Source organism: Aquibacillus halophilus (genome assembly GCF_009649745.1).
Classification (GTDB): domain Bacteria; phylum Bacillota; class Bacilli; order Bacillales; family Amphibacillaceae; genus Aquibacillus; species Aquibacillus halophilus.
Genome location: NZ_WJNG01000005.1, coordinates 115,344 through 173,014 on the forward strand (window position 1 = coordinate 115,344; position 57,671 = coordinate 173,014).

At 34.3% G+C, this 57,671-nt stretch carries 68 protein-coding genes and 1 pseudogene (1 of these 69 only partly in view); 37 read left to right on the plus strand and 32 right to left on the minus strand.

Going from position 1 to position 57,671, the window contains the following annotated elements:
• Positions 1-87 precede the first annotated feature (87 nt).
• Positions 88-1,587: a carboxypeptidase M32 gene (locus GH741_RS07110; protein WP_153736096.1), complete on the plus strand. Its 1,500-nt coding sequence runs from the start codon at positions 88-90 to the stop codon at positions 1,585-1,587.
• Positions 1,588-1,629: 42 nt separating this feature from the next.
• Here the strand turns inward: GH741_RS07110 and GH741_RS07115 are convergent, their stop codons facing one another.
• The 4 genes from GH741_RS07115 to GH741_RS07130 all read right to left on the minus strand — a co-directional run bounded on the left by GH741_RS07115 (position 1,630) and on the right by GH741_RS07130 (position 4,854).
• Entirely contained in the window at positions 1,630-3,279 is a 1,650-nt protein-coding gene (locus tag GH741_RS07115) for a b(o/a)3-type cytochrome-c oxidase subunit 1 (protein ID WP_153736097.1), read from the minus strand.
• A gap of 2 nt (positions 3,280-3,281) precedes the next feature.
• Positions 3,282-3,782 (minus strand): cytochrome c oxidase subunit II, encoded by a 501-nt coding sequence (locus tag GH741_RS07120; RefSeq protein WP_153736098.1) that lies wholly within the window; start codon positions 3,780-3,782, stop codon positions 3,282-3,284.
• A 34-nt stretch (positions 3,783-3,816) separates the two neighbouring features.
• Positions 3,817-3,969 (minus strand): cytochrome c oxidase subunit 2A, encoded by a 153-nt coding sequence (locus GH741_RS07125; RefSeq protein ID WP_153736099.1) that lies wholly within the window; start codon positions 3,967-3,969, stop codon positions 3,817-3,819.
• Positions 3,970-4,284: 315 nt separating this feature from the next.
• A complete protein-coding gene (locus GH741_RS07130) occupies positions 4,285-4,854 on the minus strand; it encodes a hypothetical protein (protein ID WP_153736100.1) in 570 nt (189 codons plus the stop codon).
• A 140-nt stretch (positions 4,855-4,994) separates the two neighbouring features.
• On the opposite strand from GH741_RS07130, the gene GH741_RS07135 reads away from it, so the two are divergent.
• From GH741_RS07135 to GH741_RS07150, 4 genes are all read left to right on the plus strand, one after another.
• Entirely contained in the window at positions 4,995-5,762 is a 768-nt protein-coding gene (locus GH741_RS07135; protein ID WP_153736298.1) for an SDR family NAD(P)-dependent oxidoreductase, read from the plus strand.
• Positions 5,763-5,863: 101 nt separating this feature from the next.
• On the plus strand, positions 5,864-6,952 hold the full coding sequence (locus GH741_RS07140; protein ID WP_153736101.1) for a type III polyketide synthase: 1,089 nt from the start codon (positions 5,864-5,866) through the stop codon (positions 6,950-6,952).
• Positions 6,949-7,467, plus strand: coding sequence for an isoprenylcysteine carboxyl methyltransferase family protein (locus GH741_RS07145; RefSeq protein ID WP_153736102.1), 519 nt, complete (start codon positions 6,949-6,951; stop codon positions 7,465-7,467). The genes GH741_RS07140 and GH741_RS07145 overlap by 4 nt, the downstream gene beginning before the upstream one ends.
• A gap of 102 nt (positions 7,468-7,569) precedes the next feature.
• Positions 7,570-7,842: a DUF6123 family protein gene (locus GH741_RS07150; protein ID WP_153736103.1), complete on the plus strand. Its 273-nt coding sequence runs from the start codon at positions 7,570-7,572 to the stop codon at positions 7,840-7,842.
• 9 nt (positions 7,843-7,851) lie between these two features.
• On the opposite strand, the gene GH741_RS07155 is transcribed toward GH741_RS07150, so the two are convergent.
• Both GH741_RS07155 and GH741_RS07160 read right to left on the minus strand, forming a co-directional pair.
• Complete coding sequence (locus GH741_RS07155; protein ID WP_153736104.1) at positions 7,852-8,241, minus strand: ribonuclease HI family protein; 390 nt, start codon at positions 8,239-8,241, stop codon at positions 7,852-7,854.
• 1 nt (position 8,242) lies between these two features.
• The gene (locus GH741_RS07160) at positions 8,243-8,917 is read right to left on the minus strand and encodes a queuosine precursor transporter (RefSeq protein WP_153736105.1); all 675 of its coding nucleotides are present in this window, start codon (positions 8,915-8,917) and stop codon (positions 8,243-8,245) included.
• Positions 8,918-9,227: 310 nt separating this feature from the next.
• On the opposite strand from GH741_RS07160, the gene GH741_RS07165 reads away from it, so the two are divergent.
• Together GH741_RS07165 and GH741_RS07170 are read left to right on the plus strand one after the other, a co-directional pair.
• Positions 9,228-10,085 (plus strand): DUF72 domain-containing protein, encoded by an 858-nt coding sequence (locus GH741_RS07165; RefSeq protein WP_153736106.1) that lies wholly within the window; start codon positions 9,228-9,230, stop codon positions 10,083-10,085.
• 11 nt (positions 10,086-10,096) lie between these two features.
• Positions 10,097-10,705 (plus strand): HD domain-containing protein, encoded by a 609-nt coding sequence (locus GH741_RS07170; protein ID WP_153736107.1) that lies wholly within the window; start codon positions 10,097-10,099, stop codon positions 10,703-10,705.
• Between the two features lie 46 nt (positions 10,706-10,751).
• Here GH741_RS07170 and GH741_RS07175 read toward each other — a convergent pair whose 3' ends face one another.
• Entirely contained in the window at positions 10,752-11,822 is a 1,071-nt protein-coding gene (locus GH741_RS07175; protein WP_153736108.1) for a C40 family peptidase, read from the minus strand.
• Positions 11,823-12,002: 180 nt separating this feature from the next.
• Here GH741_RS07175 and GH741_RS07180 point away from each other — a divergent pair, with 180 nt between their 5' ends.
• From GH741_RS07180 to GH741_RS07240, 14 genes are all read left to right on the plus strand, one after another.
• Entirely contained in the window at positions 12,003-12,752 is a 750-nt protein-coding gene (locus tag GH741_RS07180; protein ID WP_170287579.1) for an anthrax toxin lethal factor-related metalloendopeptidase, read from the plus strand.
• Positions 12,753-12,784: 32 nt separating this feature from the next.
• Complete coding sequence (locus GH741_RS07185) at positions 12,785-13,744, plus strand: thymidylate synthase (protein WP_153736110.1); 960 nt, start codon at positions 12,785-12,787, stop codon at positions 13,742-13,744.
• A gap of 15 nt (positions 13,745-13,759) precedes the next feature.
• Complete coding sequence (locus GH741_RS07190) at positions 13,760-14,248, plus strand: dihydrofolate reductase (RefSeq protein WP_153736111.1); 489 nt, start codon at positions 13,760-13,762, stop codon at positions 14,246-14,248.
• A gap of 210 nt (positions 14,249-14,458) precedes the next feature.
• Positions 14,459-14,656, plus strand: coding sequence for a twin-arginine translocase TatA/TatE family subunit (gene tatA / locus GH741_RS07195; protein WP_153736112.1), 198 nt, complete (start codon positions 14,459-14,461; stop codon positions 14,654-14,656).
• Between the two features lie 21 nt (positions 14,657-14,677).
• Entirely contained in the window at positions 14,678-14,860 is a 183-nt protein-coding gene (locus GH741_RS07200; RefSeq protein ID WP_153736113.1) for a twin-arginine translocase TatA/TatE family subunit, read from the plus strand.
• 163 nt (positions 14,861-15,023) lie between these two features.
• Positions 15,024-15,782 carry a twin-arginine translocase subunit TatC gene (gene tatC / locus GH741_RS07205; protein WP_153736114.1) on the plus strand — a complete coding sequence of 253 codons (759 nt, stop codon included), beginning with the start codon at positions 15,024-15,026 and terminating at the stop codon, positions 15,780-15,782.
• 26 nt (positions 15,783-15,808) lie between these two features.
• Positions 15,809-16,027 (plus strand): YozE family protein, encoded by a 219-nt coding sequence (locus tag GH741_RS07210; protein WP_338079291.1) that lies wholly within the window; start codon positions 15,809-15,811, stop codon positions 16,025-16,027.
• A 168-nt stretch (positions 16,028-16,195) separates the two neighbouring features.
• Entirely contained in the window at positions 16,196-16,543 is a 348-nt protein-coding gene (locus GH741_RS07215; protein ID WP_153736116.1) for a DUF5365 family protein, read from the plus strand.
• Between the two features lie 105 nt (positions 16,544-16,648).
• Positions 16,649-16,897, plus strand: a complete 249-nt coding sequence (locus GH741_RS07220) for a DUF2584 family protein (protein WP_153736117.1) — start codon at positions 16,649-16,651, stop codon at positions 16,895-16,897.
• 124 nt (positions 16,898-17,021) lie between these two features.
• Entirely contained in the window at positions 17,022-17,147 is a 126-nt protein-coding gene (locus tag GH741_RS22090; RefSeq protein ID WP_276608217.1) for a hypothetical protein, read from the plus strand.
• Positions 17,148-17,274: 127 nt separating this feature from the next.
• A complete protein-coding gene (gene vrrA, locus GH741_RS07225) occupies positions 17,275-17,847 on the plus strand; it encodes a VrrA/YqfQ family protein (RefSeq protein WP_153736118.1) in 573 nt (190 codons plus the stop codon).
• A 90-nt stretch (positions 17,848-17,937) separates the two neighbouring features.
• Positions 17,938-18,900 (plus strand): peptide-methionine (R)-S-oxide reductase MsrB, encoded by a 963-nt coding sequence (msrB, locus tag GH741_RS07230; protein ID WP_338079292.1) that lies wholly within the window; start codon positions 17,938-17,940, stop codon positions 18,898-18,900.
• 216 nt (positions 18,901-19,116) lie between these two features.
• Positions 19,117-19,485: a VOC family protein gene (locus GH741_RS21575; RefSeq protein WP_170287580.1), complete on the plus strand. Its 369-nt coding sequence runs from the start codon at positions 19,117-19,119 to the stop codon at positions 19,483-19,485.
• A 29-nt stretch (positions 19,486-19,514) separates the two neighbouring features.
• On the plus strand, positions 19,515-19,718 hold the full coding sequence (locus GH741_RS07240; RefSeq protein ID WP_153736119.1) for a DUF6501 family protein: 204 nt from the start codon (positions 19,515-19,517) through the stop codon (positions 19,716-19,718).
• Between the two features lie 18 nt (positions 19,719-19,736).
• Here the strand turns inward: GH741_RS07240 and GH741_RS07245 are convergent, their stop codons facing one another.
• Positions 19,737-20,156: a cytochrome-c oxidase gene (locus GH741_RS07245; protein WP_153736120.1), complete on the minus strand. Its 420-nt coding sequence runs from the start codon at positions 20,154-20,156 to the stop codon at positions 19,737-19,739.
• 257 nt (positions 20,157-20,413) lie between these two features.
• On the opposite strand from GH741_RS07245, the gene GH741_RS07250 reads away from it, so the two are divergent.
• A complete protein-coding gene (locus GH741_RS07250) occupies positions 20,414-20,974 on the plus strand; it encodes a histidine phosphatase family protein (protein WP_153736121.1) in 561 nt (186 codons plus the stop codon).
• Between the two features lie 20 nt (positions 20,975-20,994).
• Here GH741_RS07250 and GH741_RS07255 read toward each other — a convergent pair whose 3' ends face one another.
• Complete coding sequence (locus tag GH741_RS07255; RefSeq protein WP_153736122.1) at positions 20,995-22,185, minus strand: M14 family metallopeptidase; 1,191 nt, start codon at positions 22,183-22,185, stop codon at positions 20,995-20,997.
• Positions 22,186-22,499: 314 nt separating this feature from the next.
• Here GH741_RS07255 and GH741_RS07260 point away from each other — a divergent pair, with 314 nt between their 5' ends.
• Positions 22,500-22,736, plus strand: coding sequence for an indolepyruvate ferredoxin oxidoreductase subunit alpha (locus GH741_RS07260; RefSeq protein WP_153736123.1), 237 nt, complete (start codon positions 22,500-22,502; stop codon positions 22,734-22,736).
• An 83-nt stretch (positions 22,737-22,819) separates the two neighbouring features.
• Here the strand turns inward: GH741_RS07260 and GH741_RS07265 are convergent, their stop codons facing one another.
• Complete coding sequence (locus GH741_RS07265) at positions 22,820-23,095, minus strand: acylphosphatase (protein WP_153736124.1); 276 nt, start codon at positions 23,093-23,095, stop codon at positions 22,820-22,822.
• A gap of 109 nt (positions 23,096-23,204) precedes the next feature.
• On the opposite strand from GH741_RS07265, the gene GH741_RS07270 reads away from it, so the two are divergent.
• Positions 23,205-24,173 (plus strand): P1 family peptidase, encoded by a 969-nt coding sequence (locus tag GH741_RS07270; RefSeq protein WP_338079293.1) that lies wholly within the window; start codon positions 23,205-23,207, stop codon positions 24,171-24,173.
• Between the two features lie 70 nt (positions 24,174-24,243).
• Here the strand turns inward: GH741_RS07270 and GH741_RS07275 are convergent, their stop codons facing one another.
• Positions 24,244-24,618, minus strand: coding sequence for a PH domain-containing protein (locus GH741_RS07275; RefSeq protein ID WP_153736126.1), 375 nt, complete (start codon positions 24,616-24,618; stop codon positions 24,244-24,246).
• A 188-nt stretch (positions 24,619-24,806) separates the two neighbouring features.
• Between GH741_RS07275 and GH741_RS07280 the strand changes: the two genes are divergently transcribed.
• From GH741_RS07280 to GH741_RS07305, 6 genes are all read left to right on the plus strand, one after another.
• The gene (locus GH741_RS07280; protein WP_153736127.1) at positions 24,807-25,742 is read left to right on the plus strand and encodes a peptidase U32 family protein; all 936 of its coding nucleotides are present in this window, start codon (positions 24,807-24,809) and stop codon (positions 25,740-25,742) included.
• Positions 25,743-25,759: 17 nt separating this feature from the next.
• Complete coding sequence (locus tag GH741_RS07285; protein ID WP_153736128.1) at positions 25,760-26,998, plus strand: peptidase U32 family protein; 1,239 nt, start codon at positions 25,760-25,762, stop codon at positions 26,996-26,998.
• A 124-nt stretch (positions 26,999-27,122) separates the two neighbouring features.
• Positions 27,123-28,667, plus strand: coding sequence for an FAD-dependent oxidoreductase (locus tag GH741_RS07290; RefSeq protein WP_153736129.1), 1,545 nt, complete (start codon positions 27,123-27,125; stop codon positions 28,665-28,667).
• A gap of 31 nt (positions 28,668-28,698) precedes the next feature.
• On the plus strand, positions 28,699-29,463 hold the full coding sequence (locus GH741_RS07295; protein ID WP_170287581.1) for an alpha/beta fold hydrolase: 765 nt from the start codon (positions 28,699-28,701) through the stop codon (positions 29,461-29,463).
• A 109-nt stretch (positions 29,464-29,572) separates the two neighbouring features.
• The gene (locus GH741_RS07300; RefSeq protein WP_153736131.1) at positions 29,573-30,721 is read left to right on the plus strand and encodes an NAD-dependent epimerase/dehydratase family protein; all 1,149 of its coding nucleotides are present in this window, start codon (positions 29,573-29,575) and stop codon (positions 30,719-30,721) included.
• Positions 30,722-30,739: 18 nt separating this feature from the next.
• Positions 30,740-31,888: a glycosyltransferase gene (locus GH741_RS07305; RefSeq protein ID WP_153736132.1), complete on the plus strand. Its 1,149-nt coding sequence runs from the start codon at positions 30,740-30,742 to the stop codon at positions 31,886-31,888.
• 130 nt (positions 31,889-32,018) lie between these two features.
• Here the strand turns inward: GH741_RS07305 and GH741_RS07310 are convergent, their stop codons facing one another.
• A complete protein-coding gene (locus GH741_RS07310) occupies positions 32,019-32,861 on the minus strand; it encodes an LAGLIDADG family homing endonuclease (protein ID WP_240795433.1) in 843 nt (280 codons plus the stop codon).
• Between the two features lie 312 nt (positions 32,862-33,173).
• Here GH741_RS07310 and bioD point away from each other — a divergent pair, with 312 nt between their 5' ends.
• Positions 33,174-33,878, plus strand: a complete 705-nt coding sequence (bioD, locus tag GH741_RS07315) for a dethiobiotin synthase (RefSeq protein WP_153736133.1) — start codon at positions 33,174-33,176, stop codon at positions 33,876-33,878.
• A gap of 314 nt (positions 33,879-34,192) precedes the next feature.
• On the opposite strand, the gene GH741_RS07320 is transcribed toward bioD, so the two are convergent.
• From GH741_RS07320 to GH741_RS07345, 6 genes are all read right to left on the minus strand, one after another.
• Positions 34,193-35,176 carry a tRNA dihydrouridine synthase gene (locus tag GH741_RS07320; RefSeq protein ID WP_153736134.1) on the minus strand — a complete coding sequence of 328 codons (984 nt, stop codon included), beginning with the start codon at positions 35,174-35,176 and terminating at the stop codon, positions 34,193-34,195.
• 719 nt (positions 35,177-35,895) lie between these two features.
• Positions 35,896-36,666, minus strand: a complete 771-nt coding sequence (locus tag GH741_RS07325; protein WP_153736135.1) for an isoprenyl transferase — start codon at positions 36,664-36,666, stop codon at positions 35,896-35,898.
• A gap of 129 nt (positions 36,667-36,795) precedes the next feature.
• On the minus strand, positions 36,796-37,398 hold the full coding sequence (locus GH741_RS07330; RefSeq protein ID WP_153736136.1) for a hypothetical protein: 603 nt from the start codon (positions 37,396-37,398) through the stop codon (positions 36,796-36,798).
• Positions 37,399-37,451: 53 nt separating this feature from the next.
• Positions 37,452-37,673 carry a helix-turn-helix domain-containing protein gene (locus GH741_RS07335; RefSeq protein ID WP_153736137.1) on the minus strand — a complete coding sequence of 74 codons (222 nt, stop codon included), beginning with the start codon at positions 37,671-37,673 and terminating at the stop codon, positions 37,452-37,454.
• Between the two features lie 9 nt (positions 37,674-37,682).
• On the minus strand, positions 37,683-38,174 hold the full coding sequence (locus GH741_RS07340; RefSeq protein ID WP_153736138.1) for a DUF2975 domain-containing protein: 492 nt from the start codon (positions 38,172-38,174) through the stop codon (positions 37,683-37,685).
• Positions 38,175-38,458: 284 nt separating this feature from the next.
• Positions 38,459-38,875 carry a peroxiredoxin-like family protein gene (locus GH741_RS07345; protein WP_240795434.1) on the minus strand — a complete coding sequence of 139 codons (417 nt, stop codon included), beginning with the start codon at positions 38,873-38,875 and terminating at the stop codon, positions 38,459-38,461.
• Between the two features lie 790 nt (positions 38,876-39,665).
• Here GH741_RS07345 and GH741_RS07350 point away from each other — a divergent pair.
• From GH741_RS07350 to GH741_RS07370, 5 genes are all read left to right on the plus strand, one after another.
• Entirely contained in the window at positions 39,666-40,046 is a 381-nt protein-coding gene (locus GH741_RS07350) for a GntR family transcriptional regulator (RefSeq protein ID WP_153736140.1), read from the plus strand.
• A gap of 2 nt (positions 40,047-40,048) precedes the next feature.
• Complete coding sequence (locus GH741_RS07355; RefSeq protein WP_153736141.1) at positions 40,049-40,738, plus strand: ATP-binding cassette domain-containing protein; 690 nt, start codon at positions 40,049-40,051, stop codon at positions 40,736-40,738.
• Positions 40,735-41,568 (plus strand): hypothetical protein, encoded by an 834-nt coding sequence (locus GH741_RS07360; protein WP_153736142.1) that lies wholly within the window; start codon positions 40,735-40,737, stop codon positions 41,566-41,568. The genes GH741_RS07355 and GH741_RS07360 overlap by 4 nt, the downstream gene beginning before the upstream one ends.
• 14 nt (positions 41,569-41,582) lie before the next feature.
• A complete protein-coding gene (locus tag GH741_RS07365; RefSeq protein ID WP_153736143.1) occupies positions 41,583-42,803 on the plus strand; it encodes a hypothetical protein in 1,221 nt (406 codons plus the stop codon).
• Positions 42,804-42,890: 87 nt separating this feature from the next.
• A complete protein-coding gene (locus GH741_RS07370; RefSeq protein WP_153736144.1) occupies positions 42,891-43,436 on the plus strand; it encodes an RNA polymerase sigma factor in 546 nt (181 codons plus the stop codon).
• Between the two features lie 389 nt (positions 43,437-43,825).
• On the opposite strand, the gene GH741_RS07375 is transcribed toward GH741_RS07370, so the two are convergent.
• From GH741_RS07375 to GH741_RS07410, 8 genes and pseudogenes are all read right to left on the minus strand, one after another.
• Positions 43,826-44,368 (minus strand): site-specific integrase, encoded by a 543-nt coding sequence (locus GH741_RS07375; protein ID WP_153736302.1) that lies wholly within the window; start codon positions 44,366-44,368, stop codon positions 43,826-43,828.
• Positions 44,369-45,083: 715 nt separating this feature from the next.
• Positions 45,084-45,197, minus strand: a pseudogene (locus GH741_RS22415) (DUF2642 domain-containing protein); the annotation flags it as partial.
• Positions 45,198-45,253: 56 nt separating this feature from the next.
• Entirely contained in the window at positions 45,254-45,841 is a 588-nt protein-coding gene (locus GH741_RS07385) for a YdcF family protein (RefSeq protein ID WP_153736145.1), read from the minus strand.
• 368 nt (positions 45,842-46,209) lie between these two features.
• On the minus strand, positions 46,210-47,118 hold the full coding sequence (locus GH741_RS07390; RefSeq protein WP_153736146.1) for an ABC transporter ATP-binding protein: 909 nt from the start codon (positions 47,116-47,118) through the stop codon (positions 46,210-46,212).
• Position 47,119: 1 nt separating this feature from the next.
• Positions 47,120-49,963, minus strand: a complete 2,844-nt coding sequence (locus GH741_RS07395; RefSeq protein WP_153736147.1) for an ABC transporter permease — start codon at positions 49,961-49,963, stop codon at positions 47,120-47,122.
• Positions 49,964-49,978: 15 nt separating this feature from the next.
• Positions 49,979-51,010 carry an efflux RND transporter periplasmic adaptor subunit gene (locus GH741_RS07400; protein WP_240795440.1) on the minus strand — a complete coding sequence of 344 codons (1,032 nt, stop codon included), beginning with the start codon at positions 51,008-51,010 and terminating at the stop codon, positions 49,979-49,981.
• Positions 50,988-51,680, minus strand: coding sequence for an ABC transporter ATP-binding protein (locus GH741_RS07405; protein WP_153736149.1), 693 nt, complete (start codon positions 51,678-51,680; stop codon positions 50,988-50,990). The genes GH741_RS07400 and GH741_RS07405 overlap by 23 nt, the downstream gene beginning before the upstream one ends.
• A gap of 279 nt (positions 51,681-51,959) precedes the next feature.
• Positions 51,960-52,115: a hypothetical protein gene (locus tag GH741_RS07410; protein WP_153736150.1), complete on the minus strand. Its 156-nt coding sequence runs from the start codon at positions 52,113-52,115 to the stop codon at positions 51,960-51,962.
• Positions 52,116-52,359: 244 nt separating this feature from the next.
• Here GH741_RS07410 and GH741_RS21580 point away from each other — a divergent pair, with 244 nt between their 5' ends.
• On the plus strand, positions 52,360-52,518 hold the full coding sequence (locus GH741_RS21580) for a hypothetical protein (protein ID WP_170287583.1): 159 nt from the start codon (positions 52,360-52,362) through the stop codon (positions 52,516-52,518).
• A gap of 88 nt (positions 52,519-52,606) precedes the next feature.
• Here GH741_RS21580 and GH741_RS07415 read toward each other — a convergent pair whose 3' ends face one another.
• The 6 genes from GH741_RS07415 to GH741_RS07440 all read right to left on the minus strand — a co-directional run.
• The gene (locus GH741_RS07415) at positions 52,607-53,392 is read right to left on the minus strand and encodes an ABC transporter permease (RefSeq protein ID WP_153736151.1); all 786 of its coding nucleotides are present in this window, start codon (positions 53,390-53,392) and stop codon (positions 52,607-52,609) included.
• 4 nt (positions 53,393-53,396) lie between these two features.
• Entirely contained in the window at positions 53,397-54,188 is a 792-nt protein-coding gene (locus GH741_RS07420) for an ABC transporter permease (RefSeq protein WP_153736152.1), read from the minus strand.
• Positions 54,181-55,197 (minus strand): ABC transporter ATP-binding protein, encoded by a 1,017-nt coding sequence (locus GH741_RS07425; protein ID WP_153736153.1) that lies wholly within the window; start codon positions 55,195-55,197, stop codon positions 54,181-54,183. Before GH741_RS07425 ends, GH741_RS07420 begins: the two co-directional genes overlap by 8 nt.
• Positions 55,198-55,319: 122 nt before the next feature.
• Positions 55,320-56,171, minus strand: coding sequence for a patatin-like phospholipase family protein (locus tag GH741_RS07430; RefSeq protein WP_153736154.1), 852 nt, complete (start codon positions 56,169-56,171; stop codon positions 55,320-55,322).
• A gap of 101 nt (positions 56,172-56,272) precedes the next feature.
• Complete coding sequence (locus tag GH741_RS07435) at positions 56,273-56,692, minus strand: hypothetical protein (protein ID WP_153736155.1); 420 nt, start codon at positions 56,690-56,692, stop codon at positions 56,273-56,275.
• Between the two features lie 30 nt (positions 56,693-56,722).
• A protein-coding gene (locus tag GH741_RS07440; RefSeq protein ID WP_153736156.1) for a DUF2515 family protein crosses the window boundary here: on the minus strand, positions 56,723-57,671 show its 3' portion. Its footprint extends 257 nt past the window's final position; 949 of the gene's 1,206 nt are visible here — the last part of the coding sequence; the start codon falls outside the window, past its right edge; it ends in the stop codon at positions 56,723-56,725.

Below are 57,671 nucleotides of genomic sequence, written 5' to 3' on the forward strand. Positions count from 1 at the left end.
GAAAGTGCGGTGATTACTCATCACTAACTGAGAAAAGCCGCTCGCACGTTCTATCTATATTTGGCTTAAAGGAAAGGGGAGAGAAATATGACTTTAGGCAGTGAGTTGGAAAACGACTTTTTAGAGTTTCTTAAAGAAAAAAGCTCCTATGAAGAAGCGTTATCATTAATACAATGGGACTTAAGGACATATGCACCAAAAAAAGGAAGACAACAACGTGCAGATGTAATTGGATTTCTATCTCAAAAGCTACATCATTTATCCACTTCAGATAAAATGAAGAATTTCATTGACGAGTTGAAAGGTCAAACTGAGAATATAATTATTAAGCATTCGATTGAGGAGTGCGAAGAAGATTATAATCGGAATAAAAAAATACCGGAACAGGAATACAAAGAGTACATCATGCTTTGTACGGAATCAGAAACGATTTGGGAAGAAGCACGTGAGAAGAATGACTTTACACTATTGCAACCCTATTTGGAGAAATTGGTTGATTATAATAAAAAGTTTGCTGAATATTGGGGCTATGAAAAAAATATATATGATGCATTGTTACATATGTATGAACCAGGTGTAACGACAGAAGTCTTGGACGAAGTCTTTCCAAAACTTAGAAACTCATTGTCCAATTTGTTGACTCAAATAAACCAATCAACGAATAAACCTGATCCTACAATATTACAACACCATTTCCCGAAAGATAAGCAAGAGCAATTCAGTTTAGAGATTCTTAAACGTATGGGTTATGACTTCCAGGCAGGTAGGTTGGATGAAACTGTACATCCCTTTGCTATATCTCTTAATGCTAACGATGTTCGTGTTACGACTCGTTATGACGAAGATGATTTTCGAATGGCTGTATTTGGGACTATCCACGAAGGCGGACACGCATTATACGAACAGAACATAAGTAATTCATTAGCACAGACCCCACTTGCAACGGGTACATCGATGGGGATACATGAATCACAATCATTATTCTGGGAAAATTTAGTTGCGAGAAGTGAAGAATTTTGGACAAATCATTACCAATTGTTCAAATCATTTGCTCCGGATCAATTTGAAAATGTTGAACTTCAAGATTTTTATCGCTCAATCAATGAAGTAAAAGCTTCTTTTGTAAGAATTGAAGCTGATGAGCTGACGTACTGCTTACATATTATGGTACGATACGAATTGGAGAAGGCACTAATCAATGGAGAGATTGAAGTAAAGGATTTACCAGAATTATGGAATCAAAAAATGGAAGATTATTTAGGTATCAGACCAAACTCAGATAAGAATGGCATTTTACAAGACATTCACTGGTCCGCTGGTAACTTTGGATATTTTCCTTCTTATGCATTAGGGTACATGTATGCTGCACAGTTTCACCACAGCCTCACTAAGACAATGGATGTCGGTAAGGTAATAAAAGATGGTGACTTTGGTAAGGTGAAGGATTGGCTAGGCATTAACATACATCAATACGGGAAAATGAAAAAGCCTTTACAGATTCTAAATGATGTGACTGGTGAATCATTAAATCCCCAATACTTGGTTAATTACCTAACCAACAAGTACAGTAAAATTTATCAGTTGTAATTCAAAATTAAAGCACACGCCAAAAGGCGTGTGCTTTAATTTTTATTTAATTATAATATCAAATGGTGGAGAACCCGGTGGTGAATGCTGGATTATATCAATTACTGGAATTGTATAGGCAAACAGAATTAGTGCTATGGTTATCCCAATCCATAGTTTCCAATTTTCTAAGAACATTGGAGTTGGTTCTGCATTTTCGGATACCTTAGCAAGTGGAAATTCCTCAACACCTTTTGGTGCAGCCCAAACCATGTAAATGAAAATATAAACCATTAGTATAATCCCAATAAATAGAATAGAACCTCCTACAGCTTGAGCTATTTGGTAGCTAATCCATTCACTAGCCTGTTCTGTTCCACCATAAGTGGAATAGGAAGAACGACGAGGTGCGCCTAGTAAACCAGCTATATGCATGGAACCTGACATAATCGTCATACCAACAGTCCAGACTATTGTTTGAATAATACCTAGAGTATTAATCTTAGAAGTTAGTTTCCTTCCAGTTAAAGAAGGAATTAACCAGTACGATATACCGAAAAAGGTAAGTATTACTGTTGTTCCTACGGTTAGATGGAAGTGACCAGTCACCCAAATCGTGTTATGCACAACTTGGTTCATTTGATTTGATGCATTTATGATACCGCCAGTACCGGCAGGGATAAAGAATATCATACCTACCATTGGAGCAAAGAAACGTACATCTTTCCAGGGTAGACCTTTTAACCAACCAAATAACCCAGTATATCCTTTTTTCCTTCCCGTAATTTCAAATGTAGCAAACATCGAAAAAGCAGTTAGTAATGAAGGAATAATAACCATAAACGTTAATACGACTTGGATAAACTTCCATAGTGGATCAATACCAGGCTCTGTCAACTGGTGGTGAAAACCAACTGGAATAGAAAACATTAAGAACAGTATAAACGCTAGTCTAGCTAATGAGTCACTGAATATTTTCCCACCAATAATTTTTGGTATAATTGCATACCAAGCCATATAAGCAGGTAGTAACCAGAAATAGACTAATGGATGACCAAAATACCAGAATAAAGTTCGACTTAACAATACATTAATAGTGTCTACCATTCCTAGTGACCATGGGATAAATTGAAGGATAACAGTTGCTGCCACTCCCAAAGTTGCAATAAACCAAAGTAACATATTTATAACTACCATGAATGCAAGAAGAGGGGACTTTTCTCCTTTGTTTTTCTTTTTCCATACATACAGTTGTCTAAAGTTAGTAAAGCAGCCAATCCAACTTCCGATAACAACTAGCGCTAACCCAATATAAAATGTTGGGAAGGCTTTTAGAGGTGCATAAAATGTATATAAAACGTTTGCCTGCCCAAGCAAAATTGTAACAGCAGTAGTAACTGTACCAAATAACATAATCCAGAAACCAAACCAAGCACTATCTCTTTGTTTATCAGTCATTCCCACTGTCTTGCTCATTAGTGAAAATTGAAAACCAATAATAAAGAAAGTAGTTAACACAAGTGCTAATATTACCCCATGTACAGTAAGTATTTGATAATAGCCAATTCCAAAAGGTAATGTAAATGTTCCTGCTCGTACCAAAGTTTGTAATAATCCCATTAATCCTCCGATAAATAATGAGACAAATGCAACATGCATATGAGCCATTACTAATTTGGAGTCAAACTTATTCAAGTTAGTATTTGTTGTCATGGTTAGTACACCTCCACAGTGCTGGCCATATAATGATGACCTGTTCCGCAGTATTCATTGCAGACTAGAGTATAAACACCAGGCGTCTTTAATACAGTTTCCAATGAACTGATATGCCCTGGTTCAACCATCATATTTACATTTGTACCAGCTAAATGAAATCCGTGTACTACATCTACCGTAGTTACTTGAAACAAGACAGTAGACCCAGCTGGAATTCTAATGTTTTTAACGGCGGACCCTTCTTCATCTAACCCAAGATCATAGTTAAAAGCAGAAGCTATTACACTAACAATATATTTATCATCATCAAGCTGACGAAGACCTAGGTTTTCTTCTCTGAAGGCTTCATGTGCTTCAACATTTTGTGGATCAATCGTAGCCAAATGACTCGGAGGTTGCATTCCTTTATAAAATGCACCAATTCCTAATACCGTTAAGAACAAGATTAATGATCCAATTCCAAATATAAGCCACAGTTTTTCGTATTTGTGTAAATGCATAAACTTTCCCCCTTACAATCTATCAAATTGTTTACTAACGTGCGACGAACAATGCAAAGACAATAAACCAACTAACTACAATAAATGCACCAATACTAAAAACAGCAATCAATGTACCTTTTAATTCAGGTTCCGATTCCGATGCGGGTTGCTTATTCTCTTTTTGTAGTGGATTTATATTAGACATTGATCTTTCACCCCTTTTATACTTACTTCACTAATTATGTTACATGAAAAATCCGAGTTAGTGGGCAGTAAATCCTATGATTCACAAATTTCTCATAAATGGCCAATTCACCTATTATTTAAATTTTTCAAACCTTTTTGTTTATAAAGTTTGTGACAATAATGTGAACTTTTATGGAGATAATTACCAAATTAAGCGGGTTTTTCAAGGTTGATTTGGTGGGTGTGAGGAAAAACTAAAGTTATCTTTGCTATTTACTAATGGATTTGAAATAAAAAAGAGTCTTGAAAGTAATACTTTCAAGACTCCAATATATTAGCTAAATGCAGCTGACATATCAGGAACTATTAATTCAAGTTCCTCATATAGAGAAGCAATTGTACTTTGAAATTCATCCCACTTGGATTGTGCAGATGAAAAGTCAATCTCTTCAGCATCCAAAGCTGTTTGAACTTCACTATAGTAATCATTCAATGAAGAAATTGCAGTTTGGTATTGTTCTTGTAATTCGTCTGGCATTTCTGCATTCACTTCATAGTTTTCAAGCGCTGCTTGTGCTTCTTCTGCAGCAATTTTTGCTTCATCGGCAAGTGCTTGAAGATCTTCTTCTGATAATTCTTCGTTTCCAACAGAAGCTTGATAGTTATTAATTTCTCGTTGGAATGGAGTTACTTTTTCAGCAAGTTCCAATTGTTCGTTTAGTAAAGCTGATTTTGTTTCTTGTGATCCATGCTCTTCAGTATTGGTAGCTTGCTCTTCAGTTTCTTGTGTTTCCGTTTCTTCCTGGTTGTTCTCTGCATTATCAGTTGATTCTTCGTTTGTTTGTGAACATCCAGCTAAAAATAATGCAAAAACTAAACCAAATACTAATAAAAATTGTTTCATGTTGACTCCACCTTACTTCATATTTAATGTATCTCAGTACAAGTTTAATACCCTAATTTTGAAAAGTAAAGAATCCTTAAAAATGTCATAATAGTAGAATAGTTATGAATATTTCGTTAAATGAAAAGGAGAGAACAACGTTGTATTTACCTAGTTTTAACCTGGAAGGAAAACTTGCTGTAGTCACAGGTTCTACAAAAGGAATTGGAAGGGCGATTGCACTTGCCTATGCAGAAGCAGGAGCTAACGTAATCTTAATATCGCGAACAGAAACAGAGTTACTGAGGGTTAAATCAGAAATAGAGGCTTATGGAAGAAAAGCTTATACAATCTGTAGTGATGTGAAAGATTACTCTTATATAATTGAACAAGTGGATTTTATTATTGGACAAACACCTATTGATATTTGGGTTAACAATGCAGGAATGAATATTAGAAGTGAAGCACTAGATGTTACAGAAGACGAATGGGATCGTATTGTTGACATAAATATGAAAAGTTCATTTTTCTTAGCTCAAGCAGCTGCGAAAAGAATGAAAAATTACAAACAGGGTAAAATCATTAATATTTCATCAGTTGGTGGACATGTAGCTTTGCCTACAGGTGTTGTCTATGCAATGACTAAAAGTGCTTTAATTCAAATGACAAAAAATTTAGCTATGGAATGTGGAAAGTACGGCATTAATGTTAACGCTATAGGCCCATGGTACTTTCCAACTTCATTAACAGAAAAACTGCTAGAAGATAAACAGTATGTAAGTGATATCCTCTCAAGAACACCATTAAATCGCCTTGGAAAACTTGAAGAATTAGCTGGAACAGCAGTATTTTTGGGGTCAGAGGCAAGTAACTACATTACTGGACAAACGATTTTTGTTGATGGGGGAATGACCATCTATGGATTTTAAATAATCAATTATAAAAAGCATTGATTCTAATGCTTTTTTTTTACCTATTTGTGATAATTACAGTATTAAAGTGCAAGCTATTACTAAAAAGGTGAGATTCTATGTCATATATTTCTTCTGTTGGAATAAGTACCCCGGAACATAATCTTTCTCAAAATGATGTGAAACAATTCGTAACAGCTAATTTTCCACGGCCTAAAAGAGACATCGAAAGACTATTACCAATTTTTGAAAATGCGAACATTTCTAACCGTCAATTTGTTGTAGAGCAATCATGGTTTGAGAGGGAACATTCCTTTGAAGAGCGTAATAGTTTGTATCAACAAAAAGCAATTGAACATGGTGAAAGAGCAATAAATCACTGTTTAACAAACACTGACTTCTTAACAAAAACGATTCCATATGAAGCGGTCGATGCAATTATTTTTGTCTCAAGTACTGGAATTTCTACGCCATCTATCGATGCACATTTATTAAACAGAAATAAGTTTCGTGATGATGTAGTCCGAATTCCTTTATGGGGATTAGGATGTGCCGGTGGTGCTAGTGGATTGGCAAGAGCAAAGGATTGGCTAACTTCGCACACTAAAAGTTGTGTTTTGGTTGTGTGTGTTGAACTGTGTAGCTTAACCTTTCAAAAAGACGATTCCAAAAAGAGCAATTTTATTGGGACAGCTTTGTTTGGAGATGGGATAGCTGCAGCGTTAGTTATCGGTGAAGAATCTAGCTTTTTAAATAATAGAAGGGGCCTATCACCAAAAATCGGTTTAACAAGTTCTAAATTAAAAAAAGATAGCTTAGATGTTATGGGTTGGGATTTCACTGGCCATGGATTTGAAGTGGTGTTTTCCAAAAGCATTCCACAATTAGTTAATACCTTTTGGAAAGAACATCTTGAAATATTTTTGCAGGAATTAGGTCTAACAAGGAAGGACATACCTTTTTTTGTTGCACATCCGGGCGGAAAAAAAGTATTGGAGGCAATGGAAGGGGTACTTGAAATTACTAGTGAAGCATTGGACCACTCATATCAAGTGTTGAATCGACATGGCAATATGTCATCGTCTACAGTCCTATACATTTTAGCAGAATGGATGAAAGAAGATATCAGTGCAGGAGAAAAAAGTATATTGTCTGCGCTTGGTCCAGGTTTTAGCTCTGAATTACTAAGTTTGGAGTGGTCCTCATGACAATAGGATTATGGATTATTTTTCTCTTTTTAATTTTTCAGCGACTAGTAGAACTTGTAATAGCAAGAAGTAATGAAAAATGGATGATACAGCGTGGGGCGATAGAAACTGGGGAATCACATTATAAATGGTTTGTGATAACTCATTGTTTTTTTTTCGTTTTCATACTATTCGAGGTGTTTATTAATTCAGAAAAAATTGCTCTTTCACCATTACTATTTATCATATTTTTATCCACTCAAATTTTTAGGGTTTGGTGTATTGCTTCACTAGGTAGATATTGGAATACTAAAATTATTGTTCTCCCTGGGGCTAATCTAATTAGGAAGGGACCTTATAGTTTTCTTAAACACCCGAATTATTTAATAGTAGGAATAGAACTATTCGTCATTCCATTGATGTTTCAAGCATATATCACTTCTATTTTATTTCCAATTCTCCACCTTTTACTTTTATACATCCGAATTCCAAAAGAAGAACAAGCATTACTTGAGCTAAATACCAATAATGAATAGTATGGTCAATAACGATGTAGACAAACTGATGTTCGTAAATTATACTATTTATAGATAGAGAACTTTTAGAATTTTGTATTTTAGTAATCGAGGTGTCCCTACATGAGGAAAATAGACCAATTAGGATTTTATATTGAAGATTTATGGTCAAAGGGATTCAAATTGACTGATGAAGAAGTGCATTTCATATACTTCGGCAAGAATTCTACAAATGCGCCTGAATGGAAAGTGAAAATGGCAATAAAGGAAACATTGCGTGTTCAGTATTCGTTTGACAGAAGCTTTTTCCTCAGTCTCCTAGAATCTTTAAATAAAGAAACGATTAAGACTAGAAAAGAAGCTAGTACTATGCTTAGACATAGAGGACTACCCTAAAAGTATAGACTAGCTATTGTGGATTGCTTTTCTTGCCAAACGATCTGCATGCTTGTTTTGCTTTTCAGGTATCCATTTAATAAAAAAATGCGGAAATTCTTTTGAATTTTTAAGGATTTTTTCTAATAAATGGATATACTTAACATTTTTAGTGAATTCTTTCTCAACGACATCTACTACTAATTTGGAGTCCGATCGAAAAGACAAAATCTCATTCGGAAATTGCTGTTTACACAGCTCTAGGGCTTTAATAACAGCCCAAAATTCCGCTTCATGATTTGATAATTTACCAAGGTGATAACTATATTCATGTTTATTAGAACCATCAATGATGTAAATACCCGCCCCGCTTAATCCAGGATCGCCACTTGCTGCTCCATCAGTATATATTTCAATCATACTATTTCTCCTTAAACTTTTTAGCTATATATAAGAATGGCGTATCAAAAACTGCCACGATAAATTTAATAATATAAGTAGAAATAAATATCTCTAACCAAATATCAATAGGATATTTTCCGTAAAAAGCAATAAAACAGAAGATAGAAGTATCTATTAGTTGACTAACCATGGTACTACCGTTATTTCTTATCCATAAAAATTTTTGTTCTGGTAGGATTGTTTTAATTTTAGTGTAGATCCAAACATCAATGTATTGACTAATAATGTAAGCTGTTAGACTACCGAGAGCTATACGAGGAACAAGGCCAAAAAGAGTAGATAGTGAGTTCTGTGCGATGTCATCTGGTCCTGGATCAAATTGTATTGCAATCTGCATCATAATTGTCATCGCTATTAATGTCGAAAATCCCAACCAAACCGCTTTTTTCGCCTCATCTTTCCCGTACTTTTCGTTAAGTATATCTGTAGCCAAGAATACTGTTCCATAAATAATATTCCCCAAGGTAGCTGTCAAACCAAAAAGTTCAATTGTCTTAACTACCTGAATATTAGCTAGTACCGTTGACATGCCAATCCATACAAATAATCCTGGTTTCCCAAAAATACGATAAATTGCAATCAGCATGCTAAAATTAGCAACTGCAAACAAAATCCATAACCATTCGTTCGTCATTCCATAAATTCCTCCATAGTTTTGATAACGCGGGGATTTGCGAACCGCAATATAGTCATATTGATTTAGTATAAGCATATGCCTAATGAAGATTAATAATCAAGGAAAAAAGTTTGTAATCTGTCATTACTATTTTACAATTTCTATTGACCATCTTTGAACTATGATCATTTTGATTTTCACAATCTTTCCAAAACAGCTAGTCGTCATTCAAATTCGCCTATGATTTGTTAAAATAAAAAGATTATTATATGATTTAGAAAAATCCGATTTCTCTTTGCAATCTGCTGTTAGAGATAGAAGGGAGTATATGTTGACAATACTTATTGGTTTGACCGGTTGGGGAGATCACGATTCTTTATACCAAAATAAAAGTGGTTCTAAAAATAAGCTAGTAACCTATAGTTCTAATTTTCCAGTGGTAGAGATAGATTCTTCTTTTTATGCTATTCAACCAGTAAAGAATTACGAGAAGTGGGTTGACGAAACACCCGCTAGTTTTTCGTTTGTAATTAAAGCTTATCAAGCTATGACAGGTCATGATAGAAAGGTAATTAGTCTAACCGATGCGAAGAATATGTTCAAAGCATATAGAGACTCAATACAACCCGTGGTTGATGCAAACAAATTAAATGCAATTTTGTTTCAATTTCCACCATGGTTTGATGTTAGCAAAGGAAATATCACGAAAATTAGAAGGATCAAAGAATTCCTTCCAGACTTACCTCTTGCTTTAGAATTTAGGAATCAAACATGGTTTAATGAAAATCATAAGGTCGGCACATTAAATTTCATGAGAGAGGAAGGATGGATTCATAGTATTTGTGACGAACCACAAGCGGGGACGGGCTCTGTTCCAACCATTTTGGTTCCAACCAACACAGAAAAAACACTTGTCCGTTTTCATGGCAGAAATATGCATGGTTGGAATAGGAATGGCAGGTCTGATTGGCGGGAAGTTCGGTATCTGTATAACTACAATGACGAAGAATTGTACGAGTGGAAGAGCCATATTCAAAAATTAAAAAAACAAACAAAAAATATCACTGTTTTATTTAATAACAATTCTGGAGGAGATGCTGCCGATAATGCAAAAAAGTTAATTGATCTATTAGAAATTAATTACAAAAACCTGCATCCTAAACAAATGAATTTGTTTAATTTTTAAGGGAGATTAAAATGGATAATCAAACAAAAATGACACAAATAGAGGAATACGTATTTAATCTATTTAAAGATGATGAAACAGGACATGATTATTTTCATATGAAACGTGTTGCTTCGATGGCAAAAAAGATTGCAAAAATGGAATCAGCAGATGCTTTCATCGCCGAATCAGCTGCCTGGTTACATGATATAGGAGATAAGAAGTTGTTTAATAAGCCCGAGGACGCTATCGATGATATGTACTTATTTTTAAGAAACATAAATTTTTCAGGTAGTGAGATAAAACAAATAGACAACATAATAAGGTACATATCATTTAGTGCAGGCCACAAAAAGCCTTTAACGATAGAAGGACAAATAGTTCAAGATGCTGATAGACTTGATGCGATTGGCGCGATAGGAATTGCAAGAACCTTTGCCTATGGGGCTTCTAATCAACAACTAATTTATTCAGATGACTCAGATAGTACTAGTATTCAACACTTTCATGATAAGCTATTGTTATTAAAAGACCTGATGAATACTAATACAGGTAAATTAATCGCAAAAGAAAGACATCAATTTATGGAGTCCTTTTTAAAACAATTCTACTCAGAATGGAACTTGATTCATAAGAAATGAGAATGACCCTAGCATACTGCATAGGGTCATTCTCATTTCAAAGTTATTAATTTTGGATAACGACTCGTTTTGCTCCTAAGTATCTTTCCTTCCAATAGCTAATACTCATGTCACTGATCTCAACACCATCGGATGAACCAGCATGAACAAATTGTCCATTACCTAAATATATACCCATATGTGATGGGCCAGGTTTGTATGTTTCATAAAATACGAAGTCACCAACTGATAACGTTTCCACTGGTTTAGTGAAATTCCAAATGTCTGACACTGTCCTCGGCAAACTTATACCTACTGAGTTAAATACATACTGAATATACCCACTACAATCAAATCCATTGGGAGAGGTTCCTCCCCATACATAAGGAGTCCCAATGTATTGTTTTGCAACTGAAGTTAGCTGCGAAATACTAAAGCTTACTTGTTGTGGAGTTTTCTTGACCTGCTGCGGCTCATTAGTTTCCTCAACGGTCACTTGTTTTGGCTCGGCGACTACTTCCTTTATTTCTTCAGCACTAGACTCCTTAACCGGCTCAGCGATAGGTTCAGCAGCATAAATTGCGTTAACAGTTTTTTCATTAATTTCTTTTTCAACTTCTAATCCATGATCCTGTTGAAATATCTTTAAAGCAAGATCAGTTATTGGTCCATAAATACCGTCCAGTTCTCCCTTATAGTAGCCAAAGTAATGTAGTGCATTTTGAATTGACTTAATATCTTCTCCTTTATCTCCTGGATAGTAAGTCTTAGAAATTGCTTTAAGCGGTCTTAAGTGTTTTTCTCTTTCAATAATTAAGATTGTGTTAATAGTCTCATTATCAGCCCGGCCATTTGCGGTTAAATCATTTTCATACTGAAACTTCTTTAGTGCGTATTCCGTCAAAACACCAAATTCACCATCAATTGTTTTGTCAAAATAAGAGAGTTGGTTTAATTTATGCTGAAGCACCCTAACAGATTCGTTATGTTGACCATAGTAAAGGGTACTAGATTGCGTCAATACTTCGTTTTGTAACATAGGATAGGCGTCGACGTAAAAGGAGAATGGTTGGCTCAGAACAAAACCATAAGCCATGGAATGTTTCACCACGTGTTGAAAATTTCCATTTGTAAGCATGCAAAACTCCCCTTTCCTAAATTGTACTCTTATCAAGATGTATGTTAAAAAAAACGGATTATGTGATTATTTTCTAAACGAAATATTTTTGTAATATGTTACAATATTATTACCACCACTTTTATAACTCCATGATAAAAAATGAGTATAGTAGTCTTCTTAGCCTTTAGTGAACAACTTATGAGAAAATACGGAAAAAAAATACTTTTTTATCTGATTGTATTATTATTTTTATTGCTTCCTTTTATTGACGTTACAAAACCATTTAGCGGCATTATACTTCAAAAAGCGATGGGAAATGAAGACTTACATCACATTCAAAAATTAAGAAACTCAGATTTATTAGATGAATTAATAGTAATACCCGAAAAGGTTAAAGATAAAGATTCATTAATAAATATGGTTAGACGTATTAATTCCATTGACAGACCACTTTTAGAATTGTTAGTAAATCAAGGGGTGAAAATAAGGCTATTTGAAGGGAATCTAACGGACGAGCCCTTGTTGTATCATTTGAAATGGGAGAAGCCCCGAGGATGGAAGAAAGACGTGACATGGGAAGACGTGCCTGGCTCAGGGGGTAGTTGGTTGATCTCTGCTAAAATTGGTGCAAGCATGCCTGGAAATGGTCACGGTTCTATCAATCTTGAATTACACGAAATCGGTCATACTGTTTTTAATCTAATTATGACAAATCCAGACTATACAAAAGAGTTTCAATCATCTTGGGAACAAGAAGTCCATGAGATGTTTTATAGTGAACAATATTTTATCAACCACACTTCAGAATACTTTGCCGAAATGTTTGCTTATTATTATTATAGCGAAGAATCAGCAGCTATCATTAAATTAAAGGCACCTAAAACTTACAAGTTTTTCAGGGAATTGAAATCATTAAATTTTAACAAAATTCCTAGGAATTTTTATTAATTATTAGTTATGTATAAAGGGGAGTCGGAGATATGAATACAGGGGAACAAGCCTATTTAGACCTATGTAAGACCGTACTGGAAAAAGGAACAAAGAAAGAAGATCGAACAAATACTGGAACTTTATCCGTTTTTGGACATCAAATGCGTTTTGACCTAAACGAGGGGTTTCCATTACTGACTACAAAGAAAGTTCCTTTTAGACTTATTGCCAGTGAATTACTATGGTTTATAAAAGGGGATACTAATATTCGTTACCTTTTACAACATAATAATAATATTTGGAATGAATGGGCGTTTGAAAAATGGGTGAAAAGCGAAGGGTATAAGGGACCTGATATGAATGACTTTGGGATACGAAGTCAACAGGATTCAGAGTTTAATGAGTTATACCAAATTGAAATGGTTAAATTTAAAGATATGATTTTACATGATGACACTTTTGCTAAGGAATTTGGGGATCTAGGTTCTGTTTATGGGCAACAGTGGCGGGAATGGAAAACTTCTAACGGTGAAACTATTGATCAATTAAAACAAGTGATTCAATCAATTAAAAATAATCCGGATTCAAGAAGACATCTAGTTACTGCATGGAACCCTGAAGATGTACCAAGTAATATGGCTCTGCCACCATGCCATACCATGTTCCAATTTTACGTGGCAGAAGGTAAGCTATCCTGCCAACTGTATCAACGAAGCGGAGATATTTTTTTAGGCGTACCGTTTAATATTGCTAGCTATGCATTATTGACCCATTTAATTGCGTATGAATGTAATTTGCAGGTGGGAGAGTTTATTCATACCTTAGGCGATGCACACATTTATTCTAATCATATCGAACAAATTACGACGCAGTTAAACCGTGAGCTGAGATCTTTACCAACATTGAAGCTAAATGAAGGTGTTTCCTCAGTATTTGACTTTGAGATGGAAGATATGGAAATACTCAATTACAATCCTCATCCATCTATCAAAGCACCAGTTGCTGTTTAAATTAGGAGGTAAACTATGATTTCGTTGTTATATGCTATGGATCGTAATCGTGTGATTGGATATAAAAATGAGTTACCATGGCGATTACCAAATGACTTAAAATTTTTCAAAGAAATGACAACATCTAATTCGATTATTATGGGCCGAAAAACATTTGATTCTATGAATGGCCCATTACCTAATCGTAAAAACATTATAATTACACGAGATGAGTCTTACCAACAAGAAAATTGTGAAGTTATTCATTCTGTTGATACTATTGTGGAATGGAATAATCTAAATCCTGATACGGAATATTTTGTTATAGGTGGTGGAAATATATTCAAACAGATTCTACCATATTCGGACCGAATGTACATGACTTATATTGATGAATCCTTTCCTGGGGATACGTATTTCCCTGAATTCGATGAAAATAAGTGGAAAATGACAAAGAAAGAAAAAGGTCCAAATGACGAAAAAAATCCTTATGATTATTATTTTATTCAATATGATCGTATCTAACTAGGAGAAAAGCGCCGGCAAAATCCGGTGTTTTTTCATGTGATTTCCTTTTAACAATTTTATTTGCCTCGAAGATATTGCAATGCTCTAAAAAAGTGGTAAGATGGACGTGATGAAGGAATCCATTTATATCATGATAAATAGAATAGGTTTCAATGGATTTATGAATAGTTAAATAAAGATATAATTTAAACATATGAGGTGAATAGCATGTTGTCAGCAATAGGTATTCCAGGTTTAATTTTAATTTTGGTTATTGCTCTTATTGTTTTTGGTCCGAAAAAACTTCCGGAAATTGGGAAAGCTACAGGCCAAACCCTACGTGAATTTAAAAAATCAGCACGTGAACTTACAGATGACGACCAAGTAACTGAAAAAGAATCGATTAAAGAAGAAAAAAATAACTAAGTACATCAGGAGTGATGGTAAATGTTAGGAAATATTGGATTTCCAGGTTTAATTTTAATTTTGGTTATTGCTTTGATTGTTTTTGGACCAGCTAAACTTCCAGAAATTGGAAAAGCAGTTGGAAGTACTTTACGTGAGTTTAAAAAAGCAACAAAAGATATAATGTCAGATGATGATTCAACTAAGTTGGATAGTAAAAAGTAAGTTTTTGAAGGTGTAAGGGGACTAAACCTTACATCTTCTTTTCTTGGTAGAAAGTTATTGAAACGAAAATGTGCAGTGAACTTGATTAAGACAAGCCTGTGAGCTCAAGTTTTCGTACTATTCAAGTTTTCTTTAACGTTTCTTTAGGGAAGGGGGGACTTATATGTCCAATGAAAAACAAACAGCAGAAGATAATGAAATGAATTTTTTAGATCATTTTTCTGAACTTAGAAAAAGGTTAATCTGGACTGCTATTATATTTTTAGGATTTTTCATCCTAGGTTTCGTGTACGTTAAGGAAATTTATGCTTTTTTTGTTAGAAATTTGGATTTTACTTTGAACGTTATAAGTCCTGGAGAAATAATATGGTTGTATTTTACGATGGCGTTGTTAGTAGCTTTTACAGGAACGATACCGTTCTTAAGTCTTCAAGCCTGGTTATTTGTTAGGCCAGGTCTAACAGCAAAAGAACGCAGGGTTTCTTTAGCCTACATACCTGCTGTTTTCCTTTTATTTATTGGTGGCCTTGTATTTGGCTATTATGTTTTTGTTGACTTCATTCTTCCATTTTTACTTTCGCTAAATGAAGGTATGTTTAATGAGATGTTTACAGTAGATAAATATTTCCGATTTTTAATGCGTGTTACATTACCATTTGCCATACTGTTTGAAATTCCGATTGTTACCATGTTTTTGACTAGTCTTGGTATTCTAACACCCCCATTTTTAAGAAAAACAAGAAAATATGCTTACTTTATATTGGTTGTTATTGGTACAATGATTTCTCCTCCAGATTTTGTATTACAACTAATTGTAGCAATCCCTTTGATCATTCTGTATGAAATTAGCATCATCTTATCTAGTATCGTATATAGAAAAAAACAACGGAACCATGAAGAGTTTATGAACAAAGAGTCATAATTTAACTTAACTACTGAGGTGATCCTGTGAAATCATTTTATCACTATATGATGAGATATCGAGGTGCAAAACAACCTACGAATCAAAGTATGCTCGCTGACTGGATGTTTGATGATCATGATTTCCCAAAACATTCTACTTCCTATGATGAGATAAGTCGTTATTTAGAATGGAATATTCCATTTACAGAAGCGACTCAAGTATTTGATATGCTCTGGGAAGAATATATAACCAATGAGAATTAAATTGTTAAATGGCAACATTGCCAATAATTACTCCTTAAAATAACAATCAGTAACGTGATATATTAGTATAAATCAATACTTTATCTCCCTTGTCCTTGATAAGGGAGATTGTGTATTTAAAAATGAAACCACTGGACCGTTTCTATAAACTAGGGGGAAAACAAAACAATGAAAGTAATAACGGCATCTACTCCAGAACAGCATGAATATGTTCAAGAACTTATAGAGGATCTATACGATGAAATTTTTCCATGTTATTTCACGTCAGATTACATACAGGAATTAAAAAACTTTAATTTAATGAAAATGCCGCCTGATGTAAAGGAACTAAGTTTAGCTGAAATTATGGAAGTCACCGCTGCTATTCAAACAATCTCAACTATTCTTAAAGAAAAAGCAAACACAGAAAAACAACTAAATGATTACAAACATGCCTTTAATAGAAATGCCTCTATACTATCGAAATATCAAATTGATTTTCCATTTCAATTAGCAGATTTTCAAATAGAACATTAATCGTAGTTCTAGAACTTTTCTTTTATTATCAATAATAAGTTAAAAAATTTATGAAATGGGTATATAATTAAGATAAGAAATTAAATAGTTAACGGAGGGTTACTTATGTCTATGCCTCTTTTGATTGAATGGAAACTAATTACCCATGGAAAAGAAAAAAGAATAGCTAATAAAGACAATACATTTGAAATTACATTTGATGGATATAAACTATTTCCTATCGATGAAGTCATTGAAATTCGGAGACAACACAACTCAGATCAGATTGGAAATGGAAAAATAGTCGAATTAACGTGGAGAGAGGACAAAACAATCTGTAGATTTAAGCTACTTTCCTTGCATAACGTCAATTAATGACAAAATTCACATGTTTACTTATCGATTTATAGAAAATACTGCGCTTACCCGGGAAATAATCATAGAATTTTCATTAAATTGCCATATCTACTCTCGTTGTTTTAATTATATAAGGGTATAATTGAAGTTAAATAATATATTAGTAGATATGAAAGAGGGGGATGTTATGCTTTCTGCTATTCTATTTGGACTTATTTTAACTGGGACAATAGGTCTAATTATTACTGCTGATGTCATCTCAAACTAAATTACAACACGTGTAAAAAGTAGCAAACTTGCTACTTTTTTTGTTTCCACTAATTCCTATTTAGCCTACACCTATCTGTTGCCTCGACGTACACTATATTATCAACATTTAGAAGAGAGGGATTTCTATGTTTTCACCGAAACAGACACCGCCTTCCTTTAGCCAATACCCAGCACAAGGTATGAGACAATTTCCATTTGGTTCTAGTTTTAACCAGTCACCACCTATGGGACCAGTGAATTCAGGGAAAGGTGGAATGGGAGGCATTCAAGGACTGCTTCAAAGATTCATGCCAAAAGGAGCTTCACCAAGTGTTGGTGGAGTTACTGGGTCACTTACCGGTGCAACCAGTACAGGTACTGGAATAACAGGTATGCTCGGAAATGTTCAACAAGTATTAAAGATGGCTCAAACGGCAGGTCCTGTCGTTCAACAATATGGACCTATGGTGAAAAACCTGCCTGCAATGTTAAAAATGATAAAAGCCTTTAATTCAAGTGAAGATGTAGATGAACTTGAAGAAAGCACGGATTACGCCATTGACGATGAACATTCAGAACAGGAAACGAAAAACAAAATTGAAATACAAAAAGAAAATATTAATAGAATAGAAACAGACACACAAAAAAAAGAAATAAGTAAGAAGAAAAGGGAAGAAGATAAACTACCTGGAACTTCATCACCAAAATTATATATATAAGAGCAAATAGGCAGACTTCTTGATTTTTTTGTGTGAAAGGTGAAAAATAAGGGAAGATAGTAAATACGCACATCATAGGAGGAATGTTCTGTGGTCGACAGTAATTTAGATGTAGCTACATTTGCAGGAGGGTGTTTTTGGTGTATGGTCGAACCATTTGATCAACGACCAGGGATACACGAAGTGATTTCAGGTTATACAGGTGGAACAACTGTAAACCCTACTTATGAAGAAGTGTGTTCTAATACAACAGGACATGTAGAAGCAGTACAAATAACATTTGATCCTACTATTTTCTCTTACGAAAAATTATTAGAGGTATTTTGGAAACAAATTGATCCAACTGATCCAGGCGGACAATTTAATGATAGAGGTGAGTCATATCAAACTGCTATTTTTTATCACAATGACAAGCAGAAGAATTTAGCAGAGCAATCGAAAAGTAAACTAGAAGAAAGTAACAAATTCAACAAACCGATTGTTACTAGTATTTTGCCTGCTAGCACGTTTTATCCTGCTGAAGAAAAACATCAAAACTACTATCAGAAACAATCCTTTCATTATCGATTGTATAAAAAAGGTTCTGGAAGAGAAGATTTCATTAAAAATCAATGGAGTGAAAAGAAGGATAGGAATGAGTTGAAAAATAGGTTAACGCCAATTCAATATAAGGTAACACAAGAAAATGGGACGGAAACACCGTTTCAAAATGAATATTGGGACTATGAGCAAGATGGTATCTATGTAGACATTGTTTCAGGAGAACCTTTATTTTCCTCTGAAGATAAATATGATGCAGGGTGTGGGTGGCCAAGCTTCACTAAACCGATAGACAAGCATTATTTAAGCGAAAATACTGACTTCACCCATGGTATGAGTAGAACGGAAGTACGAAGCACAGAAGGAGACTCTCACCTTGGACACGTATTTGAGGATGGTCCAACAGACCAGGGAGGATTACGTTATTGCATGAACTCAGCGGCAATGAGATTTATTCCTTTGGAAAAGATGGAAGAAGAGGGATATGGACAGTTATTGTATCTTTTCAAATAAAATGAGAGTCCTGATGACCCTTGCCTTAATAGTTTCGGGGCAGGGGTTTTTCTAAAAAAGTAAAAGCAAATTATTAACATCCTACACACAAGACAATAATTATATTATGTAAACTAATTATTAATTTCTATTTTATTTGAAAAAGAAACAGAAATGTTAATGCTATTGTTATATACTATAATCGAGATTTTATTTAAAAAAATTGAGGTGATGACAATGTCCTTTAAATTTAAAGGAATTGAGCATATACAGTTAGCTGCACCCTTACAGTCTGAAAAACAGGCTAGGCAATTTTTCTCCGAATTATTAGAAATGGAAGAAATAGAAAAGCCAGAAACCCTAAAACAAAATGGCGGTGTTTGGTTTAGATGCGGAAAACAAGAAATTCATATCGGGATAGAAAAAGACTTTTCACCTGCTAAGAAAGCACATCCTGGCTTAGTGGTTGAAAACATTAACAAGCTAAAAGATCTGTTAATTCAAAATAACATTAAAATCATTGAAGATAATCGTTTACCGGGGTATAATCGTTTTTATGTGAATGATCCTTTTGGTAACAGATTAGAGTTTTTGGAAAAACTCTAAGAAGCAAATTTGGAAAGGTGTGTATGTCAATGATACATAAAGATTGGGAAAATAACCAAACAATTAAGAAAATTAGATGTGTACATGCCAATGCAAAAAAATTCGTTGTTGATACAATGTTAACAGCCGGTGAAATATACGATGTTAAAAACGAGACCGAAGAGTTCTACTTTATCATCGACAACTCAAACCGAATTGCTGGGTTTAAAAAAGATTATTTTGAAGAAATCTAAAAGAAGAAACTCCCCAGGTTAAGAGGCCCGGTGAGTTTCTTCTTTTATTGACTGATTAATTAATGAATCTTCCTCATTTAAATTAGTAATTACATTAATAACGAATAGTAAAACACCGATGATCACCAAAGTAGCTCCGGTCACAACCCCTGCCGTAAATACGGTATTTCCTGTTAATAACATAGTTGCTAGTGAGATCATCATTATTGGCAAACCGATATTATGCAACCAGAAATGAGCAATACCTAGTTTGGTTGCAGCCAATTTAGGAAAAAGGTAGTAGATTAACCCCGCAAGCGTTAACGCTGTCCATCCTAGTAGATTAATGTGAACGTGTACCCCTGTTAAGGTATAATCATGAACAATAGACATGAAATAACCTATACTTACCCCAATCAAAAAATAAATGACAGAAATTTTAATAAGACGTATTCCCAAATACACTCCTCCAATTCCGTTATTTTTATTACTTAATCTATTATTCTTTATTCTATATAAGGCAGTTACATTCCTCTTAATTTAATAATTCTAAATAATAAAAAAAACACAAGGAAATTTTCGTATAAAAAAGTGAAATATGGATATCCTAGTTAAGTGAACTTGATAGATTTGTTGATATCTTTACTTAATTTTCCTTGTATTTATAATAACTATCCATGATAATGTAGATAAGCCCCTTGGAGGAGATGATTTGCATGAAAAGACTATTTATGATTCGTCATTGCAATGCAGAAGGTCAACACAAGGATTCACCTTTAACTAAAAATGGCGTTAATCAAGCACATGCTTTAGCGGCATTTTTTGAAAAATCAAGTTATGAAGTAGATCGAATTATATCTAGTCCATATCTTCGTGCAATAGAAAGTATAAAACCATATGCAGATAAACACAATATTTCTATCGAAATAGATAACCGTTTACAAGAGAGAATACTTAGTGAGGAACCTGTAGATGATTGGATGGAAGTATTAGAACAGTCATTCTCAGATTTGGATTTTAATCTTCCAGGTGGAGAGTCATCCAACGATGCCCGAGAACGTTCCATAAGCTTAATAGAGGAAATTACCTCTGCTGACTCAACAGACACTATCGTTATTGTTACTCATGGTAATTTATTAGCAATCCTTCTTAAAGAATTTCAAGTAGATATAGGATTTACACATTGGAAGGGGTTTACTAATCCTGACCTTTACCTAGTACAAAAAACAGGTGGCGAATTTGTTGTAGAACGAGTATGGAACAAAGACAGGGCGTGAATACACGCCCTTTTTATTTTTCACATATACAAATTTGCTAATAAAATTGAACGTGCAGAACGATATATTTGATTAAACTGACTCAAAGGCAACGGATTAGTTCCACTGCCTAATTCGATTGTGTAGCCTGGACGGTTCCATTCTTGTATAAACCAATCTTTATAGCCCGCAAAACTATCGACAGTACGAATTGGTTGATATCCACTGACATTTGCATATTCGTTTACAATAGTTCTCGCTTCCGGTGGTTCTTGATTCTCAAATCCCCAATAGATAACTTGGCCTTGAGTATGAAAAGCGTTAACTCTTCGAAAATCTCGAATTCTAGTCAAATCAGCCATTGCCTGCGCTTCAGGTTCTGATAACGGATAAGGACCTGGGAAGTCTCTAGGTCCTGGTGAATCTGGTTTTCGCTCCTTTTCTATCTCCCATTTGGCCGGATATTGATTGTTAAGGTCAACTCCTCGAATATTGGCTTTCCAATTTGAAAAATCCAAACTTCCATTGTTCATTTCAACAACATTACTTTGATACGGTTCTTCTGGTGGAGGACCTTGAATCACCAAATTGACTCCATCTGGATTGACCATAGGAACCATCGAAAGCATTGTATTTTGATATAAGGGATTTAAATTCACATTGCTAATCGAGCCATTATTTGTTAGCCCTAATAAATAGTCATTTAAAAACCTCGTCAATACTGGAGTGGTAATCCATTCGTTACCATGAAAGGAACCATTAACATGAACCTTTTTAGCTCCATTACCAATCCGCAATTCGTGAATTTCCTTGCCCATCACAGAATTCCCTATTACTTGAGTTATTATAAACGGATAAATTGAGGCTAGCTCTCTAAGATCTTCGATTAATTTCTCATAATTATATTCTTCATTGCCATTAACAACTCTCCAATTTACTCTTACAGGTACACGGATTATCTGACCTACTTGAAGTTGATTGGGATCGAGACCTTGATTAACCAACATAATGGCTTCTGCACTTAGATTTCTTTGTCTTGCGATTGACCAAATTGTTTCACCACTAGAAATTTCATAATTAGACTGGGTAAATCCTGGAATTTGAACTGACTGACCGACACTCAAATTGTTTGGATTTATTTGCCGGTTTGAATCGTTGATTAATTGTAAGGGTAATTGGTAAAGCTGACTATAATACCAAAAAGAGTCTCCTTGACGAACACTAATTTGCATGAACAGCCTCCTTTTTCATTTATATTATAACTATATGATGAAACCACCTAACTAGTTAAAGTGACCAGAATGTTTCTTAATAGATCAAAGTATTTTTACTAATAGTTAATAACGTAGCTCTTAATTGTTAACATAAAAAAAACAGTATAGTGGGATAATAGGTGAAAACTTAGTTTCCGATAATACTATTTATTTTAGTTTTATTTAAAAAACTATCACATATTGGTATAATTAGGCTATAATATAAGTTGGTAAATTTTATATATGATACAATGACAAATAGTTAGTTTAATTATTATAAGGAGGAGTTTTACTTGGCTTTTGTAATTACATCACCATGTGAACAAGAAAAAGCAGGCGAATGTGTAGAAGTTTGCCCTGTTGATTGTATAGAAGAAGGAAAAGATATGTTTTATATAGACCCGGATATTTGCATTGATTGTGGTGCATGTGAAGCTGTATGTCCAGTAGAAGCAATTTTTATGGAAGATGAGGTTCCAGACAAAGAACATAAATATATCGAACTTAATCGCAAGTTCTTCGAAGAATAGAATATAGTAACTGTATTATCGTCTGTTTTGCAGAAGATATTGTGTAAATTTTAAGCCGCTAATCACTGTTAGCGGCTTAAAATTTATAATTTCACTTCAAATGAAGAATACCCTTTAGGATCATCAAGAGTAGTTATCTCAACATGATCTACTTTTATAAAACCTCCTGGTCCTTTTCTGATAACTTCAGTGAACTCATTGACCTTGTCTTTTGATCCTTCTACTTCAATTTCAACCGTACCATCAGGAAGATTCTTAACCCATCCATAAACACCAACCTCATTGGCTCGCTGCTTTGCAGTCATTCGAAATCCAACACCTTGTACGACTCCACTAATAATTAAATGGTTACGTAACATTCTATCACTCCGATTGTTTATATATAGTATATATCCATTTATTATTAATGTATAACCGAATAACAGGGAGATAAAACAATTTGGAATGAGAAAAATTGGAGGAATCGATGTGAAACGAATTTCTATAGATGACATTGAAGGTTTTTCAATTGGACATGCTGAAAATAGCCAGGCTCTCACTGGTTGTACTGTTATTATCTGTAAGGCTGGTGCTACTACGGGGGTTGATGTAAGGGGAGGAGCGCCGGGAACTAGAGAAACTGATTTACTTCGGTCAGAAAATCTTATTGAAACTGTTCATGCTGTGTTTTTGTCTGGTGGAAGTGCTTATGGATTAGATGTCGGCTCAGGTGTAATGAGATTTCTAGAGGAAAATCAGGTTGGGTTCGATGCACAGGTTGCAAAGATACCAATTGTGACGGGAGCAGTATTATTTGATTTAGCTGTAGGCAACCCTTCAATCAGACCTGATCATTTAATGGGCTACCAAGCATGTGTTAACGCGGTACAAACAATTCCATTAAAAGAAGGAAATGTTGGCGCAGGCACTGGGGCAACGGTGGGGAAATGTTTAGGTATGGACTATGCTATGAAGGGCGGTATAGGTGTTCATGCCATTCAAATAGGAGATTTGAAAGTTGCCGCTATTATCGCAGTGAACTGCTTTGGTGATGTAATTGACCCAACAACAAATCAAATTATAGCTGGTGTATATGATAAAAAGATAGAAAAGTTTTTAAAATCCGAAGAGCAATTGTTGAATCGAATCACTAACGGTAAAACAACAAATAATTTTCATGGGAATACTGCAATTGGTACAGTGATAACTAATGCATACTTAACAAAAGCACAAGCCAATAAGGTTGCATCGATAGCACATGATGGATTTGCTAGGACTATGAGGCCATCCCATACAATGCTGGATGGTGATACCATTTTCACAATGTCAATAGGGGAGGTAGAAGCGGACATTAGCACAATAGGAATGATCGCTGCTAATGTAGTAGAAACAGCAGTTCTTAGAGGAGTACAAAAAGCAGAAACCGTAAATGGGATTATTGGTTTTCCATCAATATAGAAAGTATAAAACAAAGCTCTAATATAATATAGATGAGCTTTGTTTTATACTTTCAAGAAGGATAAGACTATCATAATACATAGTTTGATAATGCTTTATAAACCTTATAGATATTGTCATCTTTCCTAAATTCTTTTGAATATGGTTCGGATGTACCTGAAATCCAAATTTTCAATTCAGCATCTAAGTCGAAGCTACCTGCTGTTTCAATACTGAAATGAGTTACTGAATGATAAGGAATTGAGTGATACTCTACTTTCTTCCCCGTCATACCTTGTTTATCAATTAATAGTAAGCGCTTATCCGTAAATACTATTAAATCTCTAATTAGTTTATACGCTTTTTGTACTTGTTCTTGATCGGTTAGGACAGGTTCAAGATCCTTCTCTACATTGGTAACATCAACCTCTGAAGCATTGCCCATTAATCCGTCTAAAATCCCCAATCTCTTCAGCTCCCTATCAATTTATATATCTAATTATGACTGAATTGTATGAAGAATTCTAGTAATATCGGCTTTTCTTGTTTTTTTAATATTAAATCCATTTTAGAATGTGACAAAAGTCACTGATGAAATTACTAGAATCATCATAATGAAAGATAGACTGTTATTTGTTTTGAGAGGTGAGAGACATGAAGTACCCCGAATTAATAGTTACAGCAAGAGATATAGAGGAAGTAAAACAGCTCGTTAATTCAGGAGCAGATGCAATCAGAATTGGTAACCAGCAATATGGTCTTAGGGTAGCTGGAGACTTCAATTTAAATGAAATCGAAGAAGCTACTGCTTACACACATCAACACAACAGAAAAATTTATGTGGTGACAAATGCTATTTTTCACAATGATAGTATAGACAAATTGCCAAATTATTTGGATTGCCTTCTTCAAATTAAGATAGACGGAATCATTTGTGGCGATCCATCAATTTTTTCTATACTAAATGATTTGAATAAAAGTTTAGCCATCCATTGGAATCCAGAGACCTTAGCGACAAATCATGATACATTGGCCTTTTGGCAATCAAAAGGGATTAATAGGGCACTATTATCAAATGAATTAGGAATGGATGCTGTCCTTGAGATTAAAACAAAGTTAGAGATACCTATAGAAGTTCAAATTCATGGAATGACTTGTATTTTTCAGTCCAAGAGGAAACTAGTTACAAATTACTATAATTATATTAATGGAACTGAACTAATGGATATGTCACAGCATAGTGATAAGAGATTACATCTTAAACAATTGAAAGAACCTGAAAGTAATTATCCTATTTTCGAGGATTGTAACGGCACTCACGTGATGAGTAACGAAGATCTTTGTATGGTTGATCACATAGAACCTCTTATAAATTCAGGAATAGACGCTCTTCGAATTAATGGAATGATGAATTCTAGGAAATACAATCAGAGAATTGTTGAAATTTATAGAAAAGCGATTGATTTATGCTGTGAATATCCTATTAACTACCTTAGTCAAATCGAATCCATGAAGAGAGAAATTTTGGAAATTCAGCCAGTAGAAAGAATTTTGGGCACAGGATTTTATTTTAAAGAACAGATTTATTAAAAACTGGAGTTGGAAGCATGAGTAATAAAACTGCATTAAAACTAAAAAAGCCTGAGTTACTTGCACCTGCAGGTAACTTAGAAAAACTTAAGTTCGCTATTCATTATGGGGCTGATGCTGTCTACATTGGTGGTAAACAATTTGGACTTCGATCTAAGGCTGGAAACTTTTCGTTTGAAGATATGGAAGAAGGAGTTAAATTCGCAAAAAAATACGGTGCAAAAGTATATGTGGCAGCGAATATAATTGCTCACAACGAAAACTTAGAAGGAGCACAAAGTTACTTTAAAAAGTTGTATGAAATTGGTATTTCAGCAGTAATCATTGCAGACCCAGCTCTCATTACTGCATGTCGACAAGCCGCTCCTGATTTGGAAATTCATATTAGCACACAAGCATCCATTACTAATTGGAGAACGGTTCAGTTTTGGAAAAATGAAGGTATTCCTAGGGTAGTACTTGCCAGGGAAGTCTCAATTAAGGAAGTACGCCAAATAAAGGAAAAAGTTGATATTGAACTTGAAACATTTATCCATGGTGCCATGTGTATTTCATATTCAGGTCGATGTGTGCTTTCTAACCATATGACATCACGTGATGCAAATCGTGGGGGATGTGCTCAATCTTGCAGATGGAAATATGATTTGTACGAAGACGGGGTTGATGAATCAGTAAATATTTCTGAACAAAATGATGAGGCCTATACTATGAGTTCCAAAGACCTTAGTATGGTTGAACATCTGCCAGACTTAATTGACCTAGGTGTGGATAGTTTAAAGATAGAGGGTCGAATGAAGAGCATTCATTATGTAGCGACTGTGGTTAATGTTTATAGAAAGATAATTGATAGTTATGTTGATAACCCTAAAGAATTCAAAATGAATCAGCAATGGATTGATGAAATATGGAAAGCGGCTCAACGCTCATTAACTACTGCATTTTCTTATCAGGAACCTACCGAAAGCGACCAACTATTTGGTATACCAGATAGACTACCAAAGTATGATTTCGCTGGATTAGTTTTAGCTTATGATGACCGAACAAAACTAGCAACAATCCAACAGCGTAATTCATTTAAAGTAGGAGATGAAATTGAATTTTTCGGCCCGGATTTCTATCACTTCAAACAAACAATACAGTTGATTTGGGATGAGAATGACAAACCAATTGAAATAGCAAAACATGCGATGATGATGATCAAAGTAAAAGTGGATCACCCTGTTAATTATTACGATATGATGCGTAAAGGAAAATAATTCAATTCCCCCTAACCAACAAATGGTAAAGGGGGATTTTTATTTATTAATACTAATAAAAGTACATCATTTTAGCCATACTGCAAATGATAATTATAATTAGAGAAGCTGCAGGAGGAATAAAATGGTTAACAACAAAAACAATTCGAATGAAGTTCCACAATTCCCTGAACCTTATTGGAGAGAATCGGTAAAACTACCCAATTTTAGGAAACTTACGAAGAACATCCATGTAGATGTAGGTATTGTCGGTGGGGGAATTACAGGAATAACCACAGCATATTTACTAGTGAAACAAGGGTATAAAGTTGCTTTACTTGAAGCGGGTGAAATCCTTAATGGTACAACCGGACATACAACTGCAAAAATAACGGCACAACATGGTTTAATTTATGATGAGTTTATCCAACATTTTGGAGAAGAAAAAGCAAAACTCTATTATGAATCAAGTATGGATGCCTTAAAGTTTATTGAAAACAGAATTACAGAAGATAATATATCATGTGATTTTTCTCATCAGGATGCTTATGTGTACACAAATTCTGATAAATATGTTTCTAAAATTAATAGTGAAATGAAAGCCTATGATAAATTGGGAATCGACGGGGAAACTACAGACACAATTCCATTTGATATACCAATGAAATCGGCTATTGTTATGAAAAATCAAGCACAATTTCACCCCTTACAATACCTAAAACATTTGGTGGAATATATCACAGATAATGGTGGGGAAATCTATGAACATACAACGGCTACGGATGTTGAAAATGGGGATCACCCTCATATTTTAACTGCCGATGGATACAGAGTCACTTGCAATTATGTTGTGGCAGCCTCACATTTTCCATTCTATGGAGGAGAAGGTTACTATTTTTCAAGGATGTATCCTGATAGATCTTATCTAATTGCAATTAAATCAAATAAAACCTATCCAGGAGGCATGTATATCAGTGCTGAACAACCTACCAGATCAATACGTTCTACTTCCGTTGATGGTGAGGAGTTATGGATAGTTGGGGGAGAAAGACATAAGACTGGACAAGGGAAATCAACGATGGACCATTATGATGCACTCAAGCAATTCGCAGAAAGTCATTTAGACATGAACGAATACCTTTATCGTTGGTCTGCTCAAGATCTTACAACACTTGATAAGCTTCCGTGTATTGGAGCTGTTACAGAAGACCAACCCGAAGTTTTAATCGCGACTGGGTATAGAAAATGGGGGATGACGAACGGAACTTCAGCCGCATTAGTGCTAGCTGATATCATTTCTAAAAAAGATAATCCATATATAAAACTATTCTCACCTTCAAGATTTCAAGCGGACCCTGATATTAAGAAATTCATTCAAATTAATGCTGACGTATCTAAACATATGATTAAAGGAAAACTAGAATACACTTCCAATAAAATAGAAGATGTTGAGAATGATGAAGCTAAAATTGTCCGTTTAAATGGAAAGAGAACAGGAGTATATCGGGATAAAGATGGTAAAGCTCATTTGGTAGACACGACATGTACACATATGGGATGTGAAGTGAATTGGAATGACGGAGATCGCACATGGGATTGCCCTTGTCATGGTTCGAGATTTTCAATTTCGGGAGACGTTATCGAGGGACCAGCTAAGAAACCAATAAAAATCGTTAATGATCCTAGCTAATTTGACTTATCCATGCAGGAGAGGAGTAAATATGAAAAACATACAATATGAAAATGGTACAGTTTACTATGATTTATACGGTAAGGGAATTCCCATCATATTTATTCACCCACCTGGTATGGGGCGAAGAGTATTTGATCGACAGCAAAAGCTTGCGGATAAATATTTAATCGTTACCCCGGACTTAAGCGGTCATGGGATATCCTCGTCAAGTATACAGTATTCTATTATAGAAAATTATGTGGAAGAACTGAAGCAAATCATAGATAATGAAAAGTTTGAAGAAGTTATTATTTGTGGTTATTCAGCAGGAGGAGCAGTTGCTCAAGAGTTTGCAAAAGCTTACCCTAAAATAACCAAAGCGTTGATTTTATCAGGTGGATATCCAAAAGTTGCTACAATAGGTTTGAATTTGGAATACAAATTAGGAATGAAGCTATTTAAAAAATCCCAAAAAACCTTAGCAAGAGTACTTGCTAATAGTCATACAAAAGATAAAGGTTACCGTGAAATTTTGTATTCTCATATGTTGAAAAGCGATTTTGCACATTGGTACAAATTTTATGATCAAACGTATCATTATAATGGAGTTACCGATTTAGATTCACTCACCATGCCTTTGTTGTTAATATATGGTGCTAATGCTTTTTGGATCAACCATCATCGAGTATATTACGAGCGTTGTCCAAATCATCATGTTGTTTATATCAATAATGCGTTTCATCAATTACCAACCAAACACTGGCAGCCTTTCAATCAGATTATTTCTGAATTTATTGACTCAAAACTAATTTAGAGAGCCTTATTCAAAATGCCATTTAAGGGGAATTGATAGACTATTTTAAATCTAATATGATATCATATTATAGGTTATACAAAAAAGAGACGGCATAGGAGGAGAAACTATGAGAATAATAGTCGCTGGCGGTGATGGATTTTGTGGTTGGCCAACCGCTCTTTATTTATCCAAACAAGGTCATGAAGTAGCGATACTTGACAATATGGTTAGAAGAAAAATTGATGAAGAATTAGGTTCTAATAGTGTTGTACCAATATTCTCTCTTGAGGACCGTGTTAATAAATGGGAAGAATTAACAGGAAATAAAATTGAAATTTTCACTGGGGATTTGAATCACTACGATTTCTTATCACAGGTATTCAAACAAGTAGAGCCTGAAGCGTTTGTACACTTTGCAGAGCAAAGATCTGCTCCATATTCAATGATTGATCGTGAACACGCTATTTACACACAAACCAACAACGTTATGGGTAACCTTAATGTACTATATGCTATAAAAGAGTTTGCACCTGATTGTCATTTAATTAAGTTAGGAACAATGGGTGAGTATGGTACTCCAAATATTGATATTGAAGAGGGATACATAGAAATTGAACATAAAGGCCGCAAGGATAGAATGCCATATCCAAAACAGCCTGGTTCTTTTTATCATTTATCAAAAGTCCATGATAGTCACAATATTATGTTTGCTTGTAAAATCTGGGGAATTCGGGCCACTGATTTAAATCAAGGGGTTGTTTATGGATTACATACTGATGAAACTGCGTTAGATCCAGTTCTAGCTAATCGTTTAGATTACGACGGGGTATTTGGAACAGCACTTAATCGATTCTTAATTCAAGCTGCCACAGGTCATGATATCACCGTGTACGGTAGCGGGGGTCAAACAAGAGCATTTTTAAATATTAAAGATACAGTTAGATGTATTGAAATTGCTGCTAACAACCCTGCCGATATAGGCGAATTCCGTGTCTTTAACCAATTTACCGAGTATTTTTCAGTAAATGACTTAGCTGAAAAAGTACAAAAAGTAAGTAAAGAAGCTGGTTTAGATGTAGAAATTACAAAAATAGAAAATCCTCGTATTGAGGCTGAAGATCATTATTATCACGCAGTGAACACTAAACTAAGAGATTTAGGATTAGAACCTAATCTACTAACAAATGAAGTCCTTAGCGATATCTTAAAGGCAGTGTTAGAAAACAAAACCCATGTGAAAAAAGAAAATGTATTGCCATCGATCTCATGGAAATAAGAGAAGGGGCTCTTAGTTTTGAAAATTGTAATCATTACTGAAACATTTTTACCATCTACAGACGGGGTTGTTACTCGTCTTACTGAAGCAATTAAATATCTTAGGCAATTAAAGCATGAAGTTGTCATCATTGCTCCTGATCTTGGTGTTGAAGAATTCGAAGGTGCGGTAGTGGAAGGGGTAAAGGCTATAACCATGCCTTTTTACCGCTATCGCCCTTTTTCTTTGCCGCAAAAAAAGGTTAAATCCATATTAGAAAAACATAATCCAGATTTTGTACATGTCGTTAATCCTGTATCGGTAGGAGCTTCTGGAGTTCACTATGCTAGCAAGTTGGACATTCCCTTGATCGCTTCTTATCACACACACATGCCTAAGTATCTAGATTACTACAAGTTGTATCGTCCATTTAAACCATTTCTCTGGAATTTCATTCGTAGTTTACATAATAAAGCTGATATAAATTTGTGTACCTCTGAAACAATTAGAAAAGAACTAGTAGAAAAAAACTTTCAAAACGTTCATGTATGGAAGCGTGGAGTTGATATTGAAAAATATCACCCTAAAAATTATAGCAACAAAATGAGAATGAAGCTTTCAAATGGAAATATAGATAAAAAACTTTTGCTATATGTAGGACGTCTGGCTGCTGAAAAAGAAATCGATAGCATCAAACCGTTATTAAATGCTAGAAAAGATGTTTGTTTGGCAATCGTTGGTGATGGCCCGGCGCGTAAACAACTAGAAGAGGAATTTAAAGGCACAAATACAGTTTTTACGGGGTTTATGCATGGAAAAGAGTTGTCAGAGGCATTTGCTTCAGCAGATGCGTTTATTTTCCCATCAGTAACAGAAACCCTGGGATTGGTCATATTGGAATCAATGGCATCTGGATTACCAGTAATAGCAGCTAAAAGTGGACCAACAATGGAACAAATTACCGAAGGAAAAACTGGTTATTTGTATGAACAAGACAATATAGATAGTATGATTCAAGCTGTTACACAGATAGAAAATAATGAGTTATTTGAACAAATTAAGAAAAATGCACGCACTGAGGCCGAGAAATTCAGTTGGATCAAACCGTCTGTACAATTAATTGAGTTTTACGAAAGATTATTAGAAATGAACGAAATGAAAATGTCAGTTGAATCAATTAATAGTTAATTTTTTTTAAATATCTCAATATCTCAAGAATACTTTACTTTTGAGATATTGAGATATTTTTATTTTAATAACTTCTGATAATAAATATTATGTAACCTAGATTTAAATCAAAAAAAAGAAGCTATTTTTTCTATTCTTCTCTTTGTTTTCGTTTAGCTATTGCATTTTTGTGCATTTTAATACCATCCTTCAATAGCGATATATCTAAGCTCTCTTGTTGAAATGCATCATATTTTCGATGCAGAAACAATTCCTTATCTTTGTATATCCAATTTGAGAATAACTTTATTGATTTTCTACCACTTACATAAACACGATAAAACGTGGTATGGTTTGTGAAATTGGTTTCAAATCCATTTCTCTCAAGTTCTTCCCTTAATGAAATCATAAATGAATAAGAACCATCAACAAAACTAATAAAATACTTCGGATAATTTATAAAGCCATCTCCATCAAAATATCCCCTTATAAAGTGACTCATGTACTCCTCAGGTACAAATGGAAACTCTATACTGGTCGATTTATTCGGTGTGATTCCGTGTAGCTGCATTAAATCTTGTTTCATTACTTTGCTATTAAAATTTAAAATGTAAACCCCTGTATTCTTATTTTTATATAATGGATGATCAGATCCCATTTCTTTTTTGATATCTTCAAGGATGTACTTTTCTTTTTGAGAAATACTTACTGTTTGAGCATCTCTAGGAATATTTCCGTCTGCAACAAAAAATCCCAATATGTATACCATGTTGTTCGACCATGTTTTGAAATAATCCTCATTTAATTGATATTTTCTTTTCCAGCTTCCATGTGGACGCTTTTGAACATCGTTTTTTGTTAAAACACTACTCACATACCGTGAAGAAACATTTGCTAGATCACCAATTTCAGTTGTACTATAGCCATTTTTATACATCTCAATCATTTCAGATATTTCCATTGTGCGTTTTCTTTTAGTACCGTTTGAATTCATCCTCTCCCATCCTCTTCTTTATTATACCAAACATATGTTCTTTACGGCAATTAATATCCCCTCTAAATCGGAATAAAAAAAGAGATCTTTTACTATTTTTTTCATTCATAGACAGCAGGGAGATAACAGAGTAAATAACCCGAAATTGATCACCCCCTCCCTTCCGTTCTACTTATCATACAGAATAAATGGTACACTTGTAATTGAAATTTTTGTTAACATAAATCATCGTTTACACATCAAATTTATATAGACGGGATACAACCTTTTTATACAGGTCCTACTAACTATTCTAAGTAAGGAGTGATTTATTTGTCTGGAATTTTCATTACAGGAACAAGCTCGAATGTCGGTAAAACGATTATTACAACTTGTCTTACATACGCATTTCGTAAACGAAAAGTAGATGCAGTTCCTTACAAACCAGTTCAATGTGGAGCAATTACGGAGGGTGGAAAATGGTTGGCTCCCGACGTTGAATTATACCGGAAAGTTTATAACCCAAAGGATGATGAACAACTCAATTCCTTTCTTTATGAACCGAGATTTTCCCCTCATATTGCTGCACAGTTAGCTAATCGTCCTATTGATCCACAGGTTATTAAAAGGAACTATGATGAATTACATAAGGTGCATGAGTTGGTATTAGTAGAAGGAGCAGGTGGACTAGCTGTTCCTTTAATAGACGAACACTATGGAACACCAAGTCTAATTAAAGATTTAAACATTCCTATTGTGATTGTCACTCAAGCCACTGTCGGAACTCTTAATGCTACTGCATTAACTGCACATTATGCTCAAAGCAAAGACCTAGACATTAAAGGCATAATAATTAACGGTTATCCTGACAATCCTACAGAAGGAGTTAAGAATAACCCTAGGATGATTGAAAAAATGACGGGTGTACCAGTCATTGGAATAGTTCCTCAAATTAAAAATGTAGAGACTCGAATAGGAGAAAAGGAAGTATTGGAGAAACTAATAGAAGGAATTGATTTAGATAAACTGTTGGAGTAGTTCATCTATCTAGATGCTTATTATAGTTACATCGAAATATATCCAAAGCGTTTTATAAGTTGAATTTTCCTTATCATAAATCCATTTTAAATCTCTCTAGAGAATAACAAATGACTTTTAAAAGTAAAATGCCTTTTGAAAAAGATTTGTAAAATAATTTGATCCTAGCTTTTTTAAAAAGAAAAAAACTCACAAGTGTTGGTATATAAACATCTGTGAGTTTTTTAGAATATATTTAGTTAGCAATTTCTCTCCAACCAACGCTAGGACATGTAAAAATTGTGCAAACCTGCCAATCGGCTGCATTATCAAGACTATAATATACTAGTATCGAAATTCTTTGACTCAAATTTATCTAGCAATACACGCACTTCATCCGTTGACTCTGTGTCCATCAATTGATTTCTTAATTCACGTGCCCCTTTAAACTCGTGAATATATATCTTGAAAAAACGACGAAGAGTTTTAAATGGCCGTGTATCAAGTTCCTTTGAATAGTTATCAAAGAGGTCAAGATGCAACCTTAAGAGATCCAGTAATTCCTTACTACTATGATCTTTCGCCTCTAATTCAAAGGCAAATGGATTTTTAAAGATACCACGCCCAATCATAACCCCATCAACACCATATCTGCGAACGAGTTCCAGACCAGTTTGACGATCAGGAATATCTCCATTAATCGTCAAAAGTGTATTTGGTGCCACTTCATCTCGAAGTTTTTTAATCTCCGGAATCAGTTCCCAATGAGCATCCACATTACTCATTTCCTTTCTTGTACGGAGATGAATAGATAAATTAACGATGTCTTGCTTTAATAAGTGTGTAAGCCAGTCGCGCCATTCCTCTACATCCGTATAACCAAGCCTTGTCTTAACACTTACGGGCAACCCTCCCGCTTTTGCTGCTTTTATTATCTCTGCCGCAACTTCTGGATAACGGATAAGACCGCTTCCCTTCCCATTTGCTGCCACATTATGCACAGGACAACCCATATTGATATCGATACCACGAAAGCCTTCTTCAGCCATTCCAATACTCATTTGACGAAAATATTCGGGTTGATCACCCCATATATGGGCCACCATTGGTTGTTCATCTTCTGTAAATGTCAAACGCCCACGAACACTATCGTGGCCCTTTGGATGACAATAACTTACCGTATTTGCAAACTCTGTAAAAAACACATCAGGTCTAGCTGCCTCGCTTACTACATGACGGAAAACAACATCCGTCACATCTTCCATTGGTGCCAATATAAAAAATGGTCGTGGTAATTCACGCCAGAAATTATCAGTCATATTTAAATCCAAATCCTTTCATTATGTGACATCAGAACAAAGCCTGATATACACCTCAAAAATAAAAGGCAAAGATGTGTCCCTGTCCTTTTTACACTCATACTATGCCTAAACACTTTTTATCAAACTATTGTAAACTTTGTTCATTATACTATTTAATATTAACAAATAAAAGTACAAAGAAACTAGCAACACTAGGGTTAAGTACCATATATGAACATTTGTCTTAGGCGTCTACTGTCTTACACTTTTAATGATAAATCTAATAGGTTCTACACGATTTCGTGCTAACTAAGGTTCGTACTGGCGAACTGTCACCTCGCATCTCTTGAATAGATATGTCTTCAGCACCATTGTTTTTATTGTTAACGTACAAAAGTATATTTTAAAACATAGGGGTTAATTTTGCAAAACCTTTTAACGATTATTCCTATTTCTCTTCATATTCCCGTTTAGAATACTTTCTATAAGATTTGCCTCTTTATCATTAAATCCTCACGATCTCCTTGTCGTTCTTTTAGATATTTACATAAATGATACAATACCATACAAAACAGGTCAGGTACCGAAAATGGACATTTTTCCATGAACGGTATCTGACCCTATCCCTTTTTTGATGGGATGTTATGATTTATCCTGGTATGGTTTTCCGCAATTGCGAATTGGTTGTTGAATGATTTTACTTTCCAAGTCCCATAAGTAACATCAAAATTCTTCATCTATATTCCGCCATACCTTCTCTTTCTTTGCCGGTATTCTTCAAGTGCATCCATAAATTCGTTCTCGGAAAAATCCGGCCATAGCACATCGGTAAAACAGAACTCTGTATAGGCAAGCTGCCAGAGCAGGAAATTGCTCAGGCGTTTCTCCCCACCTGTTCGAATAAGCAGATCTGGGTTTGTCATACCGGCTGTGTACAGGTATCGTGAAAACTGCTGTTCATCGACTTGATCTAGTGATAATTTCGCATTGTTTATATCGGCGAGCATTTCTTTCATAGCGTGTAGAATCTCGTGTCTGCTTCCATAATTTAGCGCAATATTCAGCTGAAGACCGTCATTATCCCTGGTAGAGTCGATTGCATACTGGACGGCTTCACGTGTATATGCTGGAAGTTCTTTCATATTACCGATTACCTCAATGCGTACATTATTGGCTATAATGTCTGGCAGATATATATCCAGAAACTCCTTTGGAAGTTTCATTATGAAGTCTATCTCAGGCTTTGGACGTTTCCAGTTTTCTGTGGAAAAAGTGTACATTGTTAGAATCTTAACCTGGCATTTGACTGCTGCCTTGACAATTTTTACGACAGCAGATAATCCCTCTTTATGCCCAGCAACTCTTGGCATACCCCGTTTCGAAGCCCAGCGTCCGTTTCCGTCCATAATTATGGCTACATGGTCCGGTGTATTATCTTGCGTATCTTGCGTATAGTGGAGGGATTCTTTCGATTTTTTATTATTGAAAAAAGGAATTTTCATTAACATTGTCTATCCCCTTTAAATTGTTATTGTCTTATCTAATTAACTTCCATATACAGTTCAGGTCTGCATACGCCACAGCATATTGCAGATTGATATTCAGCCATCTTAATAATTCCATTTAACCACTCACATTTAATAAGTAACTCCTCTTTCAAGAATTTGATCCATTGAAGTAATGGAAAGAAATTCCTTATCTAATAATGGATAATCATACAATCTTCCTTCATAAACTAATTTGAAATACGGATTCATTAAAAAGTCGTTTGGTGTGACAAGAGTGGAAGGAAGATTCCATAAACTCAGACCACTTTTTTCAAAAACCTCCGCAACAAATTGGGAGCAAAAGTATTTATTCCTTTGATTAATCGGACAGTTGATAGCCACACCAACGATTCCAAGGAAATTATATGAATATATATCTTTGTTATTATTAAAGTTTTGGATTACACTTCTAAAGCGAATATACTCAGCCGATGAAACTTCAACTTTTAACAAAAGGCATCTTGTGTTGTAAAAATAACGGTAAGTACCTAAATATACATCTTGTCTAATAAAACCAACAATTAGTGGATTTCTAGGATCTTTTCGCCCAAAGCTATAGATTTCATTGAGTTCTTCGTCAAAAACGATGGAAACATGATTGTAAGGGGCATTTGTAAACCATTTGATTATTTTTGTGAATAATGTACCTGTATCCGTTAATAAAACATAAACCACTTTTGTTTCCTTATCCATCATTGCTGCCCCTGCCCTATTTTTCTTTCCAGTGACTAACGTATCCCTACTTTTTATCCCTGAGTTTCTTCGTCACTTTTGTATTCTAAAATATCTCCCGGTTGGCAATCCAAGGACTTACAAATTGCCTCTAAGGTTGATAATCGTATCGCCTTTGCCTTTCCATTTTTTAAAATAGAAAGATTAGCCATTGTTATTCCAACCCTTTCTGAAAGTTCTGTTACGCTCATTTTTCGTTTAGCCAACATCACATCAATATTAATTATAATCGCCATTTTATCACCTCAGACCGTTAAATCATTTTCGGATTTTATATTAATAGCTTCCCGTAAAAGTCTTTGGAGAACGGCAGCAAAGACTGCAATCACCAATGAAGCACCAATAATGACCATCCCTATTAATACGAGCCCCGGTGCGTCATCCCACTGCGCTATGATAAAGACGAATGGCATGGCTATTACATACAATCCACTGATTAATATCGCACAGTTTTTTATATTTTTTAAAGATTTTACAGATAATTCCGAGAAGGCTTCGTTCTTGTCAATATATCTTAAGAGTCTTAATGCTTGATACAATGAAAAGTAAAACGGGATTGTCGAAACATACATAACTGTTAAAATTCCAAATACCATATAAGCTAACTCTGAACCACCTTCTACCGATGCAAATGCTTCACTCGCTATCTGAGGTAACAAAAAGATACATATAGCAAGAATCGGAATTCCAATAAGAAAAACAGCTATTTTTAAAAAGATTGTTGAACCTTGTTTCATAAAAAAACACCTCATTTTTTTATTTTCAACTTGATTTTAACAAGTTATTTATCGTTTTGCAATAATTATTTATCTAAATATTTAATGTTTTTATTGTTTTTTCAATATTTGGTTTCAGGAATATGTTTTTTCTTAAATTCATTTGTAGATACTGCAATTTCGGTAAAAATGACTTTTCTAAAATATTTTAAAAAGCGGAAGTCATTTAAGACATCCGCTTGATTAATGTATTCCTTAATTATGTAATTGCAGAATATAAATATATCAGAACCTTACCATCTTCCTTAGTGTTTTCGTAATACATTAATGATCGTTCTAATGGATGCATGATCCCCAGGTTCAGTATCAATATGTTTCCAAATTACTTTTCCTTTATTATTAAATACCCATGTACTACCTTGAATATAGATATCCTGAGTTTTCATGGCTGTTTGTACTAGTTTTTTCTTAGCATTATCGTCCGGGATAAAGGCCTTTTTTCCGTGTTTAATAAACCCTATTACTGCTTGTAGGAGGAGTTTCCATTTTGGCATGGTTAGATTGCCCATTTTGCGAAACAATTTTCTTTTGGGGTCTCCATAAATTTGATAAGGAAAAGGCCCAAACACCTCAACAAACTGCTCTAGATACTCGCGGTTTGATGGAGCAACTATAACCGTTTGATAACCCGTCTCATTAATTTCATTATAATTCTCACGCAACTGCGTCAGTAAATCTCTGCAAATTGGTCATCCTGGATACCTTACAAAAACAACCAGGCTTTTTTTATTTTCTATAATGGTCTCAAAGTCTAGACATTCACCAAATGGAACTTCCATTTTTGATTCCATGAGTTACACCTCGCAATTTGTTTTTTTTTGATTTATTTTAAGTGCGAGTGCTCTTATCGAACACTCACCTTATCAGTTGAAAGAAACTTACTCATTTCTGTTTATGTTATATAATATAATACTATTAATTCCTTTCCACTTATACCATCATACTTAGCTAGTGTTAGGATATTTGTCAATCCATAGTATTCTGAATAGCAGGTTACTTATTTACTTTCCATATAACTATCTTTCAATTAAATTTTCTAATTGATCACAAAGCTCTTCCTACTTCTGGAATTACACCAAGTCTTTAAGTTCCGATATTTTTTTATCTAACTCCGTGATTCTTTCCTCCAATAAAACTAGAACCTTTTACAAATTTTCATTCTCCAGTTGCTGTATCTCTACCGGATACTTCTGTATAGCATTCAACCCTATATACACCTATATTTTTTGTGTAAGACAGCCCTAAAAAAGCATTCGACTACTTATGGTGTCTCCCTTCTAACACAGAGTTATAAGGGAAAAATAAGCCCACCCTTTCAAAAGTTATAAGAATGGGATTGACAACCTTAGTGTATTAGCCATATAATACACATATACAAAGTGTATGAACTACTTAATACACACACTTTAGCAATGCAGAAATTACTTAATAGATCGTATAGGAGTTGTTTCGATGAATGTAAAACTGAATAATCGTGATCCGGTCTATTTGCAAATTGTTCGGTATTTTAAGGAGAAAATTGCCATTGGTGAATTCGAACCTGGTGAGGAAATACCATCGAGACGTGAGTTGGCGAATAGAATGAAAATTAATCCTAATACCGCACAGCGAGCGTATAAGGAAATGGAGGAACAAGGATTGATTTATACAGAAAAGAATCATCCAAGTAAAATCACGACAGACAAAATGACACTAGGTATGGTGAGAGAAGAGCTGCTGGTGGAGGCAGTTGACACGTTTGTGACATCTGTTCGTTCCATTAATGTACCAGTCGATGAACTACTTGACTTGGTTAAAGAAAAGTACACCGGTAACGATGACAAGGAGGCGTAAGCATGATTGAAGTAAAAGAGATTGAAAAGAAGTACGGTCGAAAGAAAATATTAAAAGGCGTATCCTTTACGGCGAACAAAGGTGAAATTACGTGTTTGATTGGATTAAATGGAGTTGGGAAAACAACGATTTTAAATGCAATTATGGCACTTACCCCAATTAATAAAGGACAGATTTTAATAGATGGAGAACCACTCAAGGAAAAAACATTTGAAAAAATCACCTTTATTCCCGATGCAATTACGATGCTTCCACAGATGAAAATAGCTGAGGCAATGGAGTTCATGAAGGACTTCTATACGTGTTGGAACCAAGACCGCGCAACCGAATTACTAGGCTTTTTCCGATTAAATAAAGATGATCGAATTTCTTCCTTATCAAAAGGGAATACAGCGAAAGTTAATCTCCTACTTGGTTTAGCACTTGATGTTGATTATGTATTAATGGATGAACCATTTTCAGGAATTGATATGTTCAGTCGCGAGGAAATCGCCAATGTGTTCACAAGTCACTTAATCGAGAATCGCGGCGTAATCATTACGACACATGAAATAGGCGATATTGAACATTTAATTGATAAGGTTGTCCTAATAGATAACGGATTGGTGACTAAGGAATTTAACGCCGAAGAAGCGCGCGAGAATGAAGGCAAGTCTGTCATTGACGTGATGAGAGAGGTGTATATCGGATGAAGAATTACTTGAAACTTGTTAATTTTGAATTTAACCGTGTTGCGAAGTTATTTGTAGTTTTACTAGGAATAACGTTTGTCGTACAAATGTTAGGAGTGTTCTTCGAGGCAAAAAAATACCTGGACATGGCAAATCAACAAATCTATGAAGAAATGGTACCAAAAGCACAGTTTCTACAAATGTATGGCCAAATGAGTTTTATGGAGGTAGTAAGAAGTGCATGGTTCTTAGCTCCAATTGCCCTATGCGTCGCTGGCGTAGCGTTCTATATATTTCTTATTTGGTATCGTGATTGGGTTGGGAAAAATACCTTTATCTATCGATTATTAATGCTCCCAACAACACGATTGAATATCTTCTATGCAAAAATCACTACTATCCTTGTCATGACATTTGGTTTAGTCGCCTTCCAAATCATTTTGTTACCAATTGAGAAGTGGATTTTCAACGGTATGATACCGATCGAATTTCGAAATGATATGGGTCTAATAGAGGTTGTAACGAGCATGCCTGAATTAAGCCTAATTATTCCAAATAGTCTTCTGCAACTCGTTTTATATTATGGAGCAGGTTTGTTAGCTGTTAGCATTCTTTTTACTGGGATTTTGTTGGAAAGAAGTTTCAAGTGGAAAGGAATCTTTGCAGGATTATTATACGGTGCAATTGCGGTCGTCGTATTTATTTCCCCATTGCTTTTGCAGGATTTTGTTTTGGATGGATTTTTCTATCCGATTGAATTGTTTATGATTGAAATTGTAATGGGTTTGATTCTATTAGTTGCGTCTATTTGGCTAAGTGGATTCTTGTTGAAGAAAAAAATCACCGTATAAGGAGTGTCTAAAAGATGAAAAAGTATTGGAAAATTATTTCCATTGTCGTTATTATTGTACTAAGTTTAGGAACTTTTTATGTAAATGCTGCTTTGTCTGCCGAACAATACCCAGGTTTTGTTATTGAAACAAAAAGCGGTGATGCAAACGAGATAAAACCATTGGTGTTGGAGGGATCCTATACAGATACTTCCTCTATGAACTATGTGAGCGCGAACTTAAAAATTACCGCGGAAGGATCGACATATAAAAGTTATTCCTTTCTGGATCAATTAATCGGACAGCCTCCTGAGATGATCAGCGAATTACAAGATGAATATCGTAATTTCATGCGTGGTAAAATGGGCTCGATTAACTCATTTTTCGAGGATGACCAGCACCTAGCTTACGCAGATGTAGATTATAAAATGGGTTCGTTAAGCTCGAGTGATTTTAAATTGGATATTTCTCTTTTAAATAAAGGGGACGGAAATATCAATGAATTCACGGTAAAGGTTCCTGACAGTGCGGAATTAGAATATATGTATGTAGACGATGTACAAATGATTGGCAATGAGCTAACCCTTATTACCCAAAACATGATCCGAAGTAATGATGTTGGTTACGATGAAAAACATATTTACACGGTTAATCTAGCCGATCAAACAATAATAAATCATGAATCCCTTTATCAGTTTTCTCAAGGACAAGGGAATGTTCATACCAATGTCCAATTGATTGGAACAAGTCCTACAAAAGCGTATGAACATATTATTCTCTTAAAAACGGAAGAAGAAATAATCGAAGAAATGGAATCTTCTAGAGTAGAATATATGAACCAGGAAATCATATCCTACAATCTAGCAACGAAAGAAAAAGAAAACATTGATGTACCTGAATTGAATTTGAAGGAGAATCAACTTAGCTTCTTTGATGGTTCAACGCTTTATTTTACGAAGTTAGAAGGACAGGAACTCGTGGTAACTCCTTATAATTTAGAAGACGATCAAGTAGGCAACGCACTTAGTCTCCAATTTCCTGGTGAAAAGGATAATGTTCAAGTCCCTGTGATTACAGTAAATAACGGTAAACTTTTTGCGGTGGCTCCCCAGATGAACAACGAATCAGATGCGAGTGTAAGCGTTGCGGACGTAAATACAGGAGAAACACTTTTTGAGGGGAAAATAGTTCTAAAAGATTCATCACAAGAAATGGGACGTTACGAAATATATTTGCATGAAATATTTTTGAAGTAGAATCATAGTTAGGGATGGTCAATTCTTGTACTTAAAAACGGGAACCACCCCTAACGGAAAATCTCCCAATTAGAAAAGAGGATAATTATGAATACAGAACAATTAAATAAATCCATCTTTCTAACGAGATTTGATCAACGTATAAATGAACAAAAAGTAAATGAACTCTATATTAAATATCAAAACAAGGTGTACACCATCGCACTTTCTTATGTGAAAGATAACTATTTAGCGGAAGATCTTGCTCATGAAATTCTTGTGAAGTGTTATTTAACTCGTAAAAAGTTTAATGGTGATTGTTCCTTTCATTCATGGATATATCGAATTGCGATCAATCATTGTATAGATTTTTTACGAAGAAGTTACCGTCATCGCGATTTGCTTCATGAAGATTTAGAGTTACTTAATGATAGGAATGTGTGTACAACTGAATCTGAGGTTTTAACTATTTTTGATAAGGAAGAACTCAGAAACAAATTAAGACTACTACCTTCGAAGTACGAAGAAGTCATTATGCTCTACTACTTTAAAGATCTATCTTTGAAAGAAATTGAACATCATCTGAATATAAAGCTTTCGACAATAAAAACAAGGTTGTTTCGGGCGAAGCGGATGTTGAGAGAAATGTATTAGGATGTAGAGCACTATTTTAGTAAAATGTATTCTCTTAAAGGGGAGGCACCACATGTGGCGCCTCCCCTTATTGTTCTATATTTCAGCTCGATATATAAAAAATTCGTAGAGTCATTTTCTGAATTTTGAGTAGTTGGTACCGTGATTTACTTCGGAAAACACGCATCTACCTCAAGCCATTTATCATATATATCAACCCAAGCATTAGAGCCAATTTGTTGTTCAATTCTTTTCGAAATTCCTACTTATCAAACTTCTGTATCACTACCACATTAGGTGGTTTTCTGCAGAAATTCCTCTTGAAATTTCGACGTATTCCTTTTTAAATTGAAACCAACTCATTCTCTTCTATTAACGAACTTTCTTTAGTCACTTAAAATTTTTTGCTACTATAAACTAAAATGCTCTAAACTTTGATCAACAATATCCTGGTTTATACCAATATACCTAAGCGTAATATCTGGGGATGTATGATTGAAAATATGTTGCAACAACGCTACATTTTTGTTAATGGTATAATGCCAAAATCCAAAAGTCTTCCTTAGACTATGGGTTCCAAATTCCGTTATACCAACATTGTTTGCTGCTTTGTTTAATATTTTATATGCCTGAACCCTTTGAAGTGGTAAATCAGTCTTGTATGATGGAAATAAATACTCTTCTTCGTCCTTCCCCTCTATATACTCAGCAATGGTTTTCCGTAATTCTACATTAATTAAAAATCTTTTACTTTTTCTTGTTTTCGTTTCTTTTAAAACAATGTGGGTTTTATGGCTAACATCGCTGACTCTTAGTGGAAGCAAATCACTAATTCTTAACCCAGTATTAATTCCCATAACAAATAAAAAATAATTGCGGTAAGAGTGTCGTCTTAATTCTTCCTTCATTGCATGTATTAGAAAACGATCTCGTATTGGTTGAACAGTTTGCATCCCTTTACTTATTATTGCATGGTAATCAGATTTTATTGTTTCTTTTCTTTCAGGATTTTTAATTTTTGAGCGATTTAATTGATCTATCTTCCGGTTAAGTTCGTACTCTCCATATTTGTCTAAAAGATAGATATACTGACCATTCGTTAAAAATACATGATCACCGTACGAAATTTTCTCCATTACAGTTCACTCCTTTAAATGCGGTTAATCTTTAATTCTATTAAATAATTTTAGTTATGGTTGAACTCCATTTCATTTACCAATATATGTAATGCAGAGAAAGGCTCTCAGACGAAATTAGATTAATGTGGATTGACTATCATCTTTCTAAATCCATTAGAGACGTTTATTTTTCAAAACAATATATACGACAATTCTTACAACAGTTATGATATTATCACTACTAATTTACAAAATATCCATGAACGTAATGATTCGATATGTATCATACCTTTATTTTACAGTAATTGAATGCGAATGGAAACCCTGAAACGACTTGTTTTCATTCAATTTCACAATGAAACATAATACATATTTTGTTTCATTCAAAATAATGTAAGTTTTAAAAAGTATAATTATTAACATAACGATAATCATTTAATCTATTGATATTTCAATTTCAAAAGATAGATTATTTATAATGTTATTTTCATCAAAAAAATAAAAACCCCAAAGTCACTTTAGAGTTTTTTAAATAAAATCATTATTAGGTTCAAGATTCTGAGTTAATCCAAATAATCTCATTGATACGAAAATAGAATGTATAATCACGATCTTGAATTACAACATAATCAGGTTTAGCGTCAGCAAATATTACGTTAACAGGACCATGCGAAGTATCTCCTCATTTTTAATTTTCTCCGTTTTGTTACTATGAAAAAACTAGTACTGCACTAAGTATTTATAGAAGGCCGGAAATTCTCGGATAAGAGAGTAGATATCACGAAATTGAAATATTTCTGCATGTGCCGAATACACTTTATCAATTCCTACCTTTTGAAAAGCAAGTTTTGTCCTTGTTATGTGAAAGTATTGAGTAATTATCATAGCAGACTGGAATTCTAAATCATCCATTATTATTCTTGAATTTCTTGCAGTCATAAATGAGTTATAACCATTACTATCTTCAATTATTCTATCCTTAGAAATTCCTAAACTAGTTAAATAGTCTTTCATTACTTTCGCTTCATCAAATCCTTCCACACCTATCCCACCACTTACAATTATATTATTAAAATATCCTTTCTTATAAAGCTCTGCTACTTTATCTAACCTTGCTTGCAATCTATTTGATGGTTCGCCATTTAATTCAACCTTATTCCCTAATACCACTGCTACATCAGCAACTACAAGTTCGTCATTAATTCCATCTATAACGATCACAACTGAGTGAATAAAAAACCAAAAAAACATACTAATAATAAGGACTTTGATCAAACGTTTAATTTTTCGTTTTCTAGTATTCGTCATACATGTCCCTCCTTTTCACCTTTAGTTCATCATACATTACAAATGTATAGTTATATAAAAATTAGTCACTTATCCCTTTAGGAATTAATTATTAATTTAAGCAAAAAATTTTAATTTAAAAAGAAAGTACAAATCCGCAAAGAATTTGCACTTTCTTTTTATATTTCAGAAAAATGTTTTTACTACTTCTTCTTGTTGTTTACATTGCTCGCAACAGTATTCTATTGTCATGGCATCCTCTTTAATAATGTGAGGCGTTTCTCGATTGCAGTTTTCACAAAATCTTTTTTCACGTATTTTCTCCACTTCAAGACCACACCTTTATAAGTTTATAGTATAGGTATAACCAGTGAAATAAAAATTACTCATTAAGATGGCTTTGTATCAACTGGTCTACGATTTGGATTTAGGAGTGCAATTCTACCATCCTCAAGGACAACTTGAAGTTTATTGGAATCACTAATACCTATTGAATCTAAATAGTCCCTAGGAACTTGAATTCGACCAGCATTATCTAACACAGCATATTCTATATGTGTATCGTCTTCTACATTTGTTTCATTGAGAGTATTTTCGTTCATTATATCGGAATAAATGGAACGACGTAAGATTTCACTAGAAGTTTTTCCGTCCCTGATGGCAACCACACGATCCATCTTTCTAGTTAGTTGCATATCGTGAGTAACAATAACAACAGTTACCCCCAGATTGCGATTTAGCTCTCTAAAAACATCTAAGATGATGTCAGCAGTTTTTGTATCAACACTTCCAGTTGGTTCATCTGCTAATAGCAAGCTAGGATTATTTGATAACGAAATCGCAATAGCAACCCTTTGCTGCTCACCACCTGATAACATATTAAGTTTACTATTTATTCGATGCCCCATGCCAATCATTTCTAATAACTCTTTAGCGCGATCACGTTTATAGCGACCTTTTAACAGCATCGGAAGCTCTACATTTTCAACCGCAGTTAAATATGGTACTAGATTCCTTGCATTATTTTGCCAAATGAAGCCAACTGTATCGCGCTTATATTGTACAAGTTCTTTATCTGTGAGACGTAACAGATCTCTGTCATTAATAATGAGCTTTCCAGCTGTTGGACGATCTAATCCACCCAGCATATTAAGTAAAGTGGATTTCCCGCTTCCACTATTACCGATGATTCCCATCATCTCACCATCTTCTACCTGTAAATCTAGACCCTGCAACGCCATTACTTCGTGCTCGTCATCAATTTTATAGATTTTCACTAAGTTTTCACATGTTATCATATTAATCCTCACCTAACTTTATCGCTTGATGAATTTTGATTTTTCTCAACAACACAACTAAGATTGATAATCCAACAACAAACATAAATGTAACAAACAAGTATATTTTCATCTCATCACTCGAATCAAAAACCACTACAAATGGTGGTACCATTGTTTGAGGATTAAAGGTTAACTGAAACAGTGGGACAAATAGTTTACTTGTAACCCCTCCAATAATCACTCCAAGAAAACACGCTATTCCAGAAGTCATTACTTGCTCCCATATTAGAATGCCAATAAGTTTCGGCATGGGAATCCCCATTGCCCGGTAGACTCCATACTGTAATGTTCTAGATTTAATTGTTAATATCCAGTACAAGAGAAACCCAATAAAGGTAACAAAAATTGAAATAATAAACCCTAGAGTTAAAGTACCGTTTAACCCTAGCAAAAACGCACTATTTTTCAATTCAATAATTTGTGGCTGTACATCTACCATGTTCATTACAGGTATCTGTTCTTTTTTAATACTTTCATATAAGGAATTTCTCGTACTGTTTGGTTTTACCTTCAACCAGGCTTGGTATGGTTCTAGCCCCATTAAATTTTGTACGTAGGATAAGTTCGTTACAATCAGTGTTGGATTAGCATTATCTTCTTTTATTTCCAAAGGGTTAAAAGAAGGCCAATAATCTACGATCCCATAGACAACAAATTCGGCCGAATCAGACCCATCCCATTGTAAAGTAATATAATCTCCCTCTTTAACTCCCAAAGATGTCGAAACCGATTTCGAAATCAGCGCTGCACTAGGTTCACTTGCAATGAGATTTAAATATTCATACCAATGATGTGGAAGTAATGTGGGTTTAAACCATGCCGTTTGACCAAATTTTTTGGGTTCAATCGCCATTAACTCCGCAGAAAAGATGCTTTTTCCTTTACCTTCAACATTTACGTTGTCCATAGTGAAAACCCTTGTTGCGTTCTCAACATCTTCTAATTCTAAAATAGGTTCAAATGGAGGTTCAGTGTAGACTACTTCTTTAGAGTTTGTATCCGTATCTTCTTCTTCACCTGATGGTGTATCTGGAGCATAAGCTGACGTCGTTGCTTCATTGGTTTCCCATCTTACATCAAGAGTTATATCCGCTCCATTTTGGTAACGAATTTGTTCCACAAGATTATTATTTATTGTTCTTGCTGCACTCGCGCTATAAACACCTATTCCTATTGTCATTATTAGAAATAGCATTAAAAACTGATATTGTTTTGCGGACCTGCTTACTTGAAGAAATGTTGAATATAAGGAAATAGACCAAAATCTTTCTCCTATTTTGTATATAAGCTTCAATACAAGTGGATAAATCCGTAAGATAAACAAACCAAAGCCAATTATGAAAATAGCAGGAAGAAAGAAAAGAATAGGATCGATATACATTTCACCATCTGCCATTGTTAAAGAGGTATTATCTCTTTGCTTTTGAAATGAGTACAAACCATAGATAGAAACTCCAATCAATGTTAGATCAAATATAATGGAATACCATTTATAATGATTAACTGAATTGGCTAAATTTTGTTTGTGATTAACTATACTTTGATTAGAGGCAAAGTACACAGGAATCATGATCATTAAAATTGAAGCTAATACAGCAAACAATGCATAAAGATAGGATTCTGGCAGAATTTCTGTCGGTAGCGCAGTTCTTTGAACAAACTCCAAAAAACCATTTGTTCCTCCGAGTATATTACAAAGTAGTAGTCCTAAATATGGACCAATTGCTAATGCAACTATACCGAGAATAGCTATTTCAGTGAAGTATATTAGTAATATCTGAGCCCTTTTTGCCCCCCTACTTGTAAAAACGGCTATTTCATTTAATTGACGATTTATAATCAAACGAGAAACCATATATAAGTAAATTCCTAGCATTACTAGTACAGGAACATTTAAAGACCATAACATCGTTTTCAGCTGATCGCTTCGTGTTTCAAATGTTTTCAAAACATCTTGAATTGGAAAATCAACAAGTATAATGGTCTCCATTAAACTACTAACCTCTGCATTGACTTTCCTGTCTAACCCTAGCAATCCAGGAATACTTTCTATTTTCATCTCTGTATAGTCAAAGACCGTAACAAATTTTCCTGTTTCTAATAAGTTTTTATTGTTTTCAATAAGTTCATTCTTAAATAATTCTTCGAAGACGATAAAATCTTTACTGTAGGAGTCAGGTGGCAACACCCAGTACGGTTCACTAGTATTTTTAGCTATAAACGTTCCTACTGGTTTTACTTGAATCTTAGAGTCACCTTCACCAATTGTAAAAGTAGTTCCGATAACCATATCTCGATCCAAAAGTGCTTTCTCCGTAACTAATGTCTCATACACACCCTCGACTATGGTCTTGCTGGGTAGTTTACCGTCGGTTATCGTAATATGATCCTCAATAGATGTAAATGAAACTATTCTTCCGCTTAATTCTTGGGTTGATTGAGCTTCTAATTCACTAGTAACTTTCATTGGTGTAGTACTTAGGATACTAAGGTCTGTCACAGTTGGAACTTCTGTGTTACCAATTAGATCACTATTAACTTCTTCAACAGTATCCAGGACTGTTAGACGGTCTATTTCTTCATCTTTAGAAAAATTGACAGAATAGGAAAAAGTAGTTGGATAACTGTTATTTTCCAATTGATAGTTTTCTAGATCCCCCAATAGTAATTTTTGCATAACACTAGAAGTGTACGTTGGAATACTTGATACAAGGGAAACAGTAATAAGTAAACCTAGGAATAAGCTACCTGTCAGCCATCGATTGCTCAACATTTTTCTGAAGATTATTTTAAAGATTGTCATGCTTATCCCACCTTCCTACTTAAGAATGACTTTGTCCCCTTCTTTTAACCCCTTTAATACTTCCACTTCTGTATCTGAAACAATGCCAGGCTCAATATCTATTTCACGCTTGGTATTGTCAACAAGTACCTGTACAAAGGTTCGTCCAAAAGAAGTTCGAAGACCGTTTTTCGGTATAATTAGGGTATCTTCACTATTTGCTGTGATTATCTCAATATTAACTGATCCACCAATTTCAACTTCTATCTCTTCAGGATTTTTCAAGTCAATAAGGAGGCTTCTCTTATATAAGTCAGGGTCTTTGTTTACAATATCTTCTGGAACGGTTTCAGGAGTTTGAACAATTTCACCTTGTACGCTCTCACCATTTATTGAAATGTTCACATTCATGCCAACCTTTGTATCTGAGAGATCACTAGCAGTCATTGTTGAATAAATAAGTTGTAGATTTGAACTATCAGCAACTTGAACAATTGATTGGAATGCTTCAACATTTTCTCCTAAGTTTTGGTCAGTAACAAAAGTGATAATTCCACTTATTGGAGAGGTAATTCTAGAGCTAGATAATTGGTTTCTTAGCTGTGTCAAACGTAATTCCAATCCCTTTTTCTGTAATTCTGCAATTTTGATTGAAAAAGTATCAGTAGCTTGTTCTCTTATTTGTTGTAAGCGTAAATCAGCTATTTGATGTTCAATTTCTAACTGATTAATTTCATAAGCAAGATCTCCACTATCTATTTCAGCTAAGAGTTGGCCCTTTTCTACAACGTCCCCTTCTGAAACATGAATTTCCTGTAAACGTCCTCCTGATTGTTCATAAGAAAGAGTTTCACTGCTAGCAGGGATGAAACTAGCATTTCCTGTAATTCGTTGTAACACTTCTCCACTTTGCACTTCCGCTACATCGTATTCTACTTTTGCCGGTTCTACTAAAGGTGGGGCTAACACTTTTTCTTCTTCAGCCAAAAGGGAGCAAGCAGAGATTGAAATAAGAAATGGTAATATAGTAATTAGTACTAATCTATTAGAATATTTCTTGTGTTTCATTTTCAATTTGACCATCCTCCAATGTATAAACATGATCCAATATCTCCAAAATACCTGGGTCATGTGTAGTCATGATAATTGTGGTTTTTTTGTTACTCGTAAGCTCCTTAAAAGCATTTATAATATGGAAGGCCATTTTAGAATCTAGCTCTGCGGTTGGTTCATCAGCTAATATTAAGGAGGGCTTTGGTGCAATAGCACGAGCAATGGCAACTCGTTGTTGTTCCCCACCGGACAGTTCATATGGCCGATGTTTGGCTCTTTTTGTTAAACCAACTAACTCTATTGAATCTCTAATTCTATCTTTCCAATCTTCTTTTGAAACTCCAGAAATTCTTAAACCAAATTCAATGTTTTCTTCAACAGTCATTAAGGGAACTAAACCAAAGGATTGAAAGATGATACCTATATTTGTTCTTCTGAATTCAGAGCTTTGTTTTTCTGTGTAGTCATTAATCAGGGAGTTCCGAAAATATATTTCTCCTTTTGTTGGTTTATCTAGCCCTGCAATTAGATTCAACAATGTTGTTTTTCCAGAACCGGATCTCCCTTTTAGGGCTGTTAAACTATGTGGGGGAATGGTCATATCTATACCGCTTAAAACTTGAACCTTTCTATCGCCTTTCCCGAAAACTCTTTCAACATCTTTTACTGAGATAATCGGTTCCATATACTCACTACTTTCTTTTAGACTTATATATATTTAGATAACGCTTACATTTTAACGTGACTAACTATGTAAAAGACACAAATTTTATTCAATAGTAATAGATTACCATATTTTTGTATTTATTTAATGAAAACTTTATAACTTTTTCAAAATTATAAAATTATAAGTATTTTATCTATAAAGGAGATGGTTTAATAGTTACCATCCCCTCTTTTCATTTTTTTAAAAATTCTAATCAATATTTAATTAACTATTTCAAATTTTAAAATGACGAACAAGTCAATTCAACTCATCGGATAATTCAGCTAATTCTTCAGAGTTAGTTGTTACTTCTTCCTTGGTACTACTAGCTTGTTCAGCAACTGCTGAAGTTTCTTCTACACCTGCTGCAGACTCTTCTGAAACAGTAGCAATTTCTTCAATTGAATTACCCATGTCTTGGCTTGCTGATGAAATAGTAGAAAGATTATCAATCTCTAGTTTGAAATGGAGTAATACTCATTTATGTAGGGATAAAGAAAGGAGTTGTAAAAATAGTCTTATACTTTTCATAATAATATCTTTATTTTTTCGATTTTCAACATAATTCATCGTATTTCTTGATTGTTTATTATTTATCCGTTGTGTAATCAGACAAGTTTTTGAATTCGTATAATGTAATAAGAAAGGAGGACTTGACTTGAAGCAACTCGAATGGCAGATGGTATTGTTTGTTGGCACTTTTCTTGCTCATGACTTGTGGATTTATTCTGGACTCCCACAGCTTTACTATTGGGATGTGAAGAGGGACCATTTTAAAAAAATAAAAAATAAAGACGATAAAAACAAGATAACATAATTGTTCCTTATTTGTATTATAAAAAGAGGCTCTAAAAAGCCTCTTTTTATTCTTTAAACCTTATACTATTAAATCATACCTTTACTATTTAGTTCCCTGCTCCCCTATATTTCGTTACACCAATATTCCACATGAATATAGAAATAGACAAAAATAGAATGCCCATGATTGGAGTGAGAAAGGCATACCCGTACCATTCCTGTCTTCCTAAAAAATACGCTGATGGATAGACACCAACAAATGCAAAAGGCAAGATCCACGTTAATATAAAGCGAATAACATTGTTATAAATATCGACTGGATAGCGACCGTAGTTACCGATATTATACATCATTGGCATAATGCTAGTGGGACTGTCTGACCAGAAACTAATGCTTGCTAGGAGAACAAAAATACCTGCATAGACAAAAGCGCCTCCAAATACCATCATGATAAACACAAACGGATCATACCATGAAATAGATAGATTCAACCTACTTCCTGCATAAAACATAACTCCTAGACCAGTAAAAATTCCAAATAAGGATTCTAATTCCATCCGTTCGAGAATAATTTGAAACAAGCTATGGATTGGTCTAGTTAAGATTCTGTCCATTTCTCCCTTAACAATATATCTTTCATTGAAATCCCAAATGTTAAAAAAAGCACCGAAAATGGCAAAAGGGACTAGAAAAAAACCATAAATAAAAATAATCTCGTCTCTTGACCAACCACTCAAAAACTCTGTGTGATCAAACACTACAAGGATAAAAATTAAATTTACTGCTTGAAAAAGTATATCTGAAAAAATTTCTATTACCATATCTACACGATACGTCAAACGAGTTTTAAGGTATTGAGCTACATATTGAAAAAAGATTGTTATATATGTCATCTATCTAACCCCCCTGTACAATAAGCTGTTTCTTCGCTACGACCCACAACACCTGAATGGGTACAATTAGTATTAGCGCCCATACCAACTGGAATAGAATTGCACTGGAAACTTCACTACCTACAAAGCTTTCTGTAAATATCATGCTAGGAATGTAACTTATCGCTTGGAAAGGCAGGAAATCCATCACTTGTTGTGCCCATCCAGGGTAAAAACTTATTGGTAGTAGAAGACCTGAAAATAGATCAATAACTACTCGCTTAGCACGTATTAAACCATCATTATTGAAAAAGAAAAATGTAAGCACACCAGTAAGAAGATTTATTTGTGTATTAATAATAAAACTTAATATAATTGCCATTACGAAATATAACCAGGTAATTAAAGAAGCTGAAAAAGTAATGGGAAAAATAAAAGAAACAATGACCATACCTGGAATTGAAAAGAAACTCAAACGGAAAATACCTTCACCAAGTCCTTGCATCATTTTCATAAACAAATAATTATAAGGACGAATAAATTCAACGGCTACTTTTCCTTCTTTAATTTCCTGTGCAATTTCACGATCAATATTATTGAAATAGAAGGCTCTTGCCATCCAGGCAACAGCTACATAAGTAGTCATCTGTAACACTGACATTCCTTCGATGGATTCTTGTCCCCCATATATAGCTTTCCATAAAAAGTAGTAAGCTCCTATATTAATACTGTATATCAGAATCCCACTATAATAGTTGGTCCTATAAGCAAGCATCATGAGAAAACGTATCCGGATCATCTCTATGTACTTAGGCATTGATTGCGCCCTCTTCGTAGATATTTCGAATGATTTCTTCCGTTGATATCTCATGAATCTTAATATCAGTTATTTTGTGAGCAGCAACTACCCTACCAATAACTTCAGAAATTACATGTTCATCATTTAATACATTTGCAACCCAAACATTTTGACGATCTCCTCTTGTCCACTCCGCCTCAAGTTCTGTTAACAGTGGGTTTAGCTTCATTCTAGAAATTTCAACATCAGCAAATTGAAACTCTATTTGCTTACCTTCTCCCCAATTTGATTTAAGCTTTGATAGTTTTCCATCATAGATAATTTGTCCTTCATCGAGCATAATCACCCGTTCACAAAGTGCTTCAATATCTGTTAAGTCATGAGTAGTTAACAATACAGTAGTTTGATACTTTTCATTTATCTCCTTAAGGAAGTTACGAATCTTTAATTTCACTAAAACGTCCAGTCCAATCGTTGGTTCATCAAGAAATAATAATGAAGGATTATGGAGAAGTGCAGCAGCAAGTTCACATCTCATCCTTTGCCCTAATGAAAGCTTTCTAACAGGCTTATCTAATAGTGGAGCAATATCTAGTGATTCAATTACATGGTTCATATGTTTTTTATAAACATCGTCAGGAACTTTATAAACTTTTTTTAGTAACCGAAACGATTCCTGAACCGCAATATCCCACCATAATTGTGAACGTTGTCCAAATACTACCCCAATAGACTTTACAAATTTCTCTCTTTCTTTATGTGGGTCCATTCCATTTACAGTTACGATTCCTGAAGTTGGAGTTAAAATTCCTGTGAGCATTTTAATGCTTGTAGATTTTCCTGCACCATTCTCACCAATGTAGCCGACCATTTCTCCTTTATTGATATCAAATGAAATATCTTTTACAGCCGGAATAACTTTATAATTACGCGTAAACAAGTCCCTGAATGCTCCCTTTAATCCAGAGCGACTTGAAAACGATTTGAATTCTTTTCTTAATTGATCTACTTGAATAATTTTTTCCATCCGACGTATTTCCTCCTTATTTGCGCTTTTATATTTTAACCGAAGTGTATGGTAAGAAACAATTTTTCTAGCTCAACTAAAAATTAACCCTTCAGAATTTGAAGGGTTAATTTAGGATGAAATTATAATGTTAGAAAATCTTGTATATCTTGGAATTGAGCTTTTGCATCATGGTAACCAAGGTCATACAAACTTAATAGTTTGGGTTTATTTCGTTCAATTCTACTAACCTGTATTGGAATACTTGGTTGAATAACATAAAGATTTCCTTTCTTTTTCTCTTCCTCCATATAGGCTAAAGTGTCATTGTATAGTTGATGTCTTTCTAGCAATATATCTGCTATTGCTGGATACTTTCTATACATTACTTTCATAACCTTAGAGAATTTACTCGGTTCTTTTCTATAATCACTAGGTTTGGTCATCACAATCACATTCTTAGATTTTCCGTCTGCTTGCGATTTCCTGATAGGGATAGGATCAATTATTCCACCATCTAATAAAAACTTTTCTTTATACTCGACACTAGGAGCTACAAATGGTAGGGAGCTAGAAGCTCTAATTATATCTAGCATTTGTTCCCCATCTTCTTTTTTATTAAAGTAGATAGCTTCTCCAGTTTGGCAATCTGTTGTTCCTACCACTAATTGCTCATCTGATTCCAAAAAAGTATCATAGTCAAAGGGAACAAGCTTATTGGGTATCTCATCAAATAGAAAATCCATTCCAAACAATTGTCTTTTTGTTAAATAATTGCGAAATGAAAGAAATCTAGCATCATTAACGTAATCGATATTTACTGTTTTGTTTCTTCCTATTTGTCTAGATAGGTAGGACGCCGCCATGCATGCACCTGATGAAACTCCGATAACATATGGAAAATAGAGGTTATTTTCCATAAAGTAATCAAGCACACCAGCTGTATATAATCCTTTCATGCCTCCCCCTTCTAGTACAAGTCCAATATCTTTCATACTATTACTCCGTTTCTGTATTTAAATTCAATTACAAAGCTGAATTATTTCCATTCTAAAATTATAACGTTTACAAAAAAAACAATCCAATAAAACATCTCCTATAAGCAAAACTGACACCAGATACGGTTATCTTTAATTATAATGTGCTTTATGTTACCAATTGGAACCATTTTAATTTTATTTACTTTATCTAGATCAACAATTATTCCTTCCTCTTGATAACTAATTACTGGTGGTCTATGAAATAATTTTTTATTGATCCATTCATTTTTTATTGGACTCATGCTAATAACCTTCAGATAAATTTTTCTTCTGTCAATCACTGTCGGATGCAGTACGACTTCGAATGAAATTGGGATAAACAGTTTCTTTACAGTTCCGTTTATCTGGAGGTTATTATTGTTTAAGAGTAAATTATAGTTTTTAACTGATTTATGCATTTTCTTGGCAACTAAATAGTCAATTACACGTTTCGGAATAGGTACCTGTAAACCATAACCATCTTTTTTGTAGCTCATCGCATCTACTCCATTTAACCAAAATGTTCTTTAATCCTCTTTAGTTATTTGCTCGAAAAGGATTAACGTATATAGGGATGAACAATATTCATCAGTAATATCAAATTCCCTTGGCGTGTTTATAGAATTAAAATTCTTCATAACATTTAATTCTTTAAACCAATCTTCTTTTGTATTTAAAAGGTGTTGTTGATTTTGCCAAGCATCTGTTAGTCGTGGACTAAATATAAAAGGCAATGGTTTATCTGAACAAGTAGTTTTTGTGTCTTTTATCGTAGTCTCATTACCATTTTCAACATCACTGTTAAAAATTGATGGCCAATAATCCGCTCTTGATCCAGTATGACTTTGTTTGCTACTAAATTTATTCGCCCCATTTAGAACTTTTTCCACACCAAATAAGATGGTATATAACAGCTTGCCAATCTCAATTCTAGCTTGTAGGCTTTGAAAATCGGATATACTTACCCCAGCTAATCTTATTTCACCATTTTTTTTGAAATAAGGAAAAATAACCTTTGAGAACTGAAATAGTTCCTGTGCTTGATAAGGTAGAGTGTTAAATACATTTTCCTCGAAGATTTCAGCTTGAACTACTTTTTTCTCAATAACGTTTTGTTCATTGATTATCAATGCGATGGTTAGTAACTGTGAATTGGCATTATGAAAGAACTCATCCCAAAATGGCCTCATGAATCTGGAAACTCTAAAAGCTGGTAGTAGATAGAATAAATTTGTGTTTCTATGTTTGCTTGCTTCATATAGGAGTAACTGTGGGAATACATCTTGGAAGATTAAAGCATTAGAATTTTCAAGGAAAGAAAAAAGGTTGTTAATTTGTTTTTCAGTAATGAACTTTGAAACTAGATTCCCTTTTAAATCCGTCATGTTCCATCCGCCATTTCTTGAGACCATATGTGCCAGAAAAGCCCAATGCACCTCTTGATTAGCTAAATAAAAGTCTAAATATGCTTTTGTA

Excerpts from the sequence above, each read along its gene's own strand:
- GH741_RS07170 (WP_153736107.1), top strand. The coding sequence starts at position 10,097 with ATGGATAATCAAACAAAAATGACACAAATAGAGGAATACGTATTTAAT.
- GH741_RS07120 (WP_153736098.1), bottom strand. The coding sequence starts at position 3,782 with ATGCATTTACACAAATACGAAAAACTGTGGCTTATATTTGGAATTGGA.
- GH741_RS07215 (WP_153736116.1), top strand. The coding sequence starts at position 16,196 with ATGAAAGTAATAACGGCATCTACTCCAGAACAGCATGAATATGTTCAA.
- GH741_RS07360 (WP_153736142.1), top strand. The coding sequence starts at position 40,735 with ATGAAGAATTACTTGAAACTTGTTAATTTTGAATTTAACCGTGTTGCG.
- tatC (WP_153736114.1), top strand. The coding sequence starts at position 15,024 with ATGTCCAATGAAAAACAAACAGCAGAAGATAATGAAATGAATTTTTTA.
- GH741_RS07410 (WP_153736150.1), bottom strand. The coding sequence starts at position 52,115 with ATGGGTAATTCAATTGAAGAAATTGCTACTGTTTCAGAAGAGTCTGCA.
- GH741_RS07365 (WP_153736143.1), top strand. The coding sequence starts at position 41,583 with ATGAAAAAGTATTGGAAAATTATTTCCATTGTCGTTATTATTGTACTA.
- vrrA (WP_153736118.1), top strand. The coding sequence starts at position 17,275 with ATGTTTTCACCGAAACAGACACCGCCTTCCTTTAGCCAATACCCAGCA.
- GH741_RS07190 (WP_153736111.1), top strand. The coding sequence starts at position 13,760 with ATGATTTCGTTGTTATATGCTATGGATCGTAATCGTGTGATTGGATAT.
- GH741_RS07425 (WP_153736153.1), bottom strand. The coding sequence starts at position 55,197 with ATGGAAAAAATTATTCAAGTAGATCAATTAAGAAAAGAATTCAAATCG.
- GH741_RS07370 (WP_153736144.1), top strand. The coding sequence starts at position 42,891 with ATGAATACAGAACAATTAAATAAATCCATCTTTCTAACGAGATTTGAT.
- GH741_RS07255 (WP_153736122.1), bottom strand. The coding sequence starts at position 22,185 with ATGCAAATTAGTGTTCGTCAAGGAGACTCTTTTTGGTATTATAGTCAG.
- GH741_RS07265 (WP_153736124.1), bottom strand. The coding sequence starts at position 23,095 with ATGTTACGTAACCATTTAATTATTAGTGGAGTCGTACAAGGTGTTGGA.
- GH741_RS07340 (WP_153736138.1), bottom strand. The coding sequence starts at position 38,174 with ATGAAACAAGGTTCAACAATCTTTTTAAAAATAGCTGTTTTTCTTATT.
- GH741_RS07375 (WP_153736302.1), bottom strand. The coding sequence starts at position 44,368 with ATGCAAACTGTTCAACCAATACGAGATCGTTTTCTAATACATGCAATG.
- GH741_RS07335 (WP_153736137.1), bottom strand. The coding sequence starts at position 37,673 with ATGGCGATTATAATTAATATTGATGTGATGTTGGCTAAACGAAAAATG.
- GH741_RS07160 (WP_153736105.1), bottom strand. The coding sequence starts at position 8,917 with ATGACGAACGAATGGTTATGGATTTTGTTTGCAGTTGCTAATTTTAGC.
- GH741_RS07150 (WP_153736103.1), top strand. The coding sequence starts at position 7,570 with ATGAGGAAAATAGACCAATTAGGATTTTATATTGAAGATTTATGGTCA.
- GH741_RS07385 (WP_153736145.1), bottom strand. The coding sequence starts at position 45,841 with ATGACGAATACTAGAAAACGAAAAATTAAACGTTTGATCAAAGTCCTT.
- GH741_RS07310 (WP_240795433.1), bottom strand. The coding sequence starts at position 32,861 with ATGAATTCAAACGGTACTAAAAGAAAACGCACAATGGAAATATCTGAA.
- GH741_RS07325 (WP_153736135.1), bottom strand. The coding sequence starts at position 36,666 with ATGTTAATGAAAATTCCTTTTTTCAATAATAAAAAATCGAAAGAATCC.
- GH741_RS07395 (WP_153736147.1), bottom strand. The coding sequence starts at position 49,963 with ATGACAATCTTTAAAATAATCTTCAGAAAAATGTTGAGCAATCGATGG.
- GH741_RS07285 (WP_153736128.1), top strand. The coding sequence starts at position 25,760 with ATGAGTAATAAAACTGCATTAAAACTAAAAAAGCCTGAGTTACTTGCA.
- GH741_RS07185 (WP_153736110.1), top strand. The coding sequence starts at position 12,785 with ATGAATACAGGGGAACAAGCCTATTTAGACCTATGTAAGACCGTACTG.
- GH741_RS07280 (WP_153736127.1), top strand. The coding sequence starts at position 24,807 with ATGAAGTACCCCGAATTAATAGTTACAGCAAGAGATATAGAGGAAGTA.
- GH741_RS07400 (WP_240795440.1), bottom strand. The coding sequence starts at position 51,010 with ATGAAACACAAGAAATATTCTAATAGATTAGTACTAATTACTATATTA.
- GH741_RS07390 (WP_153736146.1), bottom strand. The coding sequence starts at position 47,118 with ATGATAACATGTGAAAACTTAGTGAAAATCTATAAAATTGATGACGAG.
- GH741_RS07350 (WP_153736140.1), top strand. The coding sequence starts at position 39,666 with ATGAATGTAAAACTGAATAATCGTGATCCGGTCTATTTGCAAATTGTT.
- GH741_RS07420 (WP_153736152.1), bottom strand. The coding sequence starts at position 54,188 with ATGCCTAAGTACATAGAGATGATCCGGATACGTTTTCTCATGATGCTT.
- GH741_RS07320 (WP_153736134.1), bottom strand. The coding sequence starts at position 35,176 with ATGACTGATAATTTCTGGCGTGAATTACCACGACCATTTTTTATATTG.
- GH741_RS07430 (WP_153736154.1), bottom strand. The coding sequence starts at position 56,171 with ATGAAAGATATTGGACTTGTACTAGAAGGGGGAGGCATGAAAGGATTA.
- GH741_RS07415 (WP_153736151.1), bottom strand. The coding sequence starts at position 53,392 with ATGACATATATAACAATCTTTTTTCAATATGTAGCTCAATACCTTAAA.
- GH741_RS07200 (WP_153736113.1), top strand. The coding sequence starts at position 14,678 with ATGTTAGGAAATATTGGATTTCCAGGTTTAATTTTAATTTTGGTTATT.
- GH741_RS07405 (WP_153736149.1), bottom strand. The coding sequence starts at position 51,680 with ATGGAACCGATTATCTCAGTAAAAGATGTTGAAAGAGTTTTCGGGAAA.
- GH741_RS07330 (WP_153736136.1), bottom strand. The coding sequence starts at position 37,398 with ATGGATAAGGAAACAAAAGTGGTTTATGTTTTATTAACGGATACAGGT.
- GH741_RS07250 (WP_153736121.1), top strand. The coding sequence starts at position 20,414 with ATGAAAAGACTATTTATGATTCGTCATTGCAATGCAGAAGGTCAACAC.
- GH741_RS07115 (WP_153736097.1), bottom strand. The coding sequence starts at position 3,279 with ATGACAACAAATACTAACTTGAATAAGTTTGACTCCAAATTAGTAATG.
- GH741_RS07240 (WP_153736119.1), top strand. The coding sequence starts at position 19,515 with ATGATACATAAAGATTGGGAAAATAACCAAACAATTAAGAAAATTAGA.
- GH741_RS07110 (WP_153736096.1), top strand. The coding sequence starts at position 88 with ATGACTTTAGGCAGTGAGTTGGAAAACGACTTTTTAGAGTTTCTTAAA.
- GH741_RS07140 (WP_153736101.1), top strand. The coding sequence starts at position 5,864 with ATGTCATATATTTCTTCTGTTGGAATAAGTACCCCGGAACATAATCTT.
- GH741_RS07435 (WP_153736155.1), bottom strand. The coding sequence starts at position 56,692 with ATGAGCTACAAAAAAGATGGTTATGGTTTACAGGTACCTATTCCGAAA.
- GH741_RS07300 (WP_153736131.1), top strand. The coding sequence starts at position 29,573 with ATGAGAATAATAGTCGCTGGCGGTGATGGATTTTGTGGTTGGCCAACC.
- GH741_RS07290 (WP_153736129.1), top strand. The coding sequence starts at position 27,123 with ATGGTTAACAACAAAAACAATTCGAATGAAGTTCCACAATTCCCTGAA.
- GH741_RS07355 (WP_153736141.1), top strand. The coding sequence starts at position 40,049 with ATGATTGAAGTAAAAGAGATTGAAAAGAAGTACGGTCGAAAGAAAATA.
- GH741_RS07165 (WP_153736106.1), top strand. The coding sequence starts at position 9,228 with ATGTTGACAATACTTATTGGTTTGACCGGTTGGGGAGATCACGATTCT.
- GH741_RS07175 (WP_153736108.1), bottom strand. The coding sequence starts at position 11,822 with ATGCTTACAAATGGAAATTTTCAACACGTGGTGAAACATTCCATGGCT.
- GH741_RS07145 (WP_153736102.1), top strand. The coding sequence starts at position 6,949 with ATGACAATAGGATTATGGATTATTTTTCTCTTTTTAATTTTTCAGCGA.
- GH741_RS07180 (WP_170287579.1), top strand. The coding sequence starts at position 12,003 with ATGAGAAAATACGGAAAAAAAATACTTTTTTATCTGATTGTATTATTA.
- GH741_RS07220 (WP_153736117.1), top strand. The coding sequence starts at position 16,649 with ATGTCTATGCCTCTTTTGATTGAATGGAAACTAATTACCCATGGAAAA.
- GH741_RS07125 (WP_153736099.1), bottom strand. The coding sequence starts at position 3,969 with ATGTCTAATATAAATCCACTACAAAAAGAGAATAAGCAACCCGCATCG.
- GH741_RS21575 (WP_170287580.1), top strand. The coding sequence starts at position 19,117 with ATGTCCTTTAAATTTAAAGGAATTGAGCATATACAGTTAGCTGCACCC.
- tatA (WP_153736112.1), top strand. The coding sequence starts at position 14,459 with ATGTTGTCAGCAATAGGTATTCCAGGTTTAATTTTAATTTTGGTTATT.
- GH741_RS07130 (WP_153736100.1), bottom strand. The coding sequence starts at position 4,854 with ATGAAACAATTTTTATTAGTATTTGGTTTAGTTTTTGCATTATTTTTA.
- GH741_RS07155 (WP_153736104.1), bottom strand. The coding sequence starts at position 8,241 with ATGATTGAAATATATACTGATGGAGCAGCAAGTGGCGATCCTGGATTA.
- GH741_RS07295 (WP_170287581.1), top strand. The coding sequence starts at position 28,699 with ATGAAAAACATACAATATGAAAATGGTACAGTTTACTATGATTTATAC.